The 57,143-nt window shown below is 67.8% G+C and carries 49 protein-coding genes and 1 other RNA gene (1 of these 50 running past the window's edge); 24 read left to right on the forward strand and 26 right to left on the reverse strand.

What is annotated here, in order from left to right:
• The coding region (locus DK368_RS19425; RefSeq protein ID WP_114395644.1) for a two-partner secretion domain-containing protein at positions 1 to 7,144 on the reverse strand (7,144 nt) is incomplete at its 3' end.
• A gap of 13 nt (positions 7,145 to 7,157) precedes the next feature.
• Positions 7,158 to 8,858 (reverse strand): ShlB/FhaC/HecB family hemolysin secretion/activation protein, encoded by a 1,701-nt coding sequence (locus DK368_RS19430; protein ID WP_114395645.1) that lies wholly within the window; start codon positions 8,856 to 8,858, stop codon positions 7,158 to 7,160.
• A gap of 310 nt (positions 8,859 to 9,168) precedes the next feature.
• Here DK368_RS19430 and DK368_RS19435 point away from each other — a divergent pair, with 310 nt between their 5' ends.
• A complete protein-coding gene (locus DK368_RS19435; protein ID WP_114395646.1) occupies positions 9,169 to 9,564 on the forward strand; it encodes a DUF6491 family protein in 396 nt (131 codons plus the stop codon).
• Positions 9,565 to 9,713: 149 nt separating this feature from the next.
• On the opposite strand, the gene DK368_RS19440 is transcribed toward DK368_RS19435, so the two are convergent.
• On the reverse strand, positions 9,714 to 12,191 hold the full coding sequence (locus tag DK368_RS19440; protein ID WP_205028302.1) for a TonB-dependent receptor: 2,478 nt from the start codon (positions 12,189 to 12,191) through the stop codon (positions 9,714 to 9,716).
• 278 nt (positions 12,192 to 12,469) lie between these two features.
• On the opposite strand from DK368_RS19440, the gene DK368_RS19445 reads away from it, so the two are divergent.
• The gene (locus tag DK368_RS19445; RefSeq protein WP_114395647.1) at positions 12,470 to 14,440 is read left to right on the forward strand and encodes a bifunctional 2',3'-cyclic-nucleotide 2'-phosphodiesterase/3'-nucleotidase; all 1,971 of its coding nucleotides are present in this window, start codon (positions 12,470 to 12,472) and stop codon (positions 14,438 to 14,440) included.
• A complete protein-coding gene (locus DK368_RS19450) occupies positions 14,441 to 14,974 on the forward strand; it encodes a nucleoside 2-deoxyribosyltransferase (RefSeq protein WP_114395648.1) in 534 nt (177 codons plus the stop codon). It begins immediately after the preceding gene.
• A gap of 100 nt (positions 14,975 to 15,074) precedes the next feature.
• Here the strand turns inward: DK368_RS19450 and DK368_RS19455 are convergent, their stop codons facing one another.
• The gene (locus DK368_RS19455; protein WP_114395649.1) at positions 15,075 to 15,308 is read right to left on the reverse strand and encodes a hypothetical protein; all 234 of its coding nucleotides are present in this window, start codon (positions 15,306 to 15,308) and stop codon (positions 15,075 to 15,077) included.
• Positions 15,309 to 15,615: 307 nt separating this feature from the next.
• On the opposite strand from DK368_RS19455, the gene DK368_RS19460 reads away from it, so the two are divergent.
• Entirely contained in the window at positions 15,616 to 16,227 is a 612-nt protein-coding gene (locus DK368_RS19460; RefSeq protein ID WP_114395650.1) for a DedA family protein, read from the forward strand.
• A gap of 8 nt (positions 16,228 to 16,235) precedes the next feature.
• On the opposite strand, the gene DK368_RS19465 is transcribed toward DK368_RS19460, so the two are convergent.
• Entirely contained in the window at positions 16,236 to 17,063 is an 828-nt protein-coding gene (locus tag DK368_RS19465) for a universal stress protein (RefSeq protein WP_162306109.1), read from the reverse strand.
• 235 nt (positions 17,064 to 17,298) lie between these two features.
• A complete protein-coding gene (locus DK368_RS19470) occupies positions 17,299 to 17,511 on the reverse strand; it encodes a hypothetical protein (protein WP_114395652.1) in 213 nt (70 codons plus the stop codon).
• A gap of 487 nt (positions 17,512 to 17,998) precedes the next feature.
• Here DK368_RS19470 and bfr point away from each other — a divergent pair, with 487 nt between their 5' ends.
• Positions 17,999 to 18,475: a bacterioferritin gene (gene bfr, locus DK368_RS19475; protein ID WP_114395653.1), complete on the forward strand. Its 477-nt coding sequence runs from the start codon at positions 17,999 to 18,001 to the stop codon at positions 18,473 to 18,475.
• Between the two features lie 51 nt (positions 18,476 to 18,526).
• Here bfr and DK368_RS22340 read toward each other — a convergent pair whose 3' ends face one another.
• Both DK368_RS22340 and DK368_RS19480 read right to left on the reverse strand, forming a co-directional pair.
• A complete protein-coding gene (locus DK368_RS22340; RefSeq protein ID WP_275668540.1) occupies positions 18,527 to 18,661 on the reverse strand; it encodes a hypothetical protein in 135 nt (44 codons plus the stop codon).
• 234 nt (positions 18,662 to 18,895) lie between these two features.
• Complete coding sequence (locus DK368_RS19480) at positions 18,896 to 19,642, reverse strand: transporter substrate-binding domain-containing protein (RefSeq protein ID WP_162306110.1); 747 nt, start codon at positions 19,640 to 19,642, stop codon at positions 18,896 to 18,898.
• A gap of 713 nt (positions 19,643 to 20,355) precedes the next feature.
• Here DK368_RS19480 and DK368_RS19485 point away from each other — a divergent pair.
• On the forward strand, positions 20,356 to 21,780 hold the full coding sequence (locus DK368_RS19485) for an OprO/OprP family phosphate-selective porin (RefSeq protein ID WP_114395655.1): 1,425 nt from the start codon (positions 20,356 to 20,358) through the stop codon (positions 21,778 to 21,780).
• A 178-nt stretch (positions 21,781 to 21,958) separates the two neighbouring features.
• A complete protein-coding gene (locus tag DK368_RS19490; RefSeq protein ID WP_114395656.1) occupies positions 21,959 to 22,174 on the forward strand; it encodes a (2Fe-2S)-binding protein in 216 nt (71 codons plus the stop codon).
• 43 nt (positions 22,175 to 22,217) lie between these two features.
• Here the strand turns inward: DK368_RS19490 and DK368_RS19495 are convergent, their stop codons facing one another.
• The gene (locus DK368_RS19495) at positions 22,218 to 22,508 is read right to left on the reverse strand and encodes a tetratricopeptide repeat protein (protein ID WP_162306111.1); all 291 of its coding nucleotides are present in this window, start codon (positions 22,506 to 22,508) and stop codon (positions 22,218 to 22,220) included.
• 470 nt (positions 22,509 to 22,978) lie between these two features.
• Between DK368_RS19495 and DK368_RS19500 the strand changes: the two genes are divergently transcribed.
• Positions 22,979 to 23,302 (forward strand): hypothetical protein, encoded by a 324-nt coding sequence (locus DK368_RS19500; protein WP_114395658.1) that lies wholly within the window; start codon positions 22,979 to 22,981, stop codon positions 23,300 to 23,302.
• A 523-nt stretch (positions 23,303 to 23,825) separates the two neighbouring features.
• Positions 23,826 to 24,293 carry a flagellar biosynthesis repressor FlbT gene (locus tag DK368_RS19510; protein ID WP_114395660.1) on the forward strand — a complete coding sequence of 156 codons (468 nt, stop codon included), beginning with the start codon at positions 23,826 to 23,828 and terminating at the stop codon, positions 24,291 to 24,293.
• On the opposite strand, the gene DK368_RS19515 is transcribed toward DK368_RS19510, so the two are convergent.
• The 3 genes from DK368_RS19515 to DK368_RS19525 all read right to left on the reverse strand — a co-directional run bounded on the left by DK368_RS19515 (position 24,272) and on the right by DK368_RS19525 (position 27,812).
• A complete protein-coding gene (locus tag DK368_RS19515) occupies positions 24,272 to 25,561 on the reverse strand; it encodes a glycosyltransferase family 4 protein (RefSeq protein ID WP_114395661.1) in 1,290 nt (429 codons plus the stop codon). The genes DK368_RS19510 and DK368_RS19515 overlap by 22 nt on opposite strands.
• 217 nt (positions 25,562 to 25,778) lie before the next feature.
• Positions 25,779 to 26,522, reverse strand: a complete 744-nt coding sequence (locus DK368_RS19520) for a phosphatase PAP2 family protein (RefSeq protein WP_114395662.1) — start codon at positions 26,520 to 26,522, stop codon at positions 25,779 to 25,781.
• A 75-nt stretch (positions 26,523 to 26,597) separates the two neighbouring features.
• On the reverse strand, positions 26,598 to 27,812 hold the full coding sequence (locus DK368_RS19525; protein ID WP_114395663.1) for an NAD-dependent epimerase/dehydratase family protein: 1,215 nt from the start codon (positions 27,810 to 27,812) through the stop codon (positions 26,598 to 26,600).
• A gap of 146 nt (positions 27,813 to 27,958) precedes the next feature.
• Between DK368_RS19525 and DK368_RS19530 the strand changes: the two genes are divergently transcribed.
• On the forward strand, positions 27,959 to 29,026 hold the full coding sequence (locus DK368_RS19530; protein ID WP_114395664.1) for a glycosyltransferase family 4 protein: 1,068 nt from the start codon (positions 27,959 to 27,961) through the stop codon (positions 29,024 to 29,026).
• Here the strand turns inward: DK368_RS19530 and recR are convergent.
• From recR to ffs, 4 genes are all read right to left on the reverse strand, one after another.
• Entirely contained in the window at positions 29,003 to 29,596 is a 594-nt protein-coding gene (gene recR, locus DK368_RS19535; RefSeq protein ID WP_114395665.1) for a recombination mediator RecR, read from the reverse strand. The genes DK368_RS19530 and recR overlap by 24 nt on opposite strands.
• 130 nt (positions 29,597 to 29,726) lie before the next feature.
• Positions 29,727 to 30,050 (reverse strand): YbaB/EbfC family nucleoid-associated protein, encoded by a 324-nt coding sequence (locus tag DK368_RS19540; RefSeq protein ID WP_114395666.1) that lies wholly within the window; start codon positions 30,048 to 30,050, stop codon positions 29,727 to 29,729.
• A gap of 3 nt (positions 30,051 to 30,053) precedes the next feature.
• Positions 30,054 to 31,955 carry a DNA polymerase III subunit gamma/tau gene (locus tag DK368_RS19545; protein ID WP_114395693.1) on the reverse strand — a complete coding sequence of 634 codons (1,902 nt, stop codon included), beginning with the start codon at positions 31,953 to 31,955 and terminating at the stop codon, positions 30,054 to 30,056.
• 215 nt (positions 31,956 to 32,170) lie between these two features.
• Positions 32,171 to 32,268, reverse strand: an RNA gene (gene ffs / locus DK368_RS19550) — signal recognition particle sRNA small type.
• A 91-nt stretch (positions 32,269 to 32,359) separates the two neighbouring features.
• Between ffs and nudC the strand changes: the two genes are divergently transcribed.
• The 3 genes from nudC to sodC all read left to right on the forward strand — a co-directional run bounded on the left by nudC (position 32,360) and on the right by sodC (position 34,827).
• Positions 32,360 to 33,358: an NAD(+) diphosphatase gene (gene nudC, locus DK368_RS19555; protein WP_338045709.1), complete on the forward strand. Its 999-nt coding sequence runs from the start codon at positions 32,360 to 32,362 to the stop codon at positions 33,356 to 33,358.
• 78 nt (positions 33,359 to 33,436) lie between these two features.
• Complete coding sequence (locus DK368_RS19560) at positions 33,437 to 34,165, forward strand: DUF268 domain-containing protein (protein ID WP_205028305.1); 729 nt, start codon at positions 33,437 to 33,439, stop codon at positions 34,163 to 34,165.
• Positions 34,166 to 34,302: 137 nt separating this feature from the next.
• Complete coding sequence (gene sodC / locus DK368_RS19565; RefSeq protein WP_114395696.1) at positions 34,303 to 34,827, forward strand: superoxide dismutase family protein; 525 nt, start codon at positions 34,303 to 34,305, stop codon at positions 34,825 to 34,827.
• 43 nt (positions 34,828 to 34,870) lie between these two features.
• On the opposite strand, the gene DK368_RS19570 is transcribed toward sodC, so the two are convergent.
• The 3 genes from DK368_RS19570 to DK368_RS19580 are packed head-to-tail and all read right to left on the reverse strand — an operon-like array spanning position 34,871 to position 37,371.
• Entirely contained in the window at positions 34,871 to 35,746 is an 876-nt protein-coding gene (locus tag DK368_RS19570) for an aldose 1-epimerase family protein (protein ID WP_114395667.1), read from the reverse strand.
• Complete coding sequence (locus DK368_RS19575; RefSeq protein ID WP_114395668.1) at positions 35,743 to 36,606, reverse strand: prephenate dehydratase; 864 nt, start codon at positions 36,604 to 36,606, stop codon at positions 35,743 to 35,745. Before DK368_RS19575 ends, DK368_RS19570 begins: the two co-directional genes overlap by 4 nt.
• Positions 36,607 to 36,624: 18 nt before the next feature.
• Positions 36,625 to 37,371, reverse strand: coding sequence for a 3-deoxy-manno-octulosonate cytidylyltransferase (locus DK368_RS19580; RefSeq protein ID WP_114395669.1), 747 nt, complete (start codon positions 37,369 to 37,371; stop codon positions 36,625 to 36,627).
• Positions 37,372 to 37,545: 174 nt separating this feature from the next.
• Here DK368_RS19580 and DK368_RS19585 point away from each other — a divergent pair, with 174 nt between their 5' ends.
• The 3 genes from DK368_RS19585 to DK368_RS19595 all read left to right on the forward strand — a co-directional run bounded on the left by DK368_RS19585 (position 37,546) and on the right by DK368_RS19595 (position 40,859).
• Entirely contained in the window at positions 37,546 to 38,088 is a 543-nt protein-coding gene (locus DK368_RS19585) for a c-type cytochrome (protein WP_114395670.1), read from the forward strand.
• A gap of 178 nt (positions 38,089 to 38,266) precedes the next feature.
• Positions 38,267 to 39,037, forward strand: coding sequence for an inositol monophosphatase family protein (locus tag DK368_RS19590; protein ID WP_114395671.1), 771 nt, complete (start codon positions 38,267 to 38,269; stop codon positions 39,035 to 39,037).
• Between the two features lie 397 nt (positions 39,038 to 39,434).
• Positions 39,435 to 40,859: an OprO/OprP family phosphate-selective porin gene (locus DK368_RS19595; protein ID WP_114395672.1), complete on the forward strand. Its 1,425-nt coding sequence runs from the start codon at positions 39,435 to 39,437 to the stop codon at positions 40,857 to 40,859.
• A 146-nt stretch (positions 40,860 to 41,005) separates the two neighbouring features.
• Here the strand turns inward: DK368_RS19595 and DK368_RS19600 are convergent, their stop codons facing one another.
• The 3 genes from DK368_RS19600 to DK368_RS19610 all read right to left on the reverse strand — a co-directional run bounded on the left by DK368_RS19600 (position 41,006) and on the right by DK368_RS19610 (position 43,787).
• Complete coding sequence (locus DK368_RS19600) at positions 41,006 to 41,854, reverse strand: C40 family peptidase (RefSeq protein WP_114395673.1); 849 nt, start codon at positions 41,852 to 41,854, stop codon at positions 41,006 to 41,008.
• Positions 41,851 to 42,273 carry a MarR family transcriptional regulator gene (locus DK368_RS19605; protein WP_240002582.1) on the reverse strand — a complete coding sequence of 141 codons (423 nt, stop codon included), beginning with the start codon at positions 42,271 to 42,273 and terminating at the stop codon, positions 41,851 to 41,853. The genes DK368_RS19600 and DK368_RS19605 overlap by 4 nt, the downstream gene beginning before the upstream one ends.
• 131 nt (positions 42,274 to 42,404) lie before the next feature.
• Entirely contained in the window at positions 42,405 to 43,787 is a 1,383-nt protein-coding gene (locus tag DK368_RS19610; RefSeq protein WP_114395674.1) for a leucyl aminopeptidase family protein, read from the reverse strand.
• 199 nt (positions 43,788 to 43,986) lie between these two features.
• Here DK368_RS19610 and DK368_RS19615 point away from each other — a divergent pair, with 199 nt between their 5' ends.
• The gene (locus DK368_RS19615) at positions 43,987 to 44,640 is read left to right on the forward strand and encodes a glutathione S-transferase N-terminal domain-containing protein (RefSeq protein ID WP_114395675.1); all 654 of its coding nucleotides are present in this window, start codon (positions 43,987 to 43,989) and stop codon (positions 44,638 to 44,640) included.
• A gap of 6 nt (positions 44,641 to 44,646) precedes the next feature.
• Here the strand turns inward: DK368_RS19615 and DK368_RS19620 are convergent, their stop codons facing one another.
• Together DK368_RS19620 and DK368_RS19625 are read right to left on the reverse strand one after the other, a co-directional pair.
• A complete protein-coding gene (locus tag DK368_RS19620) occupies positions 44,647 to 45,765 on the reverse strand; it encodes a TAXI family TRAP transporter solute-binding subunit (protein ID WP_240002583.1) in 1,119 nt (372 codons plus the stop codon).
• A 141-nt stretch (positions 45,766 to 45,906) separates the two neighbouring features.
• A complete protein-coding gene (locus DK368_RS19625; RefSeq protein ID WP_114395676.1) occupies positions 45,907 to 46,485 on the reverse strand; it encodes a HupE/UreJ family protein in 579 nt (192 codons plus the stop codon).
• Positions 46,486 to 46,723: 238 nt separating this feature from the next.
• Here DK368_RS19625 and DK368_RS19630 point away from each other — a divergent pair, with 238 nt between their 5' ends.
• Both DK368_RS19630 and DK368_RS19635 read left to right on the forward strand, forming a co-directional pair.
• Positions 46,724 to 48,262 carry a malonate--CoA ligase gene (locus tag DK368_RS19630; protein WP_114395677.1) on the forward strand — a complete coding sequence of 513 codons (1,539 nt, stop codon included), beginning with the start codon at positions 46,724 to 46,726 and terminating at the stop codon, positions 48,260 to 48,262.
• 231 nt (positions 48,263 to 48,493) lie between these two features.
• The gene (locus tag DK368_RS19635) at positions 48,494 to 49,150 is read left to right on the forward strand and encodes a glutathione S-transferase family protein (protein ID WP_162306112.1); all 657 of its coding nucleotides are present in this window, start codon (positions 48,494 to 48,496) and stop codon (positions 49,148 to 49,150) included.
• Positions 49,151 to 49,162: 12 nt separating this feature from the next.
• On the opposite strand, the gene DK368_RS19640 is transcribed toward DK368_RS19635, so the two are convergent.
• Positions 49,163 to 51,664 (reverse strand): ATP-binding protein, encoded by a 2,502-nt coding sequence (locus DK368_RS19640; protein ID WP_114395679.1) that lies wholly within the window; start codon positions 51,662 to 51,664, stop codon positions 49,163 to 49,165.
• Positions 51,665 to 51,883: 219 nt separating this feature from the next.
• Between DK368_RS19640 and DK368_RS19645 the strand changes: the two genes are divergently transcribed.
• Together DK368_RS19645 and DK368_RS19650 are read left to right on the forward strand one after the other, a co-directional pair.
• Entirely contained in the window at positions 51,884 to 53,968 is a 2,085-nt protein-coding gene (locus tag DK368_RS19645) for a S46 family peptidase (protein ID WP_114395680.1), read from the forward strand.
• 228 nt (positions 53,969 to 54,196) lie between these two features.
• Entirely contained in the window at positions 54,197 to 54,871 is a 675-nt protein-coding gene (locus tag DK368_RS19650; protein WP_114395681.1) for a hypothetical protein, read from the forward strand.
• A 34-nt stretch (positions 54,872 to 54,905) separates the two neighbouring features.
• Here the strand turns inward: DK368_RS19650 and DK368_RS19655 are convergent, their stop codons facing one another.
• Complete coding sequence (locus tag DK368_RS19655; protein ID WP_114395682.1) at positions 54,906 to 55,670, reverse strand: SDR family NAD(P)-dependent oxidoreductase; 765 nt, start codon at positions 55,668 to 55,670, stop codon at positions 54,906 to 54,908.
• A gap of 193 nt (positions 55,671 to 55,863) precedes the next feature.
• Between DK368_RS19655 and DK368_RS19660 the strand changes: the two genes are divergently transcribed.
• The 3 genes from DK368_RS19660 to DK368_RS19670 all read left to right on the forward strand — a co-directional run.
• Positions 55,864 to 56,388, forward strand: a complete 525-nt coding sequence (locus tag DK368_RS19660; protein ID WP_114395683.1) for a YkvA family protein — start codon at positions 55,864 to 55,866, stop codon at positions 56,386 to 56,388.
• 24 nt (positions 56,389 to 56,412) lie between these two features.
• Positions 56,413 to 56,907 carry a DUF3429 domain-containing protein gene (locus DK368_RS19665; protein WP_114395684.1) on the forward strand — a complete coding sequence of 165 codons (495 nt, stop codon included), beginning with the start codon at positions 56,413 to 56,415 and terminating at the stop codon, positions 56,905 to 56,907.
• Positions 56,908 to 57,074: 167 nt separating this feature from the next.
• Positions 57,075 to 57,143: the 5' end (the start) of an aspartate-semialdehyde dehydrogenase gene (locus DK368_RS19670; RefSeq protein ID WP_114395698.1), read on the forward strand. The gene runs 936 nt beyond the window's last position; 69 of the gene's 1,005 nt are visible here — the first part of the coding sequence; it begins with the start codon at positions 57,075 to 57,077; its stop codon lies beyond the right edge, outside the window.

Genomic DNA, 57,143 nt, shown 5'->3' on the forward strand with positions numbered 1-57,143 from the left:
TGCTGACCAGCGACAGGCCGCTGATGCTGTCGCCATTGACCAGCCCGCTGGCGCTGTAGCCGCTGAGGCTGGCGCTGGCGCCGTAGGTCTTGCTGGCATTGCCCACGCTGATGGTCAGCGCCGCCGGATTGACCGTCAGCGTGCCGTCGACATAGGTGATGCTGTAGTTCGACAGGCCCGAGCCTGTGGCCGCGCTGCCGACGATGCTGTAGCTGCCGACGCCGGCCGCCGTGCCCGACCCGCTGCTGCTGAGGCTGATGGACGTGACCGTATCGCCATTGACCAGACCGCTGGCGCTGTAGCCGCTGAGGCTGGCGCTGGCGCCGTAGGTCTTCGTGGCATTGCCCACGCTGATGGTCAGCGCCGCCGGATTGACCGTCAGCGTGCCGTCGACATAGGTGATGCTGTAGTTCGACAGGCCCGAGCCCGTGGCATCCGACGCGATGATCGTATAGCTGCCGACACCGGCCGCTGTCCCCGTGCCGCCGCTGGCTAGCAGGGTCAGCCCGGTGATGCTGTCACCGCTGACCAGACCGCTGGCGGTGTAGCCGGTCACGCTGATGCTGCTGCCGTAGGTCTTGGTGGCGCCGCTGGCCGTGATGGTCAGCGGGGCGGGCGTGATCGTCAGCGTGCCGCCATAGACGAACTGGAACAGCCCATCGGCATAGCTGGCGCCGCTGCCCCCCAACAGGGCGGTCCCCACTGGCGTATTGGCACTGGCGGGTGCCCAGGTCAGCCCGACGGTGGACAGGCCGCTGGTGATGCTGTTGCCGTTCTGGTCGAAGGCGCCGGTCACGCTGACGGATCCGGCCCCCTGGCCATAGACGCCCGTCCCCGATCCGGTCAGGGTGATATAGGGCAGCGCCTTCAGTATCGGATAGGGATAGCCCTGGACCCAGTCGTTAGCGCTGAAGACAGATTGGACAATCGGGCCATTGCTGAACCATTCGGCTGTGGAAAGTCCCGCGACCGTTCCCGATGTATTGCTATTGCTGACGCCCACGGTCAGGCCGGATTTGGTGACATCCCAGAAACTGTCAATGACCGTGCCGCTCCCGCTGCCGCCCCCCACCAGACCGGCCACGCCTGTGCCCGCCAGCGCGGTGATGCTGTTGGCCGCATAGGTTGCGGAAATCACCCCGGTATTATAGCCAGCCAGACCGCCAACGGAGTTGGCATTCGGTGCTGCGACGATGCTGGCCGTGCTGTAAGCCTTGACAATGGTTCCACCGCTATTGGAACCAACCAGCCCACCAACGTTCGAGGAATAGAGATCGACGACAATAGAGCCGGTGGCATAAACGTTGGAGAGCGAGCCGATATTCTGACCAATCAACGCACCGACATTGGTTGCGTTCTGTCCGGCCCGCAGGGTGACATTGGCGGCGCTGTTGAAAACGCGGCCACTGTTCATACCGAAAAGACCACCGACGGCACTATTGTTAGACCCAAGATCAAACGTACCGGACGCGAAGACATTCCCCACCGTGCCCGCATTATTACCGGCCAGCATCCCGATATTCTGATTAGAACCAGAACTGGTTATGGAAACATTGCTGAGGGTGAGGCTGGAAACCACACCGGTGGTCCCGATATAGGAAATCAGACCCGCATTATTGTAGTCGGCATTGGCAATGGTCAGGCCGGAAATCGTGCGGCCCCAGCCATTGAGCGCCCCATTGAAGAAGGTCGGCGCACTGTTGGAGTTCGCCGTATTAAACCCGATCGGCACCCAGCCCTTGGAGGACCAAAGGCCGCCGGGCCGCGTCAGTTCGTTCATCGTGATGTCGGCGATGATCTGGTACTGCGCCGTCGTATCCAGATTGATCAGCTGCAACTGGTGGGCATTGCTGACGGTCTTGGAATATTCCATCCGCAGCATGGGCCGCGTATAGCCGTTGACCATGTACCAGGTATTGACCAGGTCCAACCCGCTATAGGTGGCCGTGGCATAGGCGGCCGTCCCGCTGACATCGGTGCCGGTGAAGCTGCCGGTACCGCCGCCGGCCCCTACCGTCTGGCCGCTGGTGCTGCTGTCCCAATAGACAGTGGCGATGGTGCCGTCATTGCTACCGGCAAAGGCGCCCACCATCCCGGCACCCGCACCGGCGGTCACCCCGCCGCTGGCAAAGACGGTGGTGATCAGGCCGGTATTATAGCCGACCAAGCCACCGACAGCCGTGGCGCCGGCCCCCGCCGTAACGCCGGCGGTGGCATAGGCGACGCTGACGGTGCCGCTGTTGGCACCGACCAGCCCGCCCACATGTTGGGCGCCGCTGCCGGCGGTCAGCGTACCCGTGGCATAGGCGCTGAGGAGGGTGCCGGCATTGGTCGCGGCCAACAGGGCGACATTGCCGCCCCCACCCACGACCGTGCCTTCATAGATGCCGACACTGGTCAGCACGCCAGCACTGCCCACCGAGGCGAACAGGGCGACGTTGCTGATGCCGGCATTGTTGATATAGAGGTTGTTGATGGCGTGGCCCTGGCCATCCAGCGTGCCGGTGAAACTGTCAGGCGCGGCATTGCTGCCGCTGCCGCTGAACCCGATGGGCAGGAAACCCGTGGCCGTGTTCCACACGCCCGATGCGTTGCGCACCTCCCCCATATTGATGTCGCGGGACAGCGTGTAGCTGGCCGACAGGTTCAGGTTGACCAGCTGCAACTGGTGCGCATTGGAGATGCTGGTGCTGTATTCCGCGCGCAGGATGGGGCGTGTGTAGCCTTCCAGCAGGTACCAGGTGTTGCTGAAATCGAAATTGCCATAGGTGGCGCTGCTATAGGCATCGCCACTGGTGAAACCGGTGACGCCAGTGGAACTGCCGCTGCCCACACCCAGGTTAAGACCCGTCGTTGTGCGGTCCCAATAGGCGCTGATGATGACGTTGCTGTTAAGCCCCACCAACCCGACCACATTCTCGGAACCGGTTCCCGCCACCACACTGCCGGTGGCATAGGCATTGGCGATGGTGCCGGTATTTCTGCCGACGAGTCCGGCCACATTAATGCCGGTGCGGTTGACCGACACGCCCCCCAGCGCATAGGCGTTGATGACAGTGCCCGTATTAAAGCCAACCAGCCCGGCGACATTCTGAGCATCATTGCCGGCCCGCACCGTGGCGCTGGCATAGGAGTTGGTGACAATGCCGTTATTGCGGCCCACCAGTCCGCCCACCACCTCTGCGGCCGAACCGACGCTGACCGTACCGGTGGCGTAAGAGGTGCTGACGGTGCCGTTGTTGAAGCCAACCAAGCCAGCGACCTGCACGGCGAATTGGCCCGCCTGCACGGTGCCGCTGGCATCGCTGGCGGTGACGCTGCCGCTGTTGGAACCGATCAACCCACCGATGTCGGAGGCATCGTCACCCAGCAGGATATTGGCCAGCGCCGTGCCGCCATATACCTCACCGGCATTGCGACCGATCAGGCCGCCCACAGCAGAGGCGTTGGCACCCGCCAGGATGCTGCCCGTGGCGCTGCTGTTCAGAATGCGGCCGGTGCCGCTGTTCTGCCCGGCCAGCAGGCCGGCAAAGCTGAGCATATTGCCGGCGGTGATGGTGGCGGTGGCCGAACTGGCGCTGACGGTGCCCTCGTTGCTGCCGACCAGACCGCCAACGTAGCTGATGCTGCTGCCCAGGGCGGTGATAAGGCCGCTGGCCGCCACTCCGCTGACCGTACCCAGGTTGACCGCGGCCAGCAGGCCCAGATAATTCCCCCCGCCGGTGACCGACGCCCCGGTCAGGGTCAGGTTGGACACCGAACCGCTGACACCGATGGTGCTGAACAGGCCCAGGCTGCCCGACGCCGTCTGGTTGATGGTCAGGCCGCTGACACTGTAGCCCCGGCCATCCAGCGTGCCGGAAAAGGCCAGGGGGACGAAACCCGTGGCTGTGTTCCACAGGCTATTGGCACTGGCCAGCTCCGCCATAGTGATGTTCGCACCAAGGACATATGTGCCCGACGGGTTGACAGCGATGGCCTGCAACTGGTGGGCATTGACAATGGTGGTCCAATTCTGCGCCCGCAGGAAGGGCCGCGTTGCACCCTCGATCTGATACCAGATGCTGGTGAAATCAAAATTGCTGTAGGTAGCGGAGGAAAAGGCCGCCGTGCCGCTGACCCCGGTCGCAGAGAAGCTGCCGCCAGAACTGGTGCCATAGGCATTCAACTGGCCCGTGCTGCTGGTATCCCAATAACTATTAAGCACCGTACTGCTGGCGATGAGGCCGACCAGGCCGCCCACGGAAACGCCGGTGGCCGCCGTAACCGGGCTGCTGGACCAGACATTGGCAACCGTAGCCAAAACCGTACCACTCGTGGCGACCTGCCCGATCAGGCCGCCGACAGCGGTGGACCCGACCCCGGCCGTCACACTGCCGGTTGAATAGGCCCCGGTGACGATGCTGCCAAAGACACGGCCGACCAGCCCACCAACATTGCTGGCGACGGAGCCTCCAATAACCCGCCCGGTGGCAAAGCTGCCCAGCACCGACGATGAGGTCAGATTGAAGGCCTCTGCCGATCCGACCAGCCCGCCGACATAGGTGGCGGAACGACCAACCGAAACGGTGCCAGAGGCAAAGCTGCCGCTGACAACGCCACTCTGCATATGCCCGACAAGCCCGCCGATATATTGCGCAGAGGCATTAATTGCCGCCGCGTTGCCAACCGCAATATCGCCGGTCGCATAGCTGTTGAAAACCCGGGCACTGACAACGGTGGCGGTTGTCTGGGAATTGACGCCAACCAGACCACCAACATACTGGTTGCCCGTGCCGCCAAGGGTGATATTCCCCGTCGCATAAGAGTTGGTGATAAGACCTGAACTGCTGCCGACCAGGCCGCCAATGCGGGTCGACGCATTCTGGAGCCCGATATTGACCGCCGCATGGGCGTTGGCGATCGTGCCGTTGAGATTGATCCCGACCAGCCCGCCAATATACTGCGTCAAACTGGCGGTGCTGGTGGTGGCCGTGATCGTACCGGTGGCGTAGGAATTGAGTACGGTCAGCCCCGTCGCGTCGCCCGCCACCCCGCCGATGCGCACATTCGACACGCCAAGGATGAAGTTGATATTGGCGTAACTGTCGCTGATATAGGAATTGGCCGTGGCCTGCCCGGCCAGGCCACCCATGGCTGTTATGCCCGTGCCATTTGCCGTTGTGATCGTGGCGTTGCTGTTCAGGATGGTGCCGGCATTCAGCACGCCCACCAGCCCCCCCAGGCCCGTGAGGCGGGAACCCGTGATGGTGCCAGTGACGGAGCTGTTGAAAACGGTGCCGGACATCCGCCCGGACAGGAAACCCCAGGCCGTCGTGGCCGACGTCGGCACACCGCCACTGATGGTGGCGTTGGTCAGCACCAGATTGGCCAGTGAACCGGTACTGCCGACGGTGCTGAACAGCCCGATGTTGGACCACCCGGCCTGGCTCAGGGTCAGCCCGCTGATCGTATGGCCCAGCCCGTCCAGCGTACCGCCGAAGACAAACGACGGGGTGGCATTGGCGCCGGTGCTGTTAAACCCGATGGGCGTCCAGGCGCCGGTCAGCGTCAGGTTACTGGCCAGGGCATAGGAACCCGTCGCACTGATGGCTGCCAACTGCGCCGACGATGTGATCATCGTATAGGCGGTGCCGTTGATGTTCAGCCCAGTGGTCAGGTCCACCGGGGCGTTGGCGGCAAAGCGCCCGCCAGTACCACCATTATTGGTGACAACCGACAGGCTGCTGCCGGACATGGCGGCATTGACGGTGACACCGCGATAGGCATCCAGCGTCAGGGAATTGGCCGAACTCCAGGTGATGCCGGAATTGACGAAGATATCGCCATTGCCGCTGGCATTGGTGCCGCCGCCCGCCGCCACGCCGGTGGTGTTGACGGCGGTATTGGTGGTCTGCAGCGTGACATTGCCCGAGGCCAGGGCGGCCTGGATGGCGCTGGCATAGGCGGCGTTCACCGTCAGGTCATAGGGGTCCAGCAGCCAGTTGCCGGCCTTGCCCTTGTCGGCCCCCACATCGACCCGGACCCCATCGAAGGCCAGATTGTGGCCCGAGGTCTCGACAAAGCCGCCATCGCCCCACAGTTTGCCGCCGCGGGCCAGCAGAGTGCCGTGCGCCGCGGTATCCCGGCTGTTGACGATGACCGTGCCGCCCTTGCCGCTGTCGGTGGCCGACGCATCGATGCGGCTGCGGGCATCCATGGTGACGGACGCGGTCTGGGCGTCGCCGACCAGCACCGTGCCACCGCCCTTGGTCCCCTTGGCGCTGAACAGCGCCCCTTCCAGGGTGATGGGGCCGCTGGCATCCAGGACCAGGGTCCCGCCCTTGTCGGTCAGGCTGTCGGCCTCAATCACGCCGGTGGCCTTGATGACGCCGGCATTGACCCGGTTCAGGGCCTGGGCCGACAGGTAGACGGACCCACCACCGGACTGGATGATGCCTCCGGCTTCGATCTCGGCCCGGACCAGGGAGGCATCCACCTTCAGCGGAGCGCCACCCTCGGGGCGCAGAACCACGGTTTCGCCCGCCGCCAGAACGACCGAGCCCAGTTCGGCCCGGACATAGCCCAGGTTGGTGATCTTCGGCGCCAGCAGGGCGATGGAGCCGTCACGCGCCGTGACACGGCCCAGATTGACGATCGATCCGTCCGACGAACCGCGCGTGAAGGAGAGGGTGCCCTTCTCGAAGTCCTCGTCGGCGATATCCAGGGTCGAGGCGATCAGCCCGCCCACATCCACCGTGCTGCCGCCGCCGAAGACAACCCCATTGGGATTGACCAGGATCACCGTGCCGGTGGCACGCAGGGCACCATCGATCATCGATGTCTCGCCACCGCGCACGCGGTTCAGGGTCATCGACCCGGTGCCGGGCTGATGGAAGGTGACGCTGGCCGCCGATCCGACGTTGAACCGGTCCCAGGAGATGATGGCCTTGTCCGTCGTCTGGGTGACGGTCATGGCCGTGCCGGCCGTGGCGATGCTGGCCGTCCCCGCCTGCACCTGTCCGCCCGTGGGCAGGGCGCCGGGAGCCTGGGACGACTGGGCCCAGGCCGCACCGGTCAGGGCCTGAAGCACCGAGAGAACAGCCGTGCAGCCCAGCAGATGGGCGCGGAAGACGGAAACCTTGCGAGGGGTCTGGCCAGCCATCGTCACACCTGCCTTACACCGAAAGAATCAATTGCATCCAGGCGCGCAATTCAGCCCGCCGTTCATTGGCCGCCCGCAGATCCATGCCGCGCCCGGCATCCGGACCGATCCGCCTGGCAACCGTGGTATTGACCTGGATCCTGTCCAGCGGACGCCACTGCACGCTGGCGCCCACATCCTGCTGCACATAGGAGTTGTGCGGGGATTCTAGCCCCTGCCAGCCCTCCCAGAGTTCCTTGTGCTGTTCGATCAGGCCGCCATCCCAGAAGGCGGCCAGGCGCAGATCGTCCTGCAGCTGATGCCCGACCTCGATGGTCAGCATGACGCCCTGATCACCGCTGCCTGCATTGACCGGATAGCCCCGCGTGCCGTTCATCCCGCCCAGGGAGAACTGCTCGGAACTGTTGAGGTTCTTGCTGGAGACCTGGCCCGACAACGCAACCAGCGCATCGCCGCCCTCCCACAGGGATTGCCGCCGCGCGATCGACAAGGTCATCTTGCCGTAACGGCCATGGGTGTCGGCGGTGGCCTTGTCCAGGGCCTTGTTGCCGGCATCGCCGGACAGGTCGACAGTGCCGGCTTCGACGGCCGCGTCCAGCATGAACACGCCGCCGCCCTGCCACTGGTCCCGCAGGACATGGTGGGCGGACAGGGTCACGGAGGCCAGACGGTTCCGGGCCGTCTGCACCCCGGCCACCTTGTCCCTGGTCCATTTATGTTCGACGCCCAGCGACAGGCTGAGCGGCTCCGCCGAGGATTGGAGCGCCAGCCAGCGCGCCACCAGTCCGGCCGTCTGGGCCGTGCCCGAAGGTTTGCTGACATTGACATCCGCCGGGATGTCATAGGTCAGCGCCGCCCCCATCCCCTCCAGCCACAACTCGCCGTCCAGCACCGGCGCACCGGCCGAAACCTGACCATACCGGGAGGCCCGGGTGACCTGGCCGACCACGGTGGCCTGTTCGCCGAAGCCGTTGGGATTGCTCATGGTCAGCATGCCCAGGCCACGCACGCGGCCGATGTCATGGGCGGAATTGTTGTCGAGGATGACGGTGCCGGTCAGCAGCGGCGGCTCACGCAGCTTGAGGATGACATCGGTCGTCCCCTCTTCCTCACCGGCATCGAGGATGCCGACGGCCTGCATGCCAGGGATGATCCCCAGATTGGAAACGCCAGTGGCCACGGCCCCGGGGCGCAAGGGGTCGCCGGCCGGATTCTGGGCATGGATGAAATCCGCCGCCCGCGCAGGGTCCAGCCGGGTGTCGCTGCTGGGATCGATCTTCACCCGCCCCATGCGGGCTTCCAGCACCTGGATGGTGACGATCCCGCCCGCCAGGTTCTGCCGCGGCAGGACGGCACGGGCCAGCAGGTCGCGCTTGGCGTAATAACGGCTGATCTTGGCCGCCGCCTCCTTGAGGTCACCCAGGGTGCAGTCGCGCCCCACATACTCCGCAACCTGGTCCTGCAACTCCTTTTCGGCGATCAGGGTGGACAGAATCCGGAAGCCGGCGACCCGTACCGTCTGCCCCTCTTTCAGAAAGCCGTCATCGGGCGCGGCCGGTGCCAGATCGGGCACCGACGGGGTGGGAGGAGCTGTCTTCGGGATGTTGCGCTCGACATCGCGCAGGATCTGCCCGGCATCCTGGGCCAGCGCCAGCGGGCTCACGCCCGTGCCGAGAAGGGAGGTGAGGGCGAGGAGGATCTGCTTCGTGCGCAACAGGGCACCTGGGCTGGCCGGGAGGGGGAAGGACAGGAATAAGGCTTATACCTTTAGCATAGGTTTTTGCATAGGCCGAGCGTCTCGACCCTCAATTAAAGATTATACGACAGAAACAGTGTGGCCGCTGGGTGAAAAGACTATGCGTGCGCGCCAAACGCTCGCCGCCCGGGGCTGCCCCGTTCGGGCGCCACCGGCGCGGAGCGCCGTTACGAGCCTGCCCCGGCACATCGCTCGGGGCATATCCGCGCCGCCCCTACCGCCGCCCGGATGATAGGCTCGTCATCCGCCGGTCCCGACGAGGTGAGACATGACGCGCCATCTGTACATCATTCTGCCGCTGCTGCTGGCCGGTTGCGCAGCCGACAGCAGCCCGGACGCCGGTCCTGCGGGCACGGCCGTCACCAGCGTCACCGCCGGTGATGCGACCAGCGGCGCCGGCACCGCCTGCACCTGGAGCAGCGGACTCCGCAATTGGAAACGGGTGGACCGTCAGCATCTGCTGCTGCAGACCGACGATGGCTGGTACCGGGCCGAACTGGGCGGCCTGTGCGACGCCGATCTCGACGACGTCACCACCCTGGCCCTGGGCAGCACCGCCGGAACGGTCTGCCCCATGGATGCCATCTTCCTGAACGGACAGCGCTGCACCATTACCGGCCTCTTCAAGATGCAGGATCAGTTCACCGGCGCACAGCGGAGATAGCACCAAACAGGAAAAGGGCGGCCGTTGTGGCCGCCCTTTCTGTAACCGCATAGTGACCTGCTCCGGCAGGTTCAGATGTTTTCTCCTGAACCTGCCGCCTTTCAGGACGGAAGGGGAAATTCCCCTTCCGATCAACTTCTCGCAGGCGATCAGAAGCTCAGACGCAGGGAGCCCTGAACAGTCCGCGGGGCACCGACACTGGCGGTCCGGGTCCCGCTGATGGCCGTGCTGATGTTGTTCATATAGAAGCGGTCGAAAACGTTCTTGACGTTGATCTGGAAGGACGAACCCTCGGTTCCTAGCACCGAGTCCAGATCGTAGCGCAGATCCAGATCCACAACAGTGTAGGACGGGGTGTATTCCGTATTCACGTCGTTGGTCCAGCGCTTGCCGACATACTTCATCTGCGCGCCAAAGGTGAAATCGTACAGCTTGTACTGGGCACGGGTGGACACCGTCCATTTCGGCGTCTCAGATTCTTCCTTGCCCTTCGTCAGAGCAACCGTGCCGGCACCGGTATCAATATTCTCCTTCACCTCAGTGTCGATGTAGGAGGTCGAGAGGTAGAGGGTCAGGTTATCGATCGGCTCGACACCGACTTCGGCATCGACGCCCATCATGTCTTCACGACCGATGTTGCGGTCGAGGCTGAGCCGCAGATCCTCATCATAAGAGGACTTAATCCGGTCATAGTAGCGGGTGTAATAGGCCGACACCGAGCCGATGACGATGCCGGACTGGTACCGGTAACCGACATCCACAGTCTTGGTCGTCTCAGGATCAGCATCCGGCAGGCTCAGCCCGTACAAGCTGTCCGTACGCGGCAGCGAGATGCCCTCGGCGTAGCTGGCATAGACCAGGTGGTCTTCCGCCGGCTTGAAGGCGACGCTCAGATTCGGAAGCACGTCGTCGTACTTCTTGGTCGCGCTGTAGGGCTGCAGGATGATGCCCGACGCGGTGGTCGGCACCGAGGCCGCGCAGTACTGGTTGCTGTTCAGATCGCCCGAGTTCGTGCGGAAAGGCGAGTTGCTGGTGCCCAGAGTCTGAACCGTATAGCAGAACTGGTTCAACTCACGCTTGAAGAACGGTGCGCGCACGCCGGCGGTCAGGCGCAGCCGCTCGTCCAGGAACTTGCCGGTATATTCGGCTGAGAGCTGGTTCAACTCAGCGACGGAGTAACGGTCACGGCCACGCATGGCCAAACCGTTGGCACCGATGACCTGGGTTCCTTCCTTGCCACCGAACAGGTTGTTCGGCTGCCCGTCGGCGCTGATGTAGGTGTACTCGCCGGTCTGGCGGTGACGACCGTAATCAAGCGTGTAACCGAAGCGCAGGCGGTGATTGTCGTTGATCTCCCACAGGACGGAGGAGGTCAGCCCCGGGCGCCAGGTGTTGGTGTTGTTCGGGCGATACAGGCGAACCTGATCGATTTCACAGCTGCTGCCCAGCGGAATGATGCCGCCGATGACGCCGGTGCAGTCGCCATTCAGATCGACACCCTTGGCAATAGCAGTGCCATTGGCCCCACCAATCAGACGCCAGTCATTTTCATAAATGACGCTGGTGCCGCCGCCATTGGCCAACGTGTACTGGATGTACGGATCGAAGGTCAGGGTCACGCTGTCGGACAGCGAGAACTTCGACTGGGCACGGATGTTACCCGTGTTCGACGGATTAGTATTGAACTCGTAGTAATCGCCATTGGCCCCAGCATCCACGTCAACAGTTCCGGGAGTCACCGTGGGCGTAATGTATTTCGGATTATAATCGTAATCTTCAATACCCTGATTGAACTGAGCACGACTAATATTACGATAGAACGTGTTGCGATTTTCGTTGTAATGGAAAGCCAGGCTGACGAAATCGTCGCCTTTCAGCGGCTGGTAGATTCGGCCATTGACCTGCTTCTTTTCAAGCTCGCCCGGCCCCTTGAACTTGTTGTAGTCGGTATAAGACGCAGCAATGAAGGATTTTGTCTTGTAGGGACCCAGCTCGCCGGTATCCGCGGAGGCGAAGACGCGACGATAGGCGAAGGAGCCAATGGCAACCGAGCCCGTGGCATCCGGCGTATCGGACGGCAGGCGCGTTACATAGTTGATTGTGCCGCCGGTGGCAGAACCGGTCGGGCTATCGACGTCGGTGCTGCCCAGATTGACATTGACGCGGTCAATGACCTCCGAGTCCAGCTGCTGGTTCGTATAAACAGCGTAGTTGCCAGTATCGTTCAGCGGAATACCGTCGAACTGCAGGGACACGCGGTTGCCGTCAAAGCCGCGCATGCGGATATTGCCGCCGCTGTTGCCGTAGGGATCGGAGTTCGTGAAATTCACGCCGGGAAGCAGGTTGATGGTGTCCAGAACCGACTGGCCCGCCATCTGAGAGGAGATGTACTCCTGCGTGATGGTCGAACGGGCCTTAGCGGCCTGCTCGGCGCGGATCAGACCGCCGACAGAAGCCTGTTCCCGCGTGCCGGTGACGATGATTTCTTCCAGCTGCGACGCGGTGGACTGCGCCAGGGCCGGCGCCGCCCAGCTGGCGGCGACCATGGCGACAGCGCCGGTGCCGAGCTTCAGCAGGTTGCGATATCGGCGCAGATCGCCGCGGGTCGAAGTAGCAAGCATGGTCATACGTGGCCCCCAATAGCCGGTCGAATGGCGCGGAAAGAAGCAGAGACCTATGTCGGTCGTGTAAAGGATTTATGACGCTTATGTTACATCGTCCCTGGGCACTAGGCGTTGGCTGTTCCTTTCGGCTATATCCTCCGGGCCGTAGCAAATGCGCCACACCTGCTGCACCGCAGCGCAGCCCTATTCGGCAGTTTTCCGTCCGCGGCGGCGGCACCGGGGAATCACCCCGCCGTATCCGCCGAGACTCATCCGTCCCGTCCTGTCCGTGAGGCCGTCCCGTGATTCGTTGCCCCGCCATCCGCCACGCCCTTCTGGCCGCGACTCTGTTCGGCGGCGGCGCCCTGCCCGCCCAGGCGGCGGAGCGGCTGACGCTGCAGGTGCTGTCCACCACCGATCTGCACATGTATCTGCGGGATTACGATTATTATGCCGACCGGCCCGATGCGGCCGTCGGCCTGGTGCGCGTGGCCCCGCTGATCCGGGCGGCGCGGCAGGCCCAGCCCAACACGCTGCTGGTGGACAATGGCGACCTGATCCAGGGCACGCCCATGGGCGACTGGGTGGCGCGGGAGCGCGGCCTGGGCAAGGACCGCCCGCATCCGGCCATCGCCGCGCTGAACCTGCTGGGCTACGACGCCGCGGTGCTGGGCAATCACGAATTCAATTTTGGCCTGGATTTCCAGGCCCAGGCCTATGCCGGCGCCAGGTTCCCGGTTCTGGCCGGCAATGTGTTCAAGGTCGATGGCGATTCCGACGCCGGCAACGACCAGACGCTGTTCGCGCCCTACACCATCCTGGAACGGACGATGACGGACAGCGCCGGCACGGCGCAGACCCTCCGCATCGGCCTGCTGGGCGTGCTGACGCCGCAGATCATGACCTGGGACAAGGACAAGCTGGACGGCCGGGTCACCACGCGCGACATCGTCGACAGCGCCAGGCGCTGGCTGCCGGAGATCAAGGCCAAGGGGGCCGATGTGGTGGTGGCGCTCTGCCATGGCGGGTTGACGGCGGCCCCGCGCCAGGGCGGCGAGGAAAATGCCTGCAACTACCTGACCGCGCTGGACGGAATCGACGCCGTGGTCACCGGCCACGCCCACCGCGTGTTCCCCGGTCCCGACTATAAGGGCTTCCCCGGCGCCGACATGGACAAGGGGACCATCAACGGCAAGCCGCTGGTCATGGCCGGCAGCTTCGGCAGCAATCTGGGCGTCCTGGAGCTGACGCTGGAGAAGGGTCCCCAGGGCTGGCATGTGGTCGACGGGCGCGGCCGCACCGAGGCCATCCAGACCCGCAAGAACGGCAAGCCGGTGTCCCTGACCGAACCCGATGGCGACCTGACGGCCCTGCTGACCGGTGACCATGAGGGCACGCTGCGCTTCGTGCGCCAGGCGGTGGGCCGCACCTCCGGCCGCTTCCACAGCTATTTCGCCTATCTCGGCGACAGCGCCGCCGTGGACCTGGTGGCCAAGGCCCAGCGCGACTATACGGCCCGCGCCGTGCAGGGCACGGAAAATGCCGGCCTGCCCATCCTGTCCGCCGCTGCGCCCTTCAAGGCCGGCGGCCGGCCCGGCCCGGATTATTACACCGACATCCCGGCCGGTCAGATCGCCATCAAGAATGTGGCCGACCTCTATGTCTATCCCAACCAGCTGGCCGTGGTCCGCATCAGCGGCGCCCAGGTCCGCGACTGGCTGGAGATGTCGAGCCGCGCCCTGGCGGTGATCGACCCGAAATCGACGGCGCCGCAGCCGCTGGCCAACCCCCAGGTGCCCAGCTTCAACTTCGACATCATCGACGGCGTCACCTACCGCATCGACCTGACCCGGCCGGAGCGGTTCGACCGCGCCGGCAAGCTGGTCAATGCCGACGCCCACCGCATCGTCGATCTGCGCTATCAGGGCCAGCCGGTGCGCGACGACCAGATGTTCCTGGTCGCCACCAACAATTACCGGGCCAATGGCGGCGGCGACTTTCCCGGCCTGGACGGCAGCAACGTCGTCTACCAGTCGCCGGACACGGTGCAGCAGATCATCATCGACTATATCCGCAGCAAGGGCGTGATCGAACCGAAGACCGACGGGACCTGGAGCCTGGAACCGGTGGCGGCGCCCGTGACCATCGTCTATGACACGGCACCGGCGGCGCGGGATCTGGTCAAGGAGCAGCCCCGCCTGCGCGAACTCGGCCCCGGCGAGAACGGCTTCGTCCGCTTCGCCGTCGATCTCAGCCCCAAGGGAAGCAAGTAAATGACGACCCGTCCCCGTCTCTATCTGGCCGGCCCGGAGGTCTTTCTCCCCGATCCGGCCGCGGCCGCCGCGGCGTTGAAGGCGCTCTGCACCCGCCATGGGCTGGAAGGGGTCTTCCCGCAGGATGCCGCCCTGGTTCCCGGTCCCGAGGAAAGCCGGCTGGCCTTCGCCGCCCGTATCCGTCAGGCCAATCTGGACCTGATCCGCGGCACCGACGGGGTCATCGCCAACGTCTCCCCCTTCCGCGGCCCGTCATCCGACGATGGCACGGCCTACGAGATGGGATTCGCCACCGCCCTGGGGCATCCGGTCTTCGCCTATGCCAGCGACCTGCGCCCGCTGCTGCAGCGGACGCAGAGCCGTCTGCCGCTGGCCCATGACGGCAGGGACTGGCGCGATGCCGAGGGCATGGCCGTGGAAGAGTTCGACCTGCCGGTCAACCTCATGCTGGTCGATCCGGCCATCGGCCCGGTCCACCCCACGCCCGAGGCCGCCATCCAGGCCGCGGCGGCCTGGTTCGCGGCCCGGCGCTGATCGCACGACGACGCTGATCGCACGACGAATTGAAAACGCCCGCCGGATCTCCGACGGGCGTTTTGCGTGGTCCTTGCTGTCTCAGGCCGGGCAGGCGCGGTCAGGCCGCGTCCTGGCTGCTGGCGATCTTGCGGAACCGCTCCGGGTCCATGACCACCTCCAGCGCCAGGGAGAGACGGTCGCTGGCACGGCCTTCGACCAGGAATTCCACATGCGCGGGGTGGGACGGCCGCTGGTGAACGGCATGGACAAGAAGCCGGCGCTTCGGAAGCTTGACTTCCTCCAGCCAGTCCCCCGGCTTGGGAGCCTCAACGGTGCGCCTCGACAGGGCCATGGATCGTACTCCTCAGGAACATCGGCCCGGGCGCGCTTGCTTGGCGCCGCAGGCTCGCATCCAATACTTCGGGCCACCACTATAGACCAGATTGCGGCTGCTGGGATACGCGATGCGGAATGTCACAGGCGGGGCGGCTCCGCAGCTCTGGATGGCTGATGGTTCTTGACAAGGACGTTTCAGCATCGCAACGACGGTGTTACCTCCGTCCCGCCCCCTTGCGCCGGGCCGGGACCACCCCATCTCCTGCCGATCCGGACGCCCGCCGCGGCGCGCGACCGGACCACGCAGGAGGGATCGGGACCGCATGTTCGATTGGGTGCTGTCGGTGGTGGAACAGGCCGGCTATCTGGGCCTGCTGGCGCTGATGTTTCTGGAAAACCTGTTTCCGCCGATCCCGTCGGAACTGATCATGCCCCTGGCCGGCTTCCTGGCCGCCCAGGGCAAGATGGACCCGCTCCTGGTGGTGCTGACGGGTACCGCCGGCTCCGTCCTCGGCGCCCTGCCCTGGTATTATGCCGGCCGTCTGCTGGGCCGCGCGCGGCTGGCCGGGCTGGCCGGGCGCTACGGCTTCCTCCTGACCATCGACCCGCCCGATGTCGACCGGGCCTATGACTGGTTCCGGCGCTATGGCGGCACCGCCGTTCTGGCCGGCCGGCTGGTGCCGGCCATCCGCACCCTGATCTCGGTGCCGGCCGGTCTCACCCATATGCCGCTGTTGCCGTTTCTGCTCCTGACCACGCTGGGGTCGCTGGCCTGGACCGCGGTGCTGACAGGCGCCGGCTATGCGCTGGAATCCCAGTACAGCCGGGTCGAGGCCTATGTGGACCCCATTTCCAAGGCCGTGATCATCGCCATCGCCGGCCTGTATCTCTGGCGTGTCGGCGTGCGTCTGTTGGCGGCGGGCCGGCGGGGCTGACCCGCCGCTCAGTGGGCCACCAGGACCGGCAACCGGGCATGGCGCAGCACATGGTGCGTGGCGCCCCCCATCAGCCATTCCCGCAGCCGCGAACGGCCATAGGCCCCCATGACCACGAGATCGGCGCCGGCGTGGGCAGCCGCGGCGAGGATACCGGCGCCGGCCTGCGCATCCACGGCCGCCGAGGGGATGAGCGCCACCTCCGGGCAGAAATGCCGGAGATGGTCCTGGATATCGACCGGCGGCAGGCGGGTGATGGTGGGACGCTGTTCACGGGCCGGGCCGGACAGCACGGTGATGCGCTCGGCTCCGTCCAGGAACGGGCGGGCATGCTGAAGCGCCAGTGCCGCCTCCCGCGAGGCGTTCCAGCCGACCAGGACATGGCGGCCGATCCGGCTGAAATTCCCCTGCGGCGGCACCACCAGCACCGGGCGGCCCGACACCATGGCCGCATGCTCGCAGACATCCGGCCCGGTCTCCTCCCGCTCCGGCGGCGACTGCTCGACAACGATGAGGTCATGGAAGCGGCCAGCCACCTCCACCAGCTCGGCCGGGTCCCCCTCGGCCATCTCGAAGCGGAGGCGCACATCCTGCTGCCGGGCGAGGTCTTCGACTTGGCGGCGCACATCCGCGACCTGCCGCTCCACCTCGGCCGCCCGCTCCTGCACGATCGGCGAGGACTCGCTGTACAGCAGCTTGAGAACAGCCAGATCCCGGAAGGTCATCAAGGCGGTGAGCCGGGCCCCATGCAAGGCCGCCAGGCTGACGGCCGCGTGCAGATGGGCGTCGCCGGGATGGCCGGGCTTCAGGTGGACGAGGATATCCCGGTAGGCCATGATCGGTCCCCACATTGGTTGGCGGGGACACCATCGTCGAGCCTGACGGAAGCGGCCATGACCTGCATCAACCCGGCCCTGCCGCGCGCCGACCGGACCCGGCGCCACCCATCCTGCGCATGCGCGGCGGGCCGGGCTCCGACCTGGCCGCAAACCCGATCCCGGCGGCGCCGGTCACCAGGATGTCACGGCCCCGGCGTCACGACGCCTGGGATCGTCGCTTCCGGACGCGCGGTCACGACGGCATCTTGCGGAACCGGGCCTGATCATTGACGGCGTACAGCGACAGGCTCAGCCGGTCCACGGGATTGCCATCCACGGCCAGTTCCACATTGGGGGTGGGATGGCCCACCCTGCTGTGAATGGCCATGACCTGCAACCGCCGCCGGGGCGGGTGCTTCTCTTCGATCCAATCCCCCGGCGACAGGGCTCCGATATCACGCGGCATGGCATCCCCCCTCAAAGGTACTAGTCCTTTTTCACAGTATTTTAGCGATAATCCTGCCGCAAGGAAATGCCGCGTGATCTGGGACTGCTCGCCACGGATGGTGTCAGTCGGTCAGGGCGCTCCAGGCCAGCCAGAACAGCCCGGCGGCGACGGGCAGGCCGATCATCAGCGCCACCAGCAAGGTTACGATATACATGATTCCTCCACGCCACCGGCAGTCCCGCCCCGGTCGGACCCGGCGCCGCGCCGTCCTCCCGCTGCTTGTAGCCCAGGGCCGATGAGCCGGGCGTGACAAGACGGGGGGTCGGTGGCGATGGTCGCATGGCCACGGCGCCCGGCGGCCGATGAAGCGGCCGCCGAATGGTTGGAGGCGACAGTCGCGGTGAAACATGCCATGATCGGCTCTGCGCGACATGGCCGAATCGGTCCCGGCACGCCGGTCGCGCACCTGTGACGACCGTATGATCCAAAAACAGGAATCCGACTTATGCAGGGTGATCCCACCGTCCTCCGCTTCCTCAACACCGTGCTGACCAATGAACTGACCGCGGTGAACCAGTATTTCCTGCATGCCCGCATGCTGAAGAACTGGGGGCTCAACCGCCTGGGCAAGAAGGTCTACGAGGAATCGATCGGGGAGATGCGCCATTCCGACTGGCTGATCGAGCGCATCCTGTTCCTGGAAGGGCTGCCGAATCTCCAGGATCTGCATAAGCTGCTGATCGGCGAGGACGTGCCGGAGATGTTCCGTGGTGACCTGACGGTGGAGCAGCGCGGGCGCGACCTGCTGCTGGAAGCCATGCAGCATTGCGAGCAGGTGCGCGATTACCAGACCAAGGAGATCTTCCGCCGCATTCTGGAAGATACCGAGGAGCATATCGACTGGATCGAGACGCAGCTGGATCTCATCGGCAAGGTCGGCATCCAGAATTACCTGCAGGAACAGATCGGCGACCAGACCTGACGGGGCCGTCGGGGGCGGTCCCGTCCGGGTCCGCCCCGCCGGCTTCACCGCTCAGTCCGGCCAGCAACTGCGGCAGCCGCCGGCAACCGTCTCCGGCTCGCTGCCGATGCCGGTGATCTGGACACCGACGGCGCCGATGGCGGCGATGAACAGGGCCGCAAGCGTGATCTTCTTCAGATGGGTCATGGTCCCAAGCCTCCTGTCAGCATGCCCGGCACGATCCGGGCATGGTCGTTGCGGACCGGTCGTCCGCAGCCGGGATGGAAGGCAAGTCCCATGCCACACGCGGCACGAGCCTTAATGTCTTGTTTTTCAATGAATCAGCGCAACCTCCGCCCCGGAGGTGCCGTGGCCCGTCGGCAGATTTGACAGGCCGGCCGGCCGGAATTTCCCGTTAACCTGGCATTTCTTTCCGGCAGATCACTCTGACCTGGGCGGCGGCCGGTCGGCGAGGGCACGGTTCAGGCGCAGGATGATCTCATCCGGAACGGACCGGGCACACATGATCCGCCCCGGCTCGGGCGAGGGCAGGTCCGGGAACGACACCAGATCAAAGGACGCCACCTCGATCCCGGCACGGCGGGCGACGATGTCCAGCGCGTCGGCATCAACGATCATGTAATCGATGCGGCCCGCCGCCAGCAGCGTCAGCAGGTCCGAGGGGGAGCCCCGCACCGGCAGCGATGCGGCCGATGCCGCCATCAGCATGGCGTCCAGTTCCGCTCCCATGCTGGCTCCCAGCAAGCGCCCCATGATCGGGGACGGATCGGCCAGCAGGGCTTCAAGACTGGCATAGCGACCGATTTCCAGTTGCCGGCGGGCCAGCACCATCCAGCGCGGCGGCAGGAACAGCGGGTCGGTGAACTTGTATTGCGCCTGCCGGTCCGGCGTCAGCCGGATGTTGGGATAGCAGACGGGATGGCCGGCCGCCATTTCCGCGAGAATCCGGCTGCGCGGCTTCGGGCCGGTCCAGGTGATGTGAATCTCCGCATCCCGCGCCAGCTGGCCGATGCGGTCGGCCACGGGGCCTGTCGCGGTCCCCGGCTGCTCCCCGGCCATCAGGAACGGCTCCATGTCCGGAAACATCACGGTCATGTCCACAGGGGCGGCAACCACGCCGACCGGGGGCAGGCAGAGCAGGGCAATGGCCATCAGCAACAGACGCATGGGTCCCCCGACCTGCCCCGCCCCCTCGCCCCACCCGGAAACCGGGCCAGGGACACCATACCCGCGGGTGTCGACCATGGCAGCAGCGCGGCGACCGATGACAATCCAGAAGATCTCGGCACGTTTCCCCCGTCTGCCGGCGATGAAAGCACAGGCCCCCACCGGTCGCGCTCCGGCAGCACTCCCCTGCCAGAAACTTATGGTCGATAAATTATCTGAATTATTGTGCAATTTCCGCAAAAATCTAAAAGCAACGGCATTTCCCCTCCCGCGGCGGGACAGGACGAAAACGACTTACATGCAAAGCATTTCTGTCGCCAAATCTCAGCGGCGCCCGGCGCGGCAAGTATTGCCACACCCTCTGTTGCGCTGAAGCAACATGAAGAGTGCAAAGACACGCCGGGGCATTTCCGATGCTTGGATGGTGCAACAAAACTGTCATTATCCCCAGGCTTAAAGCCCGCCGGGACGCTGCACCGGCTCCGGATAACGCGGCCGAGAGGTCGGGTTGCCCGGCAAAGGCTGGCAGAACGGATGCGAGAGCACGCTCTGCCGGACCGGTGCATCGCCCCAGGAGAAGCGGGAAGGTCCGGCAGCAGGTCAATGGCCTGCCAAGGCAGAGATGAAGAGAGCCGGATGGCCGCCCCGTGGGCACAAGGGCGGCCATCATCATCGGCAACAGGCACCAAAACGGCCCGAGGAGGTATTCCACTATGGCGAAGAACACGCTGCTGGCCGGCACCATCCTGGGTGCGGCCATCCTGGTCCCCGGCCTTGCCGCCGCCCAGAGCGCCCCGGCCGCCACCGCGGCACAGATCGATGCCCTGAACCGTCAGATCCAGGCCCTGCAGAGCCAGCTCGACACGCTGAAGGAGACGGTCGGCAAGGACATCCAGGCCGTTGACAAGAAGGTGTCCAGCCAGGCCACCGTCACCGTCGACAATGGCCGTCCGCGCTTCGTCTCGCCCGACAAGGCCTTCGACGTGTCCCTGCGCGGCCGCATCCACCTGGATTATGGCTACTGGTTCGGCGACAAGGGCACGACCGACCTGCCGGACGGCTTCAACTTCCGCCGCGCCTTCCTGGGCATCGGCGGCAAGGTGTTCAACGACTGGGTCTTCGACGTCAACACCGACTTCGCCACCAGCGGCGCCAACCGCGCTTCCAACGCCCGCCTGCAGCAGGCCAGCTTCAGCTATGCCGGCTTCAAGAACTGGAGCATCGATTTCGGCGCCATGCAGCCGTCGCTGACCCTGATGGACAGCATCGGCTCCAACGAGATCCCCTTCATCGAGCGCAGCCAGACCACCAACCTGGCCGTCATGAACGTGGCCAACGAGAGCCGTCTGTCGGCCGGCTTCCGCCATTGGGGCGACCGCTACCGCATCTCCGCCTATGTCACCGGCGACCAGATCAGCAACAGCGGCCCGCGTGACGACCAGACTGCCATCATCGGCCGCGCCTCGGTCCTGGCCGCCACCGGCGCCGACTATGATGTGCATGTCGGCACCTCCGCCGGCTATCTGATCACCCCGGGCCAGACCGCAGGCAACTCCGCCCGCAACTACAGCCTGTCCGACCGGCCGGAAACCCGCATCGGCGGCATTTCCCTCGGCACCGCCAACGGCCAGTGGGCCTTCGGCACCGGCGACATCAACACCGAGGACTTCACGGTCTATGGTGGTGAGTTCGGCGCGACCTTCAAGTCGTTCTGGGCCATGGCCGAATATTACGAGTATGAGTTCGGCCGCCGCAACAACCTCAGCGATGTCAGCTTCAACAGCTGGTACGTGGCCGGCGGCTGGTTCCTGACCGGCGAGCGCCGCCCCTACAGCGTGGCCGGCGGCAATTTCGGCGCGCCGAAGATCAACTCGCCGTTCAAGGTCGCCAATGGCGGCGGCACCGGCGCCTGGGAACTGGTTGCCCGCTACTCCACGGCTGACCTGACCAGCAGCAAGTTTGTCGCGACGACCGAGGGCGAGCAGGACATCGTCACCGTGGGCGTCAACTGGTACCTGAACAACGCCTTCCGCTTCATGCTGAACTACAACTTCATCAAGATCGATCGTCCGGCCGGCTCGACCGCCAGCGACGTCGATGCGGACGCGCTGACCCTGCGCGCCCAGTTCACCTTCTAAGCCGCTCCGCGAGATCGTTCGCAGCGGCAGCCCCCGCCGGCGTAATCCGGCGGGGGTTTTTCATGGGCGGTCCCGCTGCCCCGAAAATGTCTCGTCCCGCGACATTCCTGCCTTTGCAGATGCGAGTGACTTGCAGTATGAAGATGCAGCATCGTCCTGCCGCCGGATGGAAGCCTGCATGTACGTCTGTGTCTGCAATGCCATTACGTGCCGTACCGTCCGCAAGAAAGTCGACGAGGGTGCTGCCAGTGTCGGCGGTGTGTTCAAGGCGGCCGGCAAGAAGCCGCAATGCGGCCGCTGCTTTCCGATGGTCCGCTCCATGATCGCCGACCATGCCCCCGCCTGCGCCGGCCATGACGATATCGACTCCGGGCTGGCCATCGCCGCCGAGTGACGGGGGCCGGTCCGGGCGAAGGCCGCAGCAAAGATCCGCCCGCTCAAGGAGCGTCGATCGTCCTGAGATTGAGACGGGCGAGATCCACCAGGGTCGAGCCCTTGCCGGAACCATTGGTGGTCTGCACGACAATGTCGGGGGGATTGAGATCGATGACCCGCTGGAACAGCGGTCGAGCCAGCTGTGACCGCTGCGTCCTGAGATAGACGACGCCGAGATTATAGAGCGCGAACGGATCGTCCGGCGCCGTGCGCAGGATATCGCCGTACAGCTGTTCGGCCATGACCCAGTCCGTGGCTGACAGGGCGGCAAAGGCGCGCTGGTGCGGGGTCACCTGCGGCAGATCCGCCGTACAACCGGCCGCAAGCAGCACAAAGCCCCACATTCCGGCACCAACGCCCCGCATCACCATGCCTCCCACCGCATACCCGGCTTCCGCCGTGCGGCGACAAGAATAGTCCCAAAACCGGAGGAGAGCGGAAGGAATTTACGGAAGGAGGCGCGAAGAGGGACCGGATTGAAAAGACCCACGCAGCAAGGGATGTAGATTGCATTTTAAATAAAATTTCATATTGCCGCAGATCAGCAATTGCCGCACAGGGGTCATGCCAAAATGCATCATCCCCTGCGTCACTTTATACTTTCTTTCGGGCAATAACCCATGAGACAAGGCGCCCCGGATCGTGCCCGTGACCAGCAAGGCCGGACCCGGAGATGTGGCAGCGGCTCCCTTACCGGAGTCCCCGATTTCCGGACGTCTGTCGGGGCCGGATGCGGCGCACGGATGAGGGGAGACAAGACATCATGCGTAGCTTCTGCCTGGCCGGCCTGCTGGCCGTTTCCGCCCTGACCTTCACCACGGCGGCCCATGCCGCCGACTGCCAGCTGTCCGTCACGCCGCCGACCATTCCCGACGGCAAGACTGTCGATAAGGACGCCATGGCCAAGGCCCAGGCCGAGGTGAAGAGCTTCGTTGCCGCCGGCCAGGAATATCTCTCCTGCCTGGAGATCGACGTGAAGAAGGGCGGCCGCGGCGCCGACAAGTACAACGAGGCCTCCTCCATGATCGAGAAGGTCGCCGGCCAGTACAACGCCGCGCTGAAGGACTTCAAGGCGCGCGCCCTCTGATATCCCGGCCAGCCCATCGGCCGTCGGCACGACGATCGATGGGCCGGTGAGCGTTCGCCATCCGCCGCGGTCCACCGGGGTCGCGGCGGATGCGCATGTCTGCGCCGTCAGCCTCCGCCGATCCCCTCGATGATGCGGCCGCTGCCATCGCAGGTGGGGCAGCGGCCCGAGGTCGTGCTGCCCGATGTCGTGCGGCCCGATCCCTTGCAGACCGGGCAGATGTCTTCGCCCGTGCCGGGCGTCCCCGCCGGCGCATCGCTGCCGGGGGCGACGTCCCCGGGTGTTGAACGGGTGGGCCGGTCCCCCGGTCGGTTTTCCGCTGTCATGGTCCTCTCCGTGTGCCGTGCTCCCGCTGCAACAGCACACGACCGGAAGCCGTTGCGCCGCATCGGGCCGGCCACACAGTTCGCGCGTGCAAAGCCCCCCTGGCCCGGCGTAAAGTTCAGGCTTGCCCCTCGTCTTCCGTCGCCGACCGGGCGATGGCAGACCCGCACGATGGCCACCGCAGCGCAGGACCCAGCCCATGCCTTTGAAGATCCGGCTTAAGGCGGACGAACATCTGGTGATCAACGGCGCCCTGTTGAAAGCGGTGGAACCGACGACGCTGCTGCTGATGAACCATGCCAAGTTCATGCTCGACCGGCAGATCATGCGCCCGGACCAAGCCACCAGCCCGGCCAAGCGCATCTATTTCGCCGTGCAGAACACCTATCTCGCCACGGCCGAGGAACGGCCCGGCATGCTGACTTTCCTGCGTCAGTGCGTGGGAGATTTCCGCGAAGCCACCACCAGCGCACCGATCCGCCAGAAGCTGGACGAGTTGGAGCGCCTTGTCGGCGCCGACGATTTCTACCCCGCCCTGCAGATCGCCCGCGATATCATGTCCTATGAGGATCTGATCCTTGGGGTCGGCAGCATTCTCGGCACCGGCGCGGCCGAGGATGGCGGGCCGGAGGATGTGCCCGACACTCAGATCCCCCCGCTGCGCTGAGCCTCCGTCCGCCGCGGGGGCCGTCGGCGGACCGCCCGATCTGCACCTGCTGTCGAGCCGGTGGTGTCGAGCAGCTGGTGGTAGAGTTCCAGCGTCCGCGCCGCCACCTCCGCCTCGCCGAAGGCGGCGCAGACCACGGCGCGGCTTTCCTGGGCCAGGCTCCGGCGCAGGGCCGCATCGGTCGCCACCGACCGCAGAGCCGCCGCCAGGGCCGCCGGATCACCGGGCGGCGCCAGCAGCGCATTGACGCCGGAGCGGGCCACATCGCGGATACCCGCCACATCGGTGGCGACGATGGCCCGGCCGCAGGCCGCCGCCTCCAGCAGTGATTTCGGCACGCCCTCGCCGCCCCGGCTGGCCAGCACGGCGATATGGGCGCGGGCCCAGACCGTCCGCACATCCTCCACCGGCCCCAGCCAGCCGATGCCCGGTTCGGCCGACCAGGCGCGCAGCCGCGTGGGCGCGATGCCGGCGGGATTGGTCGGGTCCGGCGGTCCGGCCAGCAGCAGATGCAGGTCCAGTCCGTCCGCCCGCAGGCGGCGCACGGCCTCGACCAGATCCTCCACCCCTTTCAGGGTCAGCATGCGCGACACCTGGGCCACGGTGACCGGGCCGGACGGCTCGGCCAGGGGCCGGTAATGCTGAAGATCGACGCCCGATCCGGGAATCAGGCAGATCCGCGGAACACCGGGGCCGGCGGCCAGCCAGTCACCATCCTTGGCATTCTGCACCGCCACCATGGCCCGCCGCCGCGCGGCCAGCCAGCGCAGCAGGCCACGCAGACCCGCACCGGCCAGCCGGGCCGGCAGCCCGGTGCCCGACAGGGCCGCTCCACGCCCGGCCAAGGTGGTCAGCACCGCCGGCCGGCCGGCCAGCATGGCCGCCAGGGCGCCGAGGACCGCCGGCTTGATGGCGACATGATGCACCAGATCCGGGCGCTCGCGCCGGTACAGGCGCGCGATCCGCCACAGTTCGGCCGCCAGCCGCCAGGGGCTGCGGCTGGCCCGCGACCAGTCCAGGGGAATGAGCCGGAATCCCTCCGCCTCGATCCAGGCGCCATGCACCCCGACCCGTGTCGCCACCGACACGGCGAACCCGGCATCCCGAGCGGCCCGTGCCACCGGCAGACGGTGCGAACAGAAATACCAGTCCTCGGTGACGAGGAAGAGCAGATGCGGCCGCGCGGCGGCAGCCGTTTGCCCCGGAACATCGGGTTCCGTGGCGGCCACCACCCGTTCCGTCGGGGCTGTTCGCGCGAACAGCGTCATGCATGATCCTTCCCTGGCAACACTCCTGACAGCTTCTAGAAAGCCGGCCAGGATCGGGCAGCAGGGCGTTCGGCGAGCCGGCGGCGCATCGGGATGCAGACGGGACCGGCCGTCGCGCCGGAATTACCGCCGCGGGGCTGGGGCCGGCACAGCCGGAGGATCGGCCATCGGATGATTCCAATGACCAGCCAAGGGTCCCCGGCATCGCCGCCGCGGCTCAGCCCGGTTCGGCATCGGGGGTATCCGTCGTCGTCGGCTCGATCTCTCCGCGCCGTTGCAGCCACAGCGCCAGCATCCAGCAGATCATGGCCCAGGCCGCCCCCGCGCCCCAGCCGGCCAGCACATCGGTCGGCCAATGCACGCCCAGGAACACGCGGCTGCTGCCGATCAGCAATGTCAACAACACCGCCACGCCGAGGAGATAGCGCTTCACCCGCCGCCGCGGCTGCACCCGGGCCAGCAGCGCCCCCAGCGTCAGATAGGTGGCGGCCGACAGCATGGCGTGGCCGCTGGGAAAGCTGGCGGTGAAGGTCTCCACCGCATGGGGCACCAGATCCGGCCGCGGCCGGGCATAGCCGTGCTTCAGCAGCGTGCTGAGCAGGGCGCCGCCACCGACCGAGACCAGCAGCAGCAGCGAGGTCCGCCGCTTACCCAGCATCAGCAGGAAGCCCAGAGCGGCCAGCGTCAGCACGGTCAGGACGGGATAGCCGCCCAGGGCGGTGATGTCCCGTGCCGCCAGCGCCAGCCAATGCGGACCGATGGGCAGTGCTGGATCGGCGGGGTCGCGCAGCGCCAGCATCAGCGCCCGGTCCAGATGCTGTGTCGCCCCGTCGAGGACCGCGTCGGCCAGCAGCGACAGGGCCAGCCCGCTGGCCGCCAGCAGCAGCAGGGCCAGATGCAGCCACATCTCCTTGCGGGCGCGGAGGATAAGGCGGTCGAGGAAGGCGGGCGGGGTCGGCATGCAGCACGGAACGGTGACGGCCCGCCCAGGATCAGCGGGCCGGCGGATCATACATGGACGCCGGTCGGGCCGCTCCTATTCCGCCGCGGCCGCGCGGCGGCCACCCGGCGCCGGGTGCTCCCGGGGCGTGCGGGTCCAGCGGCTGGTGCAGAGGATGCGCTCCAGATTGCAGCGATGGGCGTAGCGCCGGGCCACGGCCATGACCTCGTGCATCAGCCCGTCGCTCAGCCGCGTCGGGGCCAGCCCCAGGCCCAGCAGCCCGGCATTCTCCACATCCAGGTCATTCTCCGCCGCTTCGCGGCGCGGATTGTCCCGCGCCTGCACCGGCACGCCGGTCATGGTCGAGACCAGGGCCGCCAGATCCCGCACCCGGTGGCACTCGGTCATCTGGTTCAGGATGCGCACGCGCTGACCCCGTCCGGGTGGGGTCAGCGCCGCCAGCTCGATGCAGCGGACGGTGTCGCGGATATGGATGAAGGCGCGGGTCTGCCCGCCGACGCCATGCACCGTCAGCGGATGGCCGATGGCGGCCTGCATCAGGAACCGGTTCAGCACGGTGCCGTAATCGCCATCATAGTCGAACCTGTTGATCAGCCGCTCGTCCAGGTCGGTTTCCGGCGTGCTGGTGCCCCAGACGATGCCCTGATGCAGGTCGGTGATGCGCAGCCCGTCATTCTTGGCGTAATAGGCGAACAGCAGCTGATCCAGGCACTTGGTCATGTGATAGATGCTGCCGGGATCGGCCGGGTACAGCATCTCCACCCGTGCCGCCGCCTGTCCGCTGTGCAGCGTGGCCTCGACATAACCCTCGGGGATGCGCAGGCCGCGGGCCTTGCCGTAGCCATAGACCCCCATGGTGCCGAGATGCACCAGATGCGCGTCCGGACAGGCCTCCACCATGGCGCAGAGCACGGCATGGCTGGCATTGACATTGTTGTCCACGGTGTAGCGCTTGTGCCGCGGCGACTTCATGGAATAGGGCGCCGCCCGCTGCTCGGCGAAATGGATGATGGCGTCCGGGGCCAGTCGGCGGAAGGCGGCCTCCAGCCCGTCGTAATCCCGGGCCACATCCAGTTCCAGCGTGGGGATCCGGCGGCCGGCGCATTGGCGCCAGGCCTCCACCCGCTCGGGCAGGGACCGGATCGGGGTCAGGCTTTCCGCCCCCAGCTCCAGATCGGCGGCCCGGCGGGCGAAATTATCGATGATGATCACATCATGGCCCCGGGCGGACAGGTGCAGGCTTGTCGGCCAGCCGCAGAATCCATCCCCACCCAGAACCAGAACCCGCATACCACCATCCCCGCTTTTCTGTCCCGATCATCATCGGCCGCGTGATATCAACTAGACAGGAATTGGGATTGGACTGCAATAAGACCAATGATCTGTCATAAACTCTCAGATACACACAGGTATTACCACCAGCAGACTGGAAGACGATGCGGATTATTCTTGCCACGGATGCCTGGTTCCCCCAGATCAACGGGGTGGTGCGGACGCTGAGCACCACCGTCGAGCAGGCCGAGGCGCTGGGGCATACCGTGCGGGTCATCGGTCCGGACCGCTTCCGCACCCTGCCGGCGCCGGGCTATCCCCAGGTGCGGCTGGCGCTGGCGCCGGGCCGGCTCTTGGCCCGGCTGATGGATGAGTTCGCGCCGGACGCCGTGCATATCCCGGTGGAGGGGCCGATCGGGCTGGCGGCGCGGCGCCACTGCCTGCGCCGGGGCTGGCCCTTCACCACCAGCTTCCATACACGCTTCGGCGACTATTTCGCGGCCAAGCTCCGGCTGCCGCCCGCCCTTCCCTTCGCGTTCCAGCGCTGGTTCCACAATGCCGGGGCCGGCTTCATGGTGCAGACGGCCACGCTGGAGCACGAACTGGCCGGACGCGGCTTCCGCCGCATCCGGCGCTGGGGCCGCGCCGTGGACACCGAGCTGTTCCAGCCGCCGCGACAGGCGGCAGACCGGGATGTCCTGGGCTTGCCGCGGCCGGTCTTTCTCAATGTCGGCCGGGTCTCCACGGAAAAGAACCTGGAAGCGTTCCTGACGCTGGACCTGCCGGGCAGCAAGGTGGTGGTCGGCGACGGCCCGCAGCGCGCCGCCTATCAGGCCCGCCACCCCGATGTGCATTTCCCGGGCTGGCGCAGCGGAGCGGACCTGACCCGGTATTTCGCCGCCGCCGATGTGTTCGTCTTCCCCTCGCGTTTCGAGACGCTGGGGCTGGTGACGCTGGAGAGTCTGGCCTGCGGCACGCCGGTGGCAGCCTATCCGGTGCCGGGGCCGCGCGACGTCATCGGCGACCATCCCGTGGGCGTGCTGGACGAGGATCTGCGGGCGGCGGCCCTGCGCGCCCTGTCCATCCCGCGTGACCGCTGCCGCGCCTTCGCCCTGGGCTTCAGCTGGCGCCGCTGCACCGAGGAATTCCTCGGCAATCTCGTCCCGATCATGGCGCCGGCGCGGTTCGCGGCCGTCGGCCGGGACGGGCTACAGCACCCGCCGCGCCCGTAACGCCGCCGTCAGGGTGCCATCGTCGAGATAGTCCAGTTCACCGCCCACAGGCACGCCATGGGCCAGCCGCGACACCTGCACGTCACAGCCGGCGAGACGGTCGAACAGGTAATGGGCCGTGGTCTGCCCGCCCACGGTGGCGTTGAGGGCCAGGATCACCTCCCGCACCTCCGGCCGGCTGGCCCGTTCCAGCAGCCCGGGGATGGACAGATCGTCCGGCCCGACCCCGTCCAGCGCCGACAGCGTGCCGCCCAGCACATGGTACTGGCCGCGGAAGGCCCCGGTCCGCTCCAGCGCCCAGAGATCGCCCACCTCCTCCACCACGCACAGGGCGGAGCGGTCGCGGGCGCCATCCCGGCAGATATGGCAGGGATCGGCGCTGTCGATATTGCCGCAGACGGAACAGGTGCGGATGCTGGCCGCAGCAGCCGCCAGCGCATCGGCCAGCGGCTCCATCAGCGTGTCGCGTTTCTTGATCAGCTGCAGCGCGGCACGCCGCGCCGAGCGCGGTCCAAGGCCGGGCAGCTTGGCCAGCAGCTGGATCAGGCGGTCGATTTCGGGTCCGATCATGGTCCGGACACTATGGCCGAGTTTTCGCTTTGTTCCAGCAAATTCCGTCACCCCGCCCACCGGACCGGCGCAGGGATAAGGGCGGTCGGGGACCGGTCATGTCGGCCGCTCCCCGCTCCACCGCGGATGCTCAGAACGGCATCTTGAAGCCCGGCGGCAGGTTCAGCCCGCCCATGAGCTTCTGTGTCTCCTGCGCCATGTGCGCCTCGACCTTGGCCTTGGCATCGTTGAAGGCGGCGAGGATCAGATCCTCCAGCACCTCCACATCCTCCGGATCGACGGCCTTGGGGTCGATCTTGATGGCGCGCATGTCGCCCTTGCCGTTCAGCGTGATGCTGACCATGCCGGCGCCAGAGACGCCCGTGGCCTCGTGCTCGGCCAGCTTGGCCTGCATCTCCTGCATCTTGGCCTGCATCTGCTGGGCCTGCTTCATCATCTGGCCGAGGTTCTTCATGGCTCAGAAATCTCCGTCGTATCCGTCATAGTCACGTTCGTCCGCGGGCGGCGGTGCATCGAAATAGCCGTCCTCGCCGCCGCCGTCATCTCCAAACGCATCGGCGGCCATCTCCGGCCCCGGTGCGGCCGGCGCCGGCATGGCCGTCGTCAGGTCGCGCACCGCCTCGATCCGGGCGCCGGGAAAGGCGGCCAGCACCGCCTGCACCAGCGGATGCGCCGCGGCGCTGGCCTTGGCCTCCGCCTCGGCGGCGCGCTCCTGCTCGGCCAGCGTCGGCTCACCCGGCGCACCGGATACGGAGACAACCCAGCGCCGCCCCGTCCATTCCGTCAGCAGTTGGCCGACACGGCCGGCCAGATTGGCCGGCGCCATGGGTTCCGGGCGCAGCTCGATCAATCCGGGTTCAAAACGAACCAGATGGACACTGGCCTTCAACACCGCGCCCAGCACGCCTTCCCGGCGTTCCAGGAACAGATCCGCCACGGCGCGGAAGGTCTGGGGGTCGGCCAGATCCGGCGGGGCCTCGGCAACGGCGTCAGCCTGGGGCTGCTCCAGCGGGCGGGCGATGGCCTGGGCCCGGCCACCGCTCATCACCGCCATGGGCGGCGCGGCGGCCAGCGCCATGGCGCTGCCCCCACCGCCACCGCCACCGCCACCGCCACCGGGCGGCGCCAGCATGGCGCGGGCCGCGGCTTCGACGCCGCCGGCCTCCTGGATCTTCTTGATGAGATCACCCGGGCTGGGCAGGTCGGCGGCATAGGACAGCCGGATCAGCACCATTTCCAGCGCCTGCATCGGCACCGGCGCATGCTGCACCTCGCCCAACCCCTTCAGCAGGATCTGCCAGGCCCGGGCCAGGGCCGGCATGCCCAGCGACTGGGCCAGGGCCACGCCGCGGGTTCGTTCCGACTCCGGAATGGACAGATCCTCGGCCATGCCCGGCACCACGCGGGCCCGGGTCAGGAAATGCGTCAGGTCCAGCAGATCCTGGATGATGACCACCGGATCGGCACCGCGCTTGTGCAGATCGTCCAGGATGTCCATCGCGTCGGCCGGCCGGCCGCCCAGCGTGGACTCGAACAGGTCGATGACGCGGGTGCGGTCGGCCAGCCCCAGCATGTCGCGCACCTGGGTCGCCGTGACCGCACCGCTGCCGAGCGCGATGGCCTGGTCCAGCAGCGACAGCCCGTCGCGCACCGAGCCGTCGGCAGCACGGGCGATCAGGGCGATGGCCTCGGCCTCGGCCGGGACCGCTTCCAGCCCGGCGATGCGGGTGAAATGCGCCACCAGCGTGCCCATGTCCACGCGGCGCAGATCGAACTTCTGGCAGCGCGACAGCACCGTGATCGGCACCTTGCGGATCTCGGTGGTGGCGAAGACGAACTTCACATAGGGCGGCGGTTCCTCCAGCGTCTTCAGGAGCGCGTTGAACGCGCTCTTCGACAGCATGTGGACCTCGTCGATGATGAACAGCTTGAAGCGCGCCGCCGCCGGGGCCGTGCGGGCGATGTTGATGATCTCCCGCATGTCGTCGACGCCGGTGTTGCTGGCGGCGTCCATCTCGATGACGTCGATGTTGCGGTCGGCGGCGATGGAGACGCACTGGTCGCAGACACCGCAGGGCGTGATGGTCGGCCCGCCCTTGCCGTCCGGCCCGACGCAGTTCAGCGCCCGGGCGATGATGCGGGCCGTGGTGGTCTTGCCCACGCCGCGCACCCCGGTCAGCATATAGGCCTGATGGATGCGCCCGGACTGGATGGCGTTGCGCAGGGTGCGGACCAGCGCGTCCTGCCCCACCAGCTCGTCGAAATTCTGCGGCCGGTACTTGCGCGCCAGCACGCGATAGGCGTCCCCGCCGGCAGGAGCGGCGGCGGCGGTTTCCGGGGCAAACGTGGGATCGGTCACGGGCGGCACGGGGGCTTTCGGAACAACGGAACGGCGCCGGGCGGCGTCCGCGCGCCAGTCTAGTGTCCGCCGGGCGGATTGTCGCTAGGCTTGTCCGCCTGGGGGACGATGCTCGCCGCGCCGGGCCGTGCGCGCAAAAAGCCCGCAGGAGGCGGGCCGGTGCGGGTCGCGCCGGCACCGGAGGAGGGCCTGACGCGCCATCGCGTTTGATCGGGGTGGGAGGCTGGACGTACGACCCGGGCCGAAACTCGTTGCGGCTGCTTCCTTCCGGACCTGACCGGGTTGGCGAGGGGACCGTCCGCCGCCAACCTCCCGACCCCCATATGGCAGGCGCGGGCGCCAAGGGCAAGGGGAAAAGCGGCGGGGATAGACGCATCGGGACCGCCGGACCGGTCGCGGCAAACATGTCCCGGCACAAGACGGTGCTGGCGCCGGGCCGGCGCCCGTGGCAATGCTGGGCCATCATGACGATGCTGAATTTCTATGCCGGAAGCGGCCTCGACCGGGCGGCGCACCGGCGCAAGGACCAATCCTGGCTGCAGGCGGCGCTGCCCGCCGCACGGCTGGTCCCGTACTGGCGCGGCAAGCATCTGATGGCCGGCCCGCCGGAGGCCGCCACCCCTGTCTGGCTGGATCCCGCGGCGGATTGGTGGCGCCAGGGTCTGGCACTCGATCCCATCTTCCTGGGGCTGGACGGGGAGGTGCCCGTCTTCGCCGTGGACCTTTCGCCCCTGGCCGAGGACCCGGCCCGGCATGCCGAGCTTGCCGCCCTGGGCAGCTTCGTCGATCTGCGCGGCCTGACGCCGGTGCTGCCGGCGGAAACCGCCGGGGTCTTCGCCTATACCCGTGCCCTGATGCTGTGGCATGACCGGCACCGCTTCTGTGGCGTCTGCGGCCATGCCACCGCCGTCATCGAGGCCGGCCATGCCCGCCGCTGCACCAATCCGGCCTGCGGGGCCAGCCATTTCCCACGCACGGACCCGGCGGTCATCATGCTGGTGCATGAGGATGACCGCTGCCTCATGGGCCGGCAGTCGCGCTTTCCCCCCGGCATGTATTCGACGCTGGCGGGCTTCGTCGAGGCCGGCGAAAGCCTGGAGGAAGCGGTGATGCGCGAATGCCTGGAGGAGGCCGGCGTGCATGTGGGCGATGTGCGCTACCATTCCAGCCAGCCCTGGCCCTTCCCCGCGTCGCTGATGCTGGGCTTCCATGCCCGCGCCCTGTCCAGCGACATCGCCACCGATCTGGCCACCGATCTCGACGAGTTGGAGGATGTGCGCTGGGTGACGCGAGACTTCCTGCTGTCGCACCAGCCCTCCGACAGCTTCCGCCTGCCGCCGCGTGACAGCATTTCCCGCCGCCTGATCGAGGCCTGGCTGCATGAGCCGGCCTTCGGCCGCTGACGGGCGGAGAATTTTCTGGACAAAGGCGGGAACCATCCCGCCTATCGGCACCGTCGAAACTGCGGGCACCCATCGCCGATGAAAAAGGTCAAGCTGCTGCGGTCCCCGGGCAAATGGGCCCGCTTCTGGGGCGATTACGCCCGCTATGCCAAAGGCGCCGAAGGCGGCCCCTTCCCGGCCAGCCTCGCCGATGCCTATCCCATCCTGTCCGACTGGTCGAAGAAGGCCGGCAGCACCGGCGGCCATTATTTCCTCCAGGATCTGTGGATGGCGCGGCGCATCTTTGCGGCGCGGCCGCAGCGCCATGTGGACATCGGCTCCCGCATCGACGGGTTCGTCGCCCATCTGCTGGTGTTCATGCCGGTCGAGCTGGTGGACATCCGTCCGCTGCCCAGCACCGTCAGCGGCCTCAGCTTCACCCAGGACGACGCCACGCGCCTGGGGACCTTCGCCGACAATTCGGTCGAGTCCCTGTCGAGCCTGCATGCGGCCGAGCATTTCGGGCTGGGGCGGTATGGCGACCCCGTGGACCCGCAGGCCTGTTTCAAGTTCATGGACGCGCTGGCCCGTGTCCTGGCCCCCGGCGGCCGGCTCTATTTCTCGGTGCCGGTGGGGCGCCAGCGGGTGGAGTTCAACGCCCATCGGGTCTTCGCCCCGCGCACCGTGCTGGACTCGTTCCCGACCCTGGAGCTGCGCGCCTTCGCCGCCATTGATGATGCGGGCGTGCTGCGGGAACAGGCCCGTCCCGACGATGTGGCGGGCGCGGACTTCGCCTGCGGCCTGTTCGAGTTCGGGAAGCGCGGCTGAGCGGCGGCTGCGGAGGCGTAGGCGCAATGGGGGAGGCCCGCCCCCCGATGTTCCCCTGACTGCTCCATCCTTCCGTGCGAGTCTCGGCCGGCCCGGCATGGCCGGGCCTGTCATTCTGTACGGAAGGATCAATGTCCATGCTGCGCCTGACCGGGCTGGTTCTTGCCTTGACTGTTCCCCTGGCGGCGGCCCGTGCGGCTCCGGCCAGCGTCACCATGAACGCCATAACGGCGGAGGGGGTCGGGGCCGAGATCGGAACCGTCACCCTGGAGGATACGGCGGACGGGCTGCGTCTGACTCCGAACCTGCGGAGCCTGCCGGCGGGCGAGCGCGGGTTCCATGTCCATGTCAATCCGGCCTGCGGCCCCGCCGACAATAACGGCAAGCCGGCAGCCGGCTTTGCCGCCGGCGGCCATTACGACCCTGCCGGCAGCGGCAAACATGAAGGCCCGCATGGGAACGGCCATGCCGGTGACCTGCCGGCCCTGACTGTGGCCGCGGACGGGACGGCGACGAACCCCGTGGTCGCCCATCGGCTGACGGTGAAGGATGTGGCCGGCCGGGCGTTGATGATCCATGCCGACGGCGACAATTACGCCGACCAGCCCCAGCCGCTGGGCGGTGGCGGCGGACGCATCGCCTGCGGCGTGATCACGGGCTGAGGGCACGGCGGCGCCCGGCCCGCAGGAATGCCGGGCGCCGGTCCTATGCGGCCTGCACACGGATGCTGAGATCCCGCCCCGCACCGGGCTCAATCCGCATCAGCCCCGGCTTGTCGCGGAACGCGCCCGTGAATCCGGCCGGGTCGGCGGTGCCGTGCCAGGGCTCCAGACAGACGAAGTCCGCCGGCTTGCTCCAGATGCCAAGCTGCGGGAACCCCTCCCACGACATCTCCACGACAGGGCAGCCCGGCGCGCTGTAGCGCAGCGACCGGCTGGCCACCGGGTCCCAGACCAGGGCATCATCGGCGAACAGGGCCGGGTCCAGGGCAAGAACCCGGCCGCGCAGCGGCGACGGCTTGGGTGTCGGCCCGATCAGCCCGTCCGGCTGCACCCGGCGCAGGGCGCCCGGCTCATCGGCGCCGAAGGTGATGCTGTGATCGGTCTTGGCCACCCCGTCGCGCAGCGGCCAACGGAAGGCCGGGTGGGCACCCAGCGCGCAGAACAGCGGCACGGCCCCCGGATTGGCGATGTGGTAGCGGGTGCTCAGCGTGTCGCCCGACACCTGCCAGTGGATCTCCAGGCGGAAGGCGAAGGGGAAGACGGCGCGGGTTTCGGCATCATCCTCCAGCACCAGGGCGCAGGCCGCGTCCTCCCGGGACAGCCAGCGGAACCGGCGGTCGCGGGCGAACCCATGTTTGGACAGCCGGTAATCCTGTCCGGCCTGGCGCAGCCGGTCGTCGGCCAGTCGGCCGACGATAGGGAACAGCACCGGCGCATGCTTGGGCCAGGCCGGCCCCGCCTGCCACAGCACCTCCTCCCCCGCCGCGGTCCGCAGGGAACACAGCTCGGCACCCTGGGCCTTGATGCTGGCGGAAACGCCGCCAGCGGCCCGGATGGTGTGGCGGTCGGACCCGGTCATTCTGCCCCCGCCTGCTGGCTGGCCTCGCGGCGGAACGGATGGGCCGGATAGACGCCCAGGATCGTCACCTCGCGGGCGAAGAAGCGCAGTTCCTCCAGAGCCAGCTGCAGCGAGCGGTCGTCGGGGTGGCCCTCCACATCGACATAGAACTGGGCCGCGGTGAAGCGGCCATCGACCATGTAGCTTTCCAGCTTGGTGATGTTGACGCCGTTGGTGGCAAAGCCGCCCAGCGCCTTGTACAGCGCGGCCGGCACGCTGCGGACGCGGAAGACGAAGCTGGTCACCGTCGTCCCCTGCCCCGCCGGCGGCATCTGCGCGTCCCGTGCCAGGACCAGGAAACGCGTGGTGTTGTGCTGGGCATCCTCGATGCCGCGCGCCAGCACCTGCAGGCCGTAGATCTCCGCGGCCAGATCGGAGGCGATGGCCCCCTGGGCCGGGTCGTTCCATTTGGCCACGTCGGCGGCGGCGCCGGCCGTGTCGGCATGGGTCACCGGCACCAGCCCGCGGGCACGCAGATAGCCGCGGCATTGCGACAGGGCCTGGATATGGCTGTGGACCGAGCGCAGCCCCTCCAGCGTCGCGCCCTGCGGCGCCAGCAGGCAATGCACCACGCGCTGGAAATGCTCGCCGATGATGTGCAGCCCGCCCTTGGGCAGCAGCTGGTGGATATCCGCCACCCGGCCGGCCACGGAATTCTCCACCGGGATCATGGCCAGACGCGCCCGCCCTTCGTGCACGGCGGCGAAGGCATCCTCGAAGCTGTGGCAGGGCAGCGGGGTCATCGCCGGGAAGACGCTGCGGCAGGCCAGATCCGAATTGGCGCCGGGCGCGCCCTGATAGGCGATGGTATTGGCGGGCATGGGTATCTTCCCTGATTGTCAGCGCGGGGCCAGCAGCCGGCGGGCACGGTCCAGATCCTCGGCCGTGTCCACCCCCAGCGGCACGGCATCGACCACGGCGACGGAAATGGTCATGCCATTGGCCAGCGCCCGCAGCTGTTCCAGCTTCTCCCGCTTTTCCAGTTCCGCCGGCGGCAGGGCGACGAAGCGTTCCAGCGCGGCGCGGCGATAGGCGTAGAGACCGATATGGTGGAAATGGTCCCCCGCCCCCCACGGCGCCGTCGTCCGCGTGAAATAGAGGGCGCGGCCGATGCGCTGGCCCGGCGGCAGTTCGATCACGGCCTTGACCACATTGGGGTTGCCGCGTTCGGCCTCGTCGGTGATGGCGACGGCCAGGGTGGCGATGTCGACGCCGGGTCGGCCCAACGGCTCGAACACGGCGCGGATGGTGTCCGGCTCCACCGTCGGCAGGTCGCCCTGCACATTGACGATGGCGTCGTGCCGGCCATCGGGATCGAGCCGGGACACCGCCTCCCAGATGCGGTCGGAGCCGCTGGGATGGTCGGGATCGGTCAGCACGGCCGTGCCGCCGGCCGCCGTGACGGCATCGACGATGGCCGGCTCGGCCGCGGCCACGACCACGGGGCCGATGCCGGCCTCCATGGCCCGTTTCCAGACATGCACGATCATGGGCAGACCATGGATGTCGGCCAGCGGCTTGTTGGGGAGGCGCGTGGAAGCCAGGCGCGCCGGGATGACGATCAGGGGAGTGCGCGGTGCGGTCATGATGTCCTCGTCCGTGCGACATTTGGTCCCCGCGGTCAAGGCTGAAACCGTATGTGCGACCCCCTGTCCCTGCGCTACTTAGTTCGCTGAACAGCTTTCACGGCGAGCCATAGACGTCTCGCCGCGATGACGTTATTGTGCCCGCGCTTATCCGGGGATAAAGGGTTAGGATCTATGGCTGGCAGCCTTTTCAACAAGATTCTCATGGCCATCCTGGCGGCGATGCTGCTCGCCATGGCGGCCGGGTTCCTGTCCAAGCAGCTCGTCGCGCCGCATTTCCCGACGGAGACGGCCTACAAGGTTGATGTGCAGGAAGCGGCACCGGCCGCGTCCCAGGCTGCCGCGGCTCCGGCTGCTCCCGATCCGGTGACCCCGCTGCTGGCGGCGGCCGATCCGGCCGCGGGCCAGAAGCTGTCCAAGGCCTGCGCCGCCTGCCACAGCTTCGAGAAGGGTGGCGCCGCCAAGGTGGGGCCGAATCTGTGGAACGTGGTCAATGGTCCGCACGCCCATATGGATGGCTTCGCCTATTCCGACGCCATGAAGGGCCTGCATGACAAGACCTGGGACTATGAGGCGCTGAACCTGTTCCTGGCGAACCCGAAGGCCGCCATTCCGGGTACCAAGATGAACTTCGCCGGCCTGAAGAAGGCGGAGGAGCGCGCCAACCTCATCGCCTATCTGCGCTCGCTGTCGGACAGCCCGGCGCCGCTGCCCTGACCGTCCGGCCCGCGCCGGATCGTCCCAGTGGACAGATCGTAAATGCAGGGGCGGCCCCCAGGGGCGGCCCCTGTTTCGTTTCGTGACCGATAATGACTGTGCTTTGCAGACTACCGGTCCCGCCGGCCGGGCGTTATAAGCAGCGCAGAGCAACAGCCTGAGCGAAGACGATCCGCCGATGTCGACTGCCCCCGTCCCCACCGCCGCCTGCGCTTTGGCGATTCGTCTGGCCGATGCCGCCGGTGCCGTCGTGCGCCGCCACTACCGTACCCCGATCGCGATTGATGTGAAGGCGGACGAATCCCCGGTCACCGCGGCGGACCGTGGGGTGGAAGCGGCCATCCGCGCCATCCTGACCGCCGAGCGGCCGCAGGACGGCATCCTGGGGGAAGAGCAGGGCAGCCACGGACTCGACAAGGAATGGGTCTGGGTCATCGACCCCATCGACGGCACCAAATCCTTCATCAGCGGACGCCCGCTGTTCACCACCCTGATCGGACTGCTGCATCACGGCGTTCCGGTGCTGGGCGTCATCGACCAGGCCATCACCGGCGACCGCTGGGTCGGGGTGGACGGGCAGCCGACGACCCTGAACGGGCAGCCCATCCGCACCCGCACCTGCCCCAGCCTGTCGGTGGCGACCATGGGGGCCACCATGCCTTTCCCCCAGCCGGGCTTTGCCCGGGTCCAGGCTGCCAGCCGCTACACGGTCTGGGGTGGCGACGCCTATGCCTTCGGTCTTCTGGCCGCCGGCTTCCTGGATGTGATGGTCGAGGCGAGCTTGCAGCCTTATGACTGGGCCGCGCTGGTGCCGGTCATCACCGGGGCCGGCGGCGTGATCACCGACTGGCAGGGCCAGCCGCTGCGCCTGGGCACCGACGGCACCGTGGCGGTGGCCGGCGACCCGCACCTGCATGCGGCTGTTCTGGACCTGCTCCGCGCCGACTAAGCCCCCGGTCCCCTCTGCCCCAAGCCGGCGTCGCCTGAACTGAGGCGCCGGCTGGGGGGGGGACCCGTGCGCGTCCGAACGGGAGTGCCGTCAGCGAAGACGGGATCTCATCTGTATTGGCGGTATCCGAATTCCCGATTCTTTCAGTGATCGTGGAATATTCGTTCTCCGAACCAGGTCATAGGTCCGCCGGACGCCGACAAGGCGAGTGAAAGTGTTGCCGATCCGGCACAGATCTAGCTTGTCATCTGTTTGAAACAAAACATCACCTTAACCGTCACATTGATTTGTTACCCCGTGCTCCGGGCCTGGAACGCCGCTCAAGCCATGTGGATCTGCACAGTGGCAGGGGTTGCGGGCTTATCGGCGTCATAAAGCCAGCCAACGGAGAACAACAATGTCGTTCAAGAGCACGTTGCTCGTCGGCACCGTCCTTGGGATCACCGCCATCGCGTCCGCGCCGGCCTTTGCGCAGTCGGCCCGCCCGGCCACCTCGCCGGCCCCGGCCTCCGCGCCGGTCGCCACCTCTGCCCAGATCGACGCCCTGAACCGCCAGATCCAGGCGCTGCAGAGCCAGCTCGACACGCTGAAGGAGACGGTGGGCAAGGACATCAAGGCCGTGGACAAGAAGGTGTCCGACCAGGCCGTCCTCAGCGTCGCCAACGGCCGCCCGCGCTTCACCTCCGCCGACAAGGCTTTCGACGTCGCCCTGCGCAGCCGCGTCCACCTGGATTACGGCTACTGGTTCGCCGACAAGGGCGTGACCGAGGATCTGCCGGACGGCTTCAACTTCCGCCGCGCCTTCCTGGGCCTGACCGGCACCGTGTTCAAGGATTGGGGCTTCGAGGTCAACACCGACTTCTCCGGCCGGACCAACCCCTCGGCCCGTCTGCAGGCCGCCAACTTCAGCTACACCGGCTTCAAGAACTGGAGCATCGACTTCGGCGCGATGCAGCCGTCCTTCACCCTGATGGACAGCGTCTCCTCCAACGACATCCCCTTCATCGAGCGCAGCCAGACCAACAACCTGGCCGTGGCCAACGTCGCCAATGAAAGCCGTCTGGCCGCCGGCTTCCGCCATTGGGGCGACCGCTACCGCGTCTCCGTCTATCTGACCGGCGACACCATCGGCACCGCCGCCCGTGACGATCAGGCCTCCGTCATCGGCCGCGCCAGCGTTCTGGCTGCGACCGGCAACGACTACGACGTGCATCTGGGCACCTCGGCCGGCTACATGTACGAGCCGGGCCAGACCGCCGGCGCCGGTTCTCCGCGCAACTACAGCCTGTCCGAGCGGCCGGAAACCCGCATCGGCGGCGGCACCGTGCTGGTCAACACCGGCAACATCAACACCGAGGACTTCACGGTCTATGGTGGTGAGTTCGGCGCGACCTACAAGTCGTTCTGGACCATGGCCGAGTACTTCCAGTACGACTTCAGCCGCCGCGGCGGCCTGAGCGACCTCAGCTTCGACAGCTGGTACGTCGCGGCCGGCTGGTTCCTGACCGGCGAGCGCCGCCCCTACAGCGTCGCCAGCGGTGCCTTCGGCGCGCCGCGCATCCAGTGGCCGTTCAAGACCTCGGGCGGTTACGGCGTCGGCGCCTGGGAAATCGCCGCCCGCTACTCCACGGCCGATCTGACCAGCAGCAAGATCAACGTGGCGACCGAAGGCAAGCAGGACATCGTCACGCTGGGCCTGAACTGGTACCCGAATGCGGCCTTCCGCTTCATGCTGAACTACAACTTCATCAAGGTCGACCGTCCGACCGGCACGGACGTGAACTTGGATGCGCTGACCCTGCGCGCCCAGTTCCAGTTCTAAGCCAGACGACAGTCACGGCTGCCTGGGAACCCCCGCCGGAGAGATCCGGCGGGGGTTTTCGTATGGCGCGGCCCTGAACCGAAAACGGCCGGTCCCTTGCGGGGCCGGCTGTTTCAACGCGCGCCTCTCTCGGGGAATGGGGCCGCTCACAGACGCCGGACGGCGGAAATCCCCTTGTCCGCCCGGTCCAGCACGGCCGACAGCGGCTCGCGCACCACCGCCATATGGAAGGCATTGGCGTGGATCAGATCGGTGCCATCGGCCATGATGCCCACATGGCCGGGGAAGAAGACGATGTCGCCGCGCCGGAAGGCATGGTCGCGCCCATCGGCCGACACCAGCGTGCCCACCGCCGCCTGCTGCTGATCGCTGTCCCGCGGGCAGGCTCGGCCGGCCGCCGCCAGCGCCATCTGTACCAGTCCGGAACAATCGATGCCGATGCTGGTCCGGCCACCCCAGAGATAGGGCGTGCCGAGGAAGCGCTCCGCCGTCTCCACCGGATCGGCCGGCGCCGTCCCCAGCGGCAGCAGGTGGCGGCCATAAACCCAGCCGCCGCCAGCGACCTGACACCAGGCCCCCTGCTCTCCGGTCACCGGGACCAGGGCCCCCAGGGACAGGATATCGACGAACGGGGTCTTCAGGTCGGGTTCGGCATAGAGGAAACTGCGCAAAGCGCCGATGCGGTGGGTCGGCGCCAGGACATCGGTATCCAGCCCTTCCAGCCGCAGCCAGCCGACATAGCCGTCGGTGGCATTCTGGCACCAGACCCAGCCGTCGCGCTCCTCGAACACGGTCACGGTCTCACCGAACAGCAGTTCCGTGGACTGACGGGCATGGATGCTCGGTTGTTCCTTCATGGAAACGAACCCGGCATTGATCTGGCAGGGCACGCCATCGACGAAGCGGGCGGCCTCGACGCGGCCACGCAGGGACGAGGCGGCCAGATCGGGCCGGTAGGCATGGACACGGGGGTCCAAAGGGGGGGCGCTGGTCATGGGATGGGTGCCACGGGCTCCGGTCGGGGCGGGCTGGCAATCGCGGCGGCGGCCGGCACGGCATCGAGGGCGGGCGGGGCGTCATCAGCCTGCCGACCGGCCTCGATGACCAACTGGCCGAACTCCGTCAGGAACACCGAACCCTTAACGGTACGCTGCACCAGGACGTTCCGGCGGTCCGTCTGGTCGCGCTTGCGCTTGATGTAGCCGAGGCGGCCCAGCCGGTCCAGCGCCCGCGTGATGGCCGGCTTCGAAACATTCAGCGTGGCGGCCAATCCGCGCACGGTGTGCGGCGGCGGAGTCAGGTAGACGCTCAGCAGCAGGGCCAGTTGCCGGGCCGAGAGATCGGGCCCGTCCTTGCGCACGCTGGCCACCAGCGCACCCCGCCAGAGTTGCAGCGCTTCCAGGTTCCGCGACATGCCGCCCCCCCGCCCCTGCCGTCCGGCGGAATGGCACCGGACACGGAACGGAGTGTGCCGGACTTCCACCTTGGGGGCAAGGGCGGACCCGGACGGGGTAGCCGCAGCGGGCAGCCCGTCCGGGTCCGGCTTCAGCGGGCCGGGAAACGCCGCGCGATCAGGGTGAAGAAGGCGCGCAGGGTCATAGCCTCGCCGCCCTCCGGCCGGCCCGGCTTGCTGCTGGGATTCCAGGCATACAGGTCCACATGCGCCCAGGGGGTGGTCTTCGAGACGAACTGCTCCAGGAACAGCGCCGCGGTGACGGCACCGGCAAAGCCGCCGGCCGGGGCGTTGTTGAGGTCGGCCACCTTGCTGTCCAGCATGGAGCGGTAGCCCGGCCACAGCGGCAGCCGCCACAGCGGGTCGTCGGCGTCCTTGGCCGCGGCCAGGATATCGGCGGCCAGGGTCTCGTCATTGCTGAACAGGGCCGGCAGTTCCGGCCCCAGGGCCACACGGGCGGCGCCGGTCAGGGTGGCGAAATCCAGCAGCAGGGCCGGCGTGTTGGTATCGGCGTCGGCCAGGGCATCGCACAGGATCAGGCGGCCTTCGGCATCGGTGTTGCCGATCTCCACCGTCAGCCCCTTGCGGGTCGGCAGCACGTCCCATGGGCGGAAAGCGTTGCCGGAGACGGCGTTTTCCACTGCGGGCACCAGCACGCGCAGGCGGACCGGCAGCCTGGCCATCATGATCATGCGGGCCAGACCCAGGGCATGGGCGCCGCCGCCCATGTCCTTCTTCATCATCAGCATGGTGGCGCTCGACTTGATGTCCAGCCCGCCGCTGTCGAAGCAGACGCCCTTACCCACCAGACAGACCAGCGGATGGCCGGCGTCACCCCAGCGCAGATCGATCAGACGGGGGGCACGGGCCGCGGCCCGGCCGACCGCATGGACCATGGGATAGTTCTGCGTCAGCAGATCGTCGCCGACCGTGACCGTGATCTCGGCCCCGAACTCCTCGGCCAGGGCAGCGGCGGCGGCGGCCAGTTCCGGCGGCCCCATATCCTCGCAGGGCGTATTGACCAGATCGCGCACCAGATAGGCCGCGGTCACCGTGCGCTCCACCGCCGCCAGATCGGCGGCAGCCGGCGGCACCAGCGCCGCAAAGCTCTTGGTCGCGGCCTTGTAGCGGCTGAACTGGTAGCAGGCCAAAGCCCAGCCGGTGGCCGCCGCGGTGGCGGCCGGACCGTCCAGTTCGGCATCGATACGATAGCTGCCGGCCGGGAGCGTGCCGGGCAGTCCGGCAAAGGACCAGAGATCCAGACGGTCGCCGACGCCGGCCAGCACACGGCCGATCCGGCCGTCGGTCCCGGGGATCAGGGCCGTCGCGCCCGGCGCGGCGGTGAAGCCGATGCTGCGCACCCAGGCCGCCGCCGGCGGCGGCGCCTCCTCCAGCCATTGCTCCAGATCCGCCTTGTGCAGCGGCGTGATCGAAACGGTATCCTCGGCGGGTTCGGCACGGAAACAGGGCAGCACGGGCGGAATCCTTCGCAACAGGGCCACGCAGCGGGCCACGGGAGAGGCCCGGGGGGAGTCACCCCGGGGACCGGCCCCGGGGAAAGACGACGCAGGCCGCCAGCGGCGGCGGCGGCGATAAAGGACGAAATGGCACTTCCGCGTTTGCGATGCCAGTCCTAATCTTCACGCCCCTGCCCCCGTCAGCCGGACCACCGCCATGCCGGATTGCACCCTCGTCATCGGCAACAAAGCCTATTCCTCCTGGTCGCTGCGCCCGTGGCTGGCGCTGAAACAGGCCGGCATTCCGTTTCAGGAGGTGGTGGTGCCGCTGCGCCAGGACGCCACCAAGGCCGCCATCCTGGCCCACAATCCCGCGGGCAAGCTGCCGGTGCTGCATCACGGCGACCTGGTGGTCTGGGACAGCCTCGCCATCTGCGAATATGTGGCAGAACTGGCGCCGGCGGCCGGACTCTGGCCCGCCGATGCGGCCGCCCGCGCCGTGGCCCGGTCGGTGTCGGCCGAGATGCATGCCGGCTTCCAGGATCTGCGCCGCAATCTGTTCATGGATCTCAAGCAGCGGCACCGGGCGCCCGACCGCGTCGCCGCGGCAGCGGCCGACATCGCCCGCGTCGAGGCCCTGTGGGCCGATTGCCGCCAGCGTTTCGGGGCCGGCGGCCCCTTCCTGTTCGGAACCTTCGGCATCGCCGATTGCATGTATGCCCCGGTCTGTGCCCGGCTGGACGGCTGGGGCGTGGACCTGGCCCCGGAGACGCGCCGCTATGTGGACGCGGTGCTGACCCTGCCGGCGGTCCAGGCATGGAGGGCAGCGGCCGAGGCCGAACCCTGGACCATCGATTATCTCAGCCTGTGACACCGGTCAGGGCTGCACCGTGCGCGCCGTCTGTGCCGACGCCTCGCCATCGCGGCCGGTCAGCAGCCCGGCCTCGCGGTAATAGGCCTCCGCCCCCGGATGCAGCGGCACGGCCAGCCCCTGGAGGGCATTGCCGATGCGGATGCTGGTGCCGCGGGGATGCCCCTGCTGCAGCAGCAGCTGGCTGGTCGGGTGCCACAGGGTCCGGGTGATCCCCCGCACCAGATCGGCGGGAATGCTGGCGCGGACCATCCATTGCGCGCCGATGCCCAGACTCTGTACGGCGGCGACGCCGGTATAGGTATCGGCCTCGATCAGGCTGCGGCTGAATAGCGGCAGCCGCTTGCGCAGCCGGTCGGCCTCGTCATCGGCGAACCCCAGCAGGCGGATCGGCAGCCGCCGGGCCAGATCGGCCACCGCCGGCAGCGGATAGCCGCCGACGATGAAGAACGCGTCGATATCGCCGGCCACCAGCCGGTCGCCCGCGGCCCCAGGGCTGAGATAGGCGGGCTTCACCGTCTTTTCCGACAGGCCATAGGCCGCCAGCAGGGCACGGGCCGTCACCAGGGTTCCCGATCCCTGCTCGCCCAGCGCCACGCGCTTCCCTTTGAGATCGCGGACACGGGCAATGCCGGAATCGCCCAGCACCACCAGATGGATGGTCTCGGTATAGAGGTTGGCGATGGCCCGCAGGTCGGCGAAGGCCCCGTCCTTGTCGAACGGAGCCTCGCCGCGGAAGGCGGCATAGGCCGTATCGGCCTGGACCAGACTCGATTCCAGGCGTCCCGCCCGCATCAGGCGGATATTCTCCACCGCGCCGGGGGTGGACTGGGCCACACCGATCAGCCCCGGCACCCCGCAGCTGCCGCCACGGTCGCAGGGCAAGGCCCCCGGCGGGCTGCTGATGGCGTTGGCCAGGATGCCGCCGATGAGGAAATAGGTTCCTCCGGTCGTACCGGTTCCGATCTGGAAATAGCGGATGGGCTGGGCCGACACACGCGGCGCGCGCATCAGCGGCAGAGCGAGGGCGGCACCGATGCCGATGCGCAACAGGTCACGCCGCGTCTGCGGCAATGACGGCAGGGGCGGACAGATCTGCACGGCGGGGCGCGCTCGATCGCTCATGATCCTCGGGCTTCCATGCTGCTTCGGGCCGGGGTCCCACGCAACCGGAACGGGGGCGGAACGGCCGCGGGAATGCGCCGGATAACGGGACCGCGATGAGGATTGAACAGATCTGTGACCGAAATGTCGCGCACTGCCGGCCTAAACAAGGCCGGCCAGCATCAGCAGCCCGACCAGGGCGATGAAAGCGGCCGACAGCCGGGCGGCACGGTCGGAGGCCAGCCCCTGGATCAGGGCGCCGGCCCCGATCCCGGCGCTGAGCAGCAGGGCGCCCCCGGCCAGCAGGCCGGGCCAGAACAGCAGCGGGCGGCTCGGCACCCCGGCCCAGGCCGCCAGCATCCAGCCATGCACGGCACCGCCGATGGCGGCCAGCACCAGCCCCAGCACTGCCGGCAGGGTCATGGCCAGGGCCGTCATGCCGCCGAAGACGACCAGCGTGCCTTCCAGCACCAGGCGCACATAGGGCAGCCGCACCCCGCCCTGTTGCAGCAGGGCGAACAGCAGGCCGGCGGCCAGGGCCACGGCCACCTGACGTCCGGCCTCGCCCTGCCGGCTGGCCCACAGGCCCAGGGCCAGCAATCCCAGCAGATGCACCAGCTGCACCAGCGGCCCGGTCAGGCCGGCAGCGAAGCTGCCCGGCAGATCGGCGGCCCAGGCCGGCACGGCGGGCAGGCAGAACAGCAGGGATGGCAGGATCGGGCGGGACAGGATCGGGGGCATGGGCGCGCCGGTCGGGGGGGAATGGTTCCACTAGCCCGCCTCCCCCGCCGCCGGTCAAGTCCCAATCGATCGGGCCGGGCGCGGCGTGCCGGGGACCGGCGATCCGGACGAGTTGGCAGGCGCCGACAGGACCGGCTATGGTCATGGCCGTGCAATCGGCGGCGCCCGGACACAGCCGACGCAGGCCGCCACAAACCAAGACGTGTCGCAAGACCGCAGCTTCCGGAGGAACAGTTCCATGGCCCCCCTGCCCGCCAGCGAGAATCTCTATCACCTGTTCGAAAGCCGGTTTCCCGCCGACCGCAGCCGGCCGTTCCTGGAGACGGATGAGGGGCAGGTCTGGTCCTATACCGATCTGGAGGCCGTCAGCGCCCGCTATGCCCGCGCCCTGGCCGGCCTCGGCGTGCGCAAGGGCGACCGGGTGGCCGTGCAGGTGGAGAAATCGCCGGAGAACCTGTTCCTTTATCTGGCCGTGCTGCGCGCCGGCGCCATCTACCTGCCGCTGAACACCGCCTATCAGCGTGGCGAGATCGGCTATTTCCTGGAGGATGCCGAGCCCACCCTCTTCGTCTGCCGGCCCGAGAACGCGGCGGAGATGCGGGAGCTGGCCACCCGCTGCAGGGTTCCGCATCTGCTGACCCTGGGCATGCGCGGCACCGGCACCCTGCCGGAGCTGGCCGCCGGCCAGCCGGACGGGTTCGAGACGGTGCCCATGCAGCGGGAGGAACTGGCGGCCATCCTCTACACCTCCGGCACCACCGGGCGGTCCAAGGGTGCCATGACCAGCCATGGCAATCTCGCCTCCAATGCCCTGATCCTGCACGATCTCTGGGGTTTCCGGCCCGGCGACGTGCTGCTGCATGCCCTGCCCATCTTCCATGTGCACGGACTGTTCGTGGCCACCAACACCACGCTGCTGAATGGCAGCTCCATGCTGTTCTGCCCGAAATTCGACGTGGACACGGTGATCCGGCTGCTGCCGCGGGCCACGGTGATGATGGGGGTCCCCACCTTCTACACACGGCTGCTGGCCGACCCGCGCTTCACCCGCGACCTTGCCGCCCATATGCGGCTGTTCATCAGCGGCTCCGCCCCGCTGCTGGCCGACACCCACAAGGACTTCGCCGCCCGCACCGGCCACGCCATCCTGGAGCGCTACGGCATGACCGAGGCCGGAATGATCACCAGCAACCCCTATGCCGGCGAACGCATCCCCGGCACCGTGGGCTTCCCGCTGCCGGGCGTCGAGCTGCGCGTGGCCGACGAGCAGGGCCGGATCCTGGGTCCGGAGGAGATCGGCGTCATCGAGTTCCGCGGCCCCAACCTGTTCAAGGGCTATTGGCGGAAGCCGGAGAAGACGGCGGAGGACATGCGGCCCGACGGCTTCTTCATCACCGGCGATGTGGGCAAGGTCGATGCCCGCGGTTATGTGCATATCGTCGGCCGGGCCAAGGATCTGGTGATCTGCGGCGGGTACAATGTCTATCCCAAGGAGATCGAGACGGTGATCGATGCCATCGACGGCGTGGTCGAAAGCGCCGTCATCGGTCTGCCGCACCCGGATTTCGGCGAGGCGGTGGCGGCCGTGGTACAGCGCAAGCCGGGCCGCCCGGACGTGAGCGAGGACGGCATCATCGCCCAGGTCAAGGGGGAACTGGCCAATTTCAAGGTGCCCAAGCGGGTCTGGTTCGTGGATGAGCTGCCGCGCAACCAGATGGGCAAGGTGCAGAAAGCCCTGCTGCGCGAACAGCATCGGGACACGTTCAAGCCGGCGTGATCGCCCCCGGACGCACGTGGCCCTGCTGCACCGCCCCCATGGAAATGCTACCCTACGCCGGTCACAGCAGGTAGAGTGCAGTCGGCCGGCGCAGGGTCGCTCCGGCCATCAAACGCATGCTATACCAAACGCTTAGTGCCTTACTGGCGCTTCATCGCGCGGCCGGATGGCGCTAGGATGGGCTGTTGCACCGCACCCACGGTGGTGCGACCGCCGACCGGAGACGGACCGATGACGCTGTACGGATCGCCTGTTAGCCCCTATGTCGCCCGCGTCCTGCTGGCCATCCGCTACAAGGGCCTGAAGATCCCTCTGGCCGATGCGCCCGGCGGCAGCCTGAAGTCGCCGGCGTATCTGGCCATCAACCCCTATGGCAAAATGCCGGCCCTGGATGCCGATGGCGGCCATGTCATCGAATCCGAGATCATCTGCGAATATCTGGACGAGCGCTTCCCGGAGAAGAGCATCCTCCCCGGCGATGCGCTGGCCCGCGCCCGTGCCCGCACCATCAGCCGCGCCCTCGACCTCTATGTGCTGCCCGGCCTGCTGGGCCTGCTGGGACAGATGAACCCGGTCACCCGCGACCAGCCGCTGGTGGACCGCAATATGGCTGACATCCGCAAGGGGCTGGACGGTCTGGAATTCCTGCTGGTCGGCCCTTGGGCCGCCGGGCCGCAGCTGACGCTGGCGGACTGCACCCTGGTCCCCACCTGCTTCTATCTGGAGCGGTTCCTGCCGGTCTTCGGCAGCATCGACGCCTTCGCCGGCCATCCCCGCATGGCGGCCGTCTGGGCCGTGGCCAAGGCCGATCCGCTGGTTGCCGGGCTGCTGGACGAGATGGGCACCGGCCTGGATGCCTTCATGCGCCGCCGTCCGGCCAACAGCTGACCCGGGCGCCTGCTACCCGGCCTGCCGATCGAGATCCTCCGCGGTCCGCGTCCAGCCCGGCCGGGATGTGTCGGCCGCGGTCCCCACGGGATAGGGCACCGCGTGCGCCGGCAGCCAGCGCGCCACGGCGCCCAGCAACTCGCCGCGGCGGAACGGCTTCGACACCATGTCGTCCATGCCCGCCGCCAGATAGGCCTCGCGGGCGCCGGCCATGGCATCGGCCGACAGGGCCAGGATCGGCGTCCGCGCCCAGCCCGCCGCCGCCTCATGGGCACGCATCAGCCGGGTGGCCTCCAGCCCGTCAATGCCCGGCAGCTGCACATCGCTCAACACCAGATCGACGCCCCCCTGGCGGAACAGATCGAGCGCCACCTCCCCGCAGTCGGCGACCCGGACCCGCAGACCGGCCCGTTCCAGCATGATGCGGGCGATCTCCTGGTTGGCCGGATTGTCCTCGATCAGCAGCACCAGCCCCTGGTGGCCGACGGGAACCTCCGCCTTCGGCGCACCGCCGGCCGCGGTCTCACCCGGCGGCAGCGGGACGGTGAAGTGGAAGCAGGTGCCGGCGCCGACGGCACTGTCCACCGCCAGGGTTCCGCCCATGAGGCCGACCAGCCTGCGACTGATGGCCAGACCCAGGCCGGTCCCGCCGAAGCGGCGGCACACGTCGCGCTCGGCCTGGGCGTAGGGTCTGAACAGACGGGCAAGCCCCTGCGCATCGATGCCGGGGCCGGTGTCCCGCACGGCGAAACACAGTCCGTTCACCATCGTCACCTCCGGTGTGACCGACAGGCCGACCGATCCCCGCTCCGTGAATTTCACGGCGTTGGAGAGCAGGTTCAGCAGGACCTGCCGCAGACGGGTGGGATCGCCGTGACGGATGACGGCCAGGGCCGGATCGATCGTGGCGGCCAGAGCCAGCCCCTTGCACCGGGCGCGGTGATCCAGCATGGCGAGGGCACCCTGGACCAGCCGCTCCAGGTCGAAATCGATGTTCTCCAGCTCGACCCTGCCGGCCTCCAGCTTGGAGATGTCGAGGATGTCATCGACCACGGCCAGCAGCGCCTCGGCGCTCTGCCGGATGGTCTCCACCCGCTGGCGCTGCTCCGCCGGCAATGCACTGTCCAGCAGCAGTTCGGCCATGCCCAGGACACCGTGCATGGGCGTGCGCACCTCGTGGCTCATGCTGGCCAGGAACAGCGATTTCGCCTCGTTGGCCGTCTCGGCGGCGGCCCGCGCCCGGTCACGGTCATCGGCCAGAACCGCCAGATCGGCCGCCTGCCCCTCCAGCCGCTGCTGGCTCTGGCGCAGGGTGGCGTTGGCGGCTTCCAGTGCGGCCGTGCGGTCCGCCACCCGCTGCTCCAGCGCGGCATTGGCCTCCCGCAGGGCATCCGCCGCCGCGCGCTCGGCGGTGAAGGCCTCACCCAGGGCCGTGGCCAGGGTCCGGACCTCGGCATAGCCCCGGACCGGCGGCAACACCCCGCCATGGCGGAGCTGCCCCGCGGCCCGGGCCAGCAGTTCCAGCGGCCGGGCGATGATCCTGGCCGAGGCCAGCCCGGCCACCACGGCCAGCCCGGTGATGACCAGCCCGGCCAGAAGCAGCGACCGGTGGAGGGCGGCCACCGGCGCCAGGGCCAAACTGACCGGCTGACGGCTGACGACCCACCAGCCCAGGCCGGGATAATCCTTGTAGCCGAGGGTGGTGGCACTGGCCGACAGGTGGCTGGCCGTCCAGGGCGCCGCGGCCAGATCCGGCCGGCCGTCGCGCAGGGGGATCTCCAGACCGGGCGTTCCGGCCGGTCCCAGCAGCACCGAGCCTCCGGCGGAGAGGACCAGCAGTTCCACCCCCGCCGCCCGCTGGGTCGGGGCCAGCACCGAGGCCTCCACCTCCCGCGCCCAATCCCAGCTCAGATGTGCCCCCAGCACCCCCTGCAGGCGCCCATCGGGCGCCTGCAGGGGAACCGCCACATCGACGAAGCGCAAGGGGTCCGCCCCCGGCGGCGCCAGCAGCTTCTGCAGCAGCTTGGCATCATGCACATCACCGACGAACGGACCCTGGAGCGCGCCCTTGAACCAGGGGCGGGCCGCCACCGACTGACCTTCCAGCAGGCCGCCGGCAGCGGCGACCACCGTCCCGGCCGCATCGGTGAAGCCGATCCAGGCATAGGCGGGATAGGTGGTCTGCAACCGGTCCAGCAGCGCCCGGCGCCGGCCGGCCAGGGCATCATCGGGCAGCGACAGCATGTCCAGTGCCGCCGCCACCTGGATGTCACGCCAGCGCTCGAACATGCCCTGGTCCAGCCGGTCGCGCATCTGCGCCGCAGCTTCGGACAATCGGGCGGCGGCCTCGGCACCGGCCTGTCGGCGGGCCATCTGCCCCAGCACCAGACTTGTGGCCATGGTCGAGATGGCGATCAGCAGCCCCAGCGCCAGCACCAGCCAAGTGGCCAGCGGGCGGGCGGCCCGGTCGGGAGACCCGGACGGAACGGCGGTGGGGTCGCTCTCGGACGGCATGGGCGATGTCCTGGCTCGGCACGATAGGATGATGCCAAGGTTCAGGGCCGGTTCCAATGCCAATGGTTGGCTTTTCTCATGGTTATTACAACCGGGATTCGGAGGGTTGGGCCCACGGCCCCGGCCGCCCGATGGCACCGGCCCGTGCAGGACCGTTGACCGGAACAACAAGCGGACGCATGGTGCCCCAACTCTTTTGAGCTTGGGGAAACGCCCGACATGTCCGTGCAACGTTTCAAGACCGCCATTCTCGCCGCCAGCGCCGGGCTCGCGCTGATGGCGGCCAGTGCCGCCCATGCCGACGAAGGCATGTGGACGCTCGACAATCTGCCGGTGGACGCCATCCAGAAGACCACCGGCTTCCGTCCCGACTCCGACTGGGTGAAGAAGGTCCAGCTCAGCTCCGTGCGCTTGGCTGGCGGCTGCTCCGGCAGTTTCGTTTCGCCCAATGGCTTGGTGATGACCAATCACCACTGCGCCGCGACCTGCATCGCCGAGCTGAGCACGCCCGAGAACGACATCCAGGCCAACGGCTTCCTGGCCAAGACCACGGGTGAGGAGAAGCGCTGCGCCGGCGTCGAGATCAACCAGCTGGTCTCCATCACCGACGTGACCGATGCCGTGCGCAAGGCCACCGAGGGCAAGACCGGCCAGGCCTTCGCCGATGCCCGCCGTGCCGCGCTGGCCGATGTGGAGAAGCAGTGCTCCGCCGGCGATACCGGCGTGCGTTGCGACGTGGTCACCCTGTACCAGGGCGGCAAGTACCATCTGTACCGGTACAAGCGTTATCAGGATGTCCGTCTGGCCTTCGCGCCGGAGCACAGCCTCGGCGCCTTCGGCGGCGACCCGGACAATTTCAACTTCCCGCGCTACAGCCTGGACATGTCGCTGATGCGCGTGTACGGCGCCGACGGCAAGCCGATCTCCAGCCCCGACTTCTTCAAATGGTCGAAGGATGGCACCAAGGCCGGCGATGCCGTGTTCGTGACCGGCCACCCCGGCTCGACCAGCCGTCTGGCCACCATCGCCCAGCTGAAGACGGTGCGCGACACCGCCCTGCCGTCGACCCTGATCTACCTGTCGGAGCTGCGCGGCCGCCTGATCGAGTTCGGGCGTGAGAATCCCGAGCGCGCCAGCATGGCCCTGGAGAGCCTTCAGGGCGTGGAGAACAGCTTCAAGGTCTTCAAGGGCCGCCACCAGGCCCTGACCGACGCCGAATTCTTCGGCAAGAAGCAGGCCCAGGAAGATGAGCTGCGCCAGCGCATCAACCAGGACCAGAAGCTGCGTGTCCTGGTCGGCGACGCCTATGACCAGATCGAGGCGGCGCAGAAGCGGTCGGTGCAGCTGTATCCGCGCTATCTGATGCTGGAGCGCATGCGCGGCTTCAACAGCGAGCTGGCCAGCTTCGCCCGCCAGCTGGTGCGCGCCACCGCCGAGCAGTCCAAGCCCAACGCCGAGCGTCTGCGCGAATATGGCGAGGCCCGCCTGCCGGCGCTGAAGCAGGCGCTGGCCAACCCGGCCCCGGTCCATACCGAGCTGGACATCGCCACCCTGGCCTTCTCGCTCAGCAAGCTGCGCGAGCAGTTCGGCCCGGACGACGCCCTGGTCAAGACCGTGCTGGGCAAGAAGTCGCCGGAAGAGCTGGCGGTCGAGCTGGTCAAGGGCAGCAAGCTGGGTGATCCGGCCGTGCGTCTGGCCCTGTTCGAGGGCGGCGCCACGGCGGTGCAGGCCAGCACCGATCCCATGATCAAGCTGATGGCTGCCATCGACACCGAGGCCCGCGCCACGCGCAAGGCCATGGAGGAAGAGGTCGAGGCCGTGGTCGAGAAGGCCCAGGCCCGCATCGCCCAGGCCCGCTTCGCCATCTATGGCGACAGCATCTATCCCGACGCCACCTTCTCGCTGCGCCTGTCCTATGGCGTGGTGAAGGGCTGGGAGGAGATCGACGGCCACCAGGTGCAGCCCTTCACCACCTATGCCGGCCTGTTCGAGCGGGAGACTGGTTCCGACCCGTTCGCCCTGCCCAAGCGCTGGATGGACGCCAAGTCGAAGATCGACCTGAAGACCCCGTACAACACCTCCACCACCAATGACATCATCGGCGGCAACTCCGGTTCGCCGGGGATCAACGCCAAGGCCGAGGTGGTGGGCCTGCTGTTCGACGGCAACATCCACAGCCTGTCCGGCGACTACGGCTACGAGCCCAAGCGCAACCGGGCCGTGATGGTCGATGTCCGCGGCATGCGCGAAGCGCTGGACAAGGTCTATGGCGCCGACAACCTGCTGAAGGAACTGGGCTTCTGATCGGCCCGGCAACCGGACCGATAGACGTCTGACGGGAACGGGTCCGCCTTTCGGGGTGGGCCCGTTTCTTTTTGACCGTCGGCGAAGCGCAAGGCTGCGTCCCGCCGCCGCTTCCGATCTTCCCTTGCAGGTCCGCACCGCCCGCTTATGGTGGTGCCACTCTGGAGACCGGATTGCCCGGCCCCGCCCCCTTTGGCAGGGTCGGGGATCGGGACGTGGGGAGAAACCGTGCTGAAGCTTGGCCGTCACCTGTTGCTGCTGGGGCTGTTGGGGCTTGCCGCCTGCACCGCGACCCCGCCGCCGGCGGCACCCGACCCGGAACTGCTGTTCTGGGACAGCATCAAGGAAAGCCGCAACCCCGCGGAATACCAGGCCTATCTCGACGCCTACCCCCACGGCCGCTTCGCCGGCCTGGCCCGGCTGCGTGTGGATGTGCTGACGCCCAAGGTGGTGATGTCGCCGCCGCGCAAGCCGGTGCAGAAACCCGCGCCCAAGCCGCCTGCGGAACAGCAGCAGCCGGTGCCGCCCAGCGAGCAGCAGGGTGAGCCGTCCATCACCGACGCGCCGGCTCCGCCGGTGGCCTGGGCCAAGGTGGAGGGTCTGTCCGGCGCCGCCGACCCGCGCGTGCGCAGCCGCATCATGGAATGCTGGGTGCCGCCGCCGCTGCCCCGTGGCGGCCCGTCGCTGCGGGCGGAGATCGCCGTCTATTTCGATGATGCCGGCAAGGTCATCGGCACCGCCTTTTCCGATGGCAATGGCGACATGGCCGACGCCACCTATCGCGGCTTCGTGGAAAGCGCCCTGGCCGCACCGATGAAGCCGGACTGCCGCACCCTGGACCTGCCGGCCGGAACCCCGGCCGGCAGCCTCAGCCTGCTGTTCGGGCTCGACAGCCCGCCCTGAGGCGGGCCGTCCTGGTGTCAGACCGCGGCCAGGCTCATTTCGGGGCCATGCGGATGGCGCCGTCCAGCCGGATGGTCTCGCCGTTCAGCATGCTGTTGGCGATGATGTGCAGGGCCAGGGCCGCATATTCCTGCGGCCGGCCCAGGCGGGAGGGGAACGGCACCTGTTTGCCCAGGCTGTCCTGCGCCTCCTGCGGCAGGCCCAGCATCATCGGCGTCAGGAACAGACCCGGCGCGATGGTGCAGACCCGGATGCCGGAGCGGGCCAGTTCCCGCGCCACCGGCAGGGTCATGGCATGGACCGCCCCCTTGGAGGCGGCATAGGCCGCCTGGCCGATCTGCCCGTCGAAGGCGGCGACGGACGCGGTGTTGATGATGACGCCCCGCTCCCCATCGGCGGTCACCGGGTCCAGCGTGGCCATGGCGTCGGCGGCCAGCCGCAGCAGGTTGAAGCTGCCGACCAGATTGACGTCGATGACCGTGCGGAACAGGTCCAGGCTGTGCGGGCCGTCGCGCCCCAGCACCTTGGCCGGCGGCGCGATGCCGGCGCAGTTCACCACGATGCGCGCGGCCCCATGGGCGCTGCGTGCCGCCGCGATGGCCTGTTGCACGCTGTCGGCCGCGGTGACATCGCAGGCCAGGGCCAGACCGCCGATCTCCGCCGCCACGCGCTGCGCCGCCTCGTGATTGACATCCAGAAGCGCCACCCTGGCGCCGGCCGCCGCCAGCGCCCGTGCCGTCGCCTCACCCAGGCCGGAGCCGCCGCCGCTGACCAGAGCGGCCGATCCCGTCACATCCATGGTCGTTTCTTCCCGTATCGTTGCGCCGGACCCCGGCTTTTCTGCCCGCCGTCCGCCCGTTCCGGCGGTTGATAGCAGAGACGGCGGCTGTGCGCATCACCGCCCTGGCGCCCCGGTTTCACCCGGGATCTGTCCCGCCGGGCATGGTCTTGCCAGTCCGGCCCGCAATCCCATATCGAAGGTCATGACGCGCATGGACAGCAGCCCCGGACAGCAGAGCAAGCGGACAGCCGGATCGGACGGACCATCCGACGCAGCGGCCGAGGCCGCGGGCGCCGCCGGCACCGCGGCGGCGGCGGCGGCGCTGCGCGTCGATCCGCTGAAGGCGGAGCGCGACCGGCGGCTGGTGCTGTCCCGGTTCTGGACCAAGCTGCGCGACACTCTGGCCCGGGTGCCCTTCGTCGAACCGGCCCTGGCCGCCTTCTATGCCGCCACCGATCCGGCCACCCCGATGAAGTCCAAGGCCGTGCTGCTGGGGGCCCTGGCCTATTTCATCACGCCGGTCGATGCCGTGCCCGATTTCGTCGCCCTGCTGGGCTATACTGACGACGCCGCCGTGCTGATGCTGGCCCTGCGCACGGTGCGCGGCGCGCTGACGCCGGATCATCATGCCCGGGCCCGCGCCTGGCTTTCCGCCCATCGCAGCGGGCCGACCAGCGCCGACGAGGTGGCGGCCGGTCCCGTCATCGACCATGACCCGGCGCAGCCGGCGCGCTGACGCTCTCCCGCCTGCGAGGTTCCCATGCCGGTCCGCCCCGCTCCTGGTGTTCCCGCTCCCGCCCTGTGGCTGGGTCTGGCCGGGCTGATCCCCTTCTATGGCTGCCTCGCCGCCGCCGTGCTGGTGCCCGGCGGGCTGGCCCCCATCGCCGTGCAGGCGCAGATGGGCTATGGCGCCGTCATCCTCAGTTTCCTCGGCGGTGTGCATTGGGGGCTGGCCATGACCGGCGCCGGTGTCGCCGCCGTCCCTGCCACCGATGCGGCGCCGGCCAGCATGAGCTGGACGCGGCTGGGCTGGAGCGTGCTGCCCAGCCTGATCGGCTGGGCCGCCCTTCTGCTGCCGCGCCCTGGCGCCGGCCTGGGTCTGCTGACCATCGGCTTCATCCTGATGCTGGCCGGCGACATGCGGGCCGCGGCCGCCGGAACGGCCCCCCGCTGGTATCTGCCGCTGCGCCGTCTGCTGACGGCCCTGGTGCTGGTGGCGCTGACCCTGATGCTGCTGCTGATGCCGCCGGCCTGACCCAGGACTTCTGTTTCTGCGGGTCAATACGGCAAAAATCGGAATTTCCGTTCCATGTCTGCCCGATTTTCCGCATGGAACCGTCTCGTTTTTGGCGATGGCGCCCCTGGAACGCCTCGGCCATGGTGGGCACCTCGAACGATCCGGCTGTTCAGGAGTCCGTGCCGATGTCCCTTCCCGTCGTTGCCATCGTCGGCGCCACCGGCGCCGTGGGTGTGGAGCTGATCCGCTGCCTG

The sequence above is a fragment of the Oleisolibacter albus genome, assembly GCF_003336875.1.
GTDB lineage: Bacteria > Pseudomonadota > Alphaproteobacteria > Azospirillales > Azospirillaceae > Niveispirillum > Niveispirillum album.

Excerpts from the sequence above, each read along its gene's own strand:
- DK368_RS19595 (WP_114395672.1), top strand. The coding sequence starts at position 39,435 with ATGTCGTTCAAGAGCACGTTGCTCGTCGGCACCGTCCTTGGGATCACC.
- DK368_RS19460 (WP_114395650.1), top strand. The coding sequence starts at position 15,616 with ATGTTCGATTGGGTGCTGTCGGTGGTGGAACAGGCCGGCTATCTGGGC.
- DK368_RS19530 (WP_114395664.1), top strand. The coding sequence starts at position 27,959 with ATGCGGATTATTCTTGCCACGGATGCCTGGTTCCCCCAGATCAACGGG.
- DK368_RS19455 (WP_114395649.1), bottom strand. The coding sequence starts at position 15,308 with ATGGCCCTGTCGAGGCGCACCGTTGAGGCTCCCAAGCCGGGGGACTGG.
- DK368_RS19620 (WP_240002583.1), bottom strand. The coding sequence starts at position 45,765 with ATGAGCGATCGAGCGCGCCCCGCCGTGCAGATCTGTCCGCCCCTGCCG.
- sodC (WP_114395696.1), top strand. The coding sequence starts at position 34,303 with ATGCTGCGCCTGACCGGGCTGGTTCTTGCCTTGACTGTTCCCCTGGCG.
- DK368_RS19615 (WP_114395675.1), top strand. The coding sequence starts at position 43,987 with ATGCCGGATTGCACCCTCGTCATCGGCAACAAAGCCTATTCCTCCTGG.
- DK368_RS19440 (WP_205028302.1), bottom strand. The coding sequence starts at position 12,191 with ATGACCATGCTTGCTACTTCGACCCGCGGCGATCTGCGCCGATATCGC.
- DK368_RS19560 (WP_205028305.1), top strand. The coding sequence starts at position 33,437 with ATGAAAAAGGTCAAGCTGCTGCGGTCCCCGGGCAAATGGGCCCGCTTC.
- DK368_RS19465 (WP_162306109.1), bottom strand. The coding sequence starts at position 17,063 with ATGGCCTACCGGGATATCCTCGTCCACCTGAAGCCCGGCCATCCCGGC.
- DK368_RS19605 (WP_240002582.1), bottom strand. The coding sequence starts at position 42,273 with ATGTCGCGGAACCTGGAAGCGCTGCAACTCTGGCGGGGTGCGCTGGTG.
- DK368_RS19450 (WP_114395648.1), top strand. The coding sequence starts at position 14,441 with ATGACGACCCGTCCCCGTCTCTATCTGGCCGGCCCGGAGGTCTTTCTC.
- DK368_RS22340 (WP_275668540.1), bottom strand. The coding sequence starts at position 18,661 with ATGACCCATCTGAAGAAGATCACGCTTGCGGCCCTGTTCATCGCCGCC.
- DK368_RS19510 (WP_114395660.1), top strand. The coding sequence starts at position 23,826 with ATGCCTTTGAAGATCCGGCTTAAGGCGGACGAACATCTGGTGATCAAC.
- DK368_RS19630 (WP_114395677.1), top strand. The coding sequence starts at position 46,724 with ATGGCCCCCCTGCCCGCCAGCGAGAATCTCTATCACCTGTTCGAAAGC.
- DK368_RS19520 (WP_114395662.1), bottom strand. The coding sequence starts at position 26,522 with ATGCCGACCCCGCCCGCCTTCCTCGACCGCCTTATCCTCCGCGCCCGC.
- DK368_RS19640 (WP_114395679.1), bottom strand. The coding sequence starts at position 51,664 with ATGCCGTCCGAGAGCGACCCCACCGCCGTTCCGTCCGGGTCTCCCGAC.
- DK368_RS19485 (WP_114395655.1), top strand. The coding sequence starts at position 20,356 with ATGGCGAAGAACACGCTGCTGGCCGGCACCATCCTGGGTGCGGCCATC.
- DK368_RS19525 (WP_114395663.1), bottom strand. The coding sequence starts at position 27,812 with ATGCGGGTTCTGGTTCTGGGTGGGGATGGATTCTGCGGCTGGCCGACA.
- DK368_RS19480 (WP_162306110.1), bottom strand. The coding sequence starts at position 19,642 with ATGCGTCTGTTGCTGATGGCCATTGCCCTGCTCTGCCTGCCCCCGGTC.
- DK368_RS19490 (WP_114395656.1), top strand. The coding sequence starts at position 21,959 with ATGTACGTCTGTGTCTGCAATGCCATTACGTGCCGTACCGTCCGCAAG.
- DK368_RS19645 (WP_114395680.1), top strand. The coding sequence starts at position 51,884 with ATGTCCGTGCAACGTTTCAAGACCGCCATTCTCGCCGCCAGCGCCGGG.
- DK368_RS19665 (WP_114395684.1), top strand. The coding sequence starts at position 56,413 with ATGCCGGTCCGCCCCGCTCCTGGTGTTCCCGCTCCCGCCCTGTGGCTG.
- DK368_RS19655 (WP_114395682.1), bottom strand. The coding sequence starts at position 55,670 with ATGGATGTGACGGGATCGGCCGCTCTGGTCAGCGGCGGCGGCTCCGGC.
- DK368_RS19575 (WP_114395668.1), bottom strand. The coding sequence starts at position 36,606 with ATGCCCGCCAATACCATCGCCTATCAGGGCGCGCCCGGCGCCAATTCG.
- DK368_RS19570 (WP_114395667.1), bottom strand. The coding sequence starts at position 35,746 with ATGACCGGGTCCGACCGCCACACCATCCGGGCCGCTGGCGGCGTTTCC.
- DK368_RS19635 (WP_162306112.1), top strand. The coding sequence starts at position 48,494 with ATGACGCTGTACGGATCGCCTGTTAGCCCCTATGTCGCCCGCGTCCTG.
- DK368_RS19600 (WP_114395673.1), bottom strand. The coding sequence starts at position 41,854 with ATGACCAGCGCCCCCCCTTTGGACCCCCGTGTCCATGCCTACCGGCCC.
- DK368_RS19500 (WP_114395658.1), top strand. The coding sequence starts at position 22,979 with ATGCGTAGCTTCTGCCTGGCCGGCCTGCTGGCCGTTTCCGCCCTGACC.
- nudC (WP_338045709.1), top strand. The coding sequence starts at position 32,360 with ATGTCCCGGCACAAGACGGTGCTGGCGCCGGGCCGGCGCCCGTGGCAA.
- DK368_RS19470 (WP_114395652.1), bottom strand. The coding sequence starts at position 17,511 with ATGCCGCGTGATATCGGAGCCCTGTCGCCGGGGGATTGGATCGAAGAG.
- DK368_RS19660 (WP_114395683.1), top strand. The coding sequence starts at position 55,864 with ATGGACAGCAGCCCCGGACAGCAGAGCAAGCGGACAGCCGGATCGGAC.
- DK368_RS19540 (WP_114395666.1), bottom strand. The coding sequence starts at position 30,050 with ATGAAGAACCTCGGCCAGATGATGAAGCAGGCCCAGCAGATGCAGGCC.
- DK368_RS19625 (WP_114395676.1), bottom strand. The coding sequence starts at position 46,485 with ATGCCCCCGATCCTGTCCCGCCCGATCCTGCCATCCCTGCTGTTCTGC.
- DK368_RS19590 (WP_114395671.1), top strand. The coding sequence starts at position 38,267 with ATGTCGACTGCCCCCGTCCCCACCGCCGCCTGCGCTTTGGCGATTCGT.
- recR (WP_114395665.1), bottom strand. The coding sequence starts at position 29,596 with ATGATCGGACCCGAAATCGACCGCCTGATCCAGCTGCTGGCCAAGCTG.
- DK368_RS19435 (WP_114395646.1), top strand. The coding sequence starts at position 9,169 with ATGACGCGCCATCTGTACATCATTCTGCCGCTGCTGCTGGCCGGTTGC.
- bfr (WP_114395653.1), top strand. The coding sequence starts at position 17,999 with ATGCAGGGTGATCCCACCGTCCTCCGCTTCCTCAACACCGTGCTGACC.
- DK368_RS19515 (WP_114395661.1), bottom strand. The coding sequence starts at position 25,561 with ATGACGCTGTTCGCGCGAACAGCCCCGACGGAACGGGTGGTGGCCGCC.
- DK368_RS19580 (WP_114395669.1), bottom strand. The coding sequence starts at position 37,371 with ATGACCGCACCGCGCACTCCCCTGATCGTCATCCCGGCGCGCCTGGCT.
- DK368_RS19585 (WP_114395670.1), top strand. The coding sequence starts at position 37,546 with ATGGCTGGCAGCCTTTTCAACAAGATTCTCATGGCCATCCTGGCGGCG.